This is a genomic window from Micromonospora arida (assembly GCF_042873195.1).
Lineage (GTDB): Bacteria > Actinomycetota > Actinomycetes > Mycobacteriales > Micromonosporaceae > Micromonospora > Micromonospora arida.
This window is the reverse complement of record NZ_JBIALC010000001.1, coordinates 481,720-536,383: the sequence shown is the minus strand read 5'-3', so window position 1 is coordinate 536,383 and position 54,664 is coordinate 481,720. Positions and strand designations below refer to the sequence as shown.

General features: G+C 71.6%; 56 protein-coding genes (1 of these 56 cut by a window edge). 36 read left to right on the top strand and 20 right to left on the bottom strand.

Features of this window, described 5'->3' with window-relative positions:
• The first annotated feature begins 364 nt into the window (after positions 1-364).
• The 3 genes from ACFYP0_RS02695 to ACFYP0_RS02685 all read left to right on the top strand — a co-directional run bounded on the left by ACFYP0_RS02695 (position 365) and on the right by ACFYP0_RS02685 (position 4,618).
• Complete coding sequence (locus ACFYP0_RS02695; RefSeq protein WP_124856832.1) at positions 365-766, top strand: hypothetical protein; 402 nt, start codon at positions 365-367, stop codon at positions 764-766.
• Between the two features lie 87 nt (positions 767-853).
• On the top strand, positions 854-2,950 hold the full coding sequence (locus ACFYP0_RS02690; RefSeq protein ID WP_386994094.1) for an amino acid transporter: 2,097 nt from the start codon (positions 854-856) through the stop codon (positions 2,948-2,950).
• 174 nt (positions 2,951-3,124) lie between these two features.
• Positions 3,125-4,618 (top strand): hypothetical protein, encoded by a 1,494-nt coding sequence (locus tag ACFYP0_RS02685; protein WP_355493581.1) that lies wholly within the window; start codon positions 3,125-3,127, stop codon positions 4,616-4,618.
• A gap of 243 nt (positions 4,619-4,861) precedes the next feature.
• On the opposite strand, the gene ACFYP0_RS02680 is transcribed toward ACFYP0_RS02685, so the two are convergent.
• Positions 4,862-5,821 carry a TIGR03557 family F420-dependent LLM class oxidoreductase gene (locus tag ACFYP0_RS02680; RefSeq protein ID WP_356977717.1) on the bottom strand — a complete coding sequence of 320 codons (960 nt, stop codon included), beginning with the start codon at positions 5,819-5,821 and terminating at the stop codon, positions 4,862-4,864.
• A 161-nt stretch (positions 5,822-5,982) separates the two neighbouring features.
• Positions 5,983-6,864: an NAD(P)-dependent oxidoreductase gene (locus ACFYP0_RS02675; protein ID WP_356977719.1), complete on the bottom strand. Its 882-nt coding sequence runs from the start codon at positions 6,862-6,864 to the stop codon at positions 5,983-5,985.
• Positions 6,865-6,959: 95 nt separating this feature from the next.
• Here ACFYP0_RS02675 and ACFYP0_RS02670 point away from each other — a divergent pair, with 95 nt between their 5' ends.
• The gene (locus ACFYP0_RS02670; protein WP_386994092.1) at positions 6,960-7,322 is read left to right on the top strand and encodes a winged helix-turn-helix transcriptional regulator; all 363 of its coding nucleotides are present in this window, start codon (positions 6,960-6,962) and stop codon (positions 7,320-7,322) included.
• Positions 7,323-7,401: 79 nt separating this feature from the next.
• On the opposite strand, the gene ACFYP0_RS02665 is transcribed toward ACFYP0_RS02670, so the two are convergent.
• Positions 7,402-7,608: a hypothetical protein gene (locus ACFYP0_RS02665; protein ID WP_007460667.1), complete on the bottom strand. Its 207-nt coding sequence runs from the start codon at positions 7,606-7,608 to the stop codon at positions 7,402-7,404.
• A 253-nt stretch (positions 7,609-7,861) separates the two neighbouring features.
• Between ACFYP0_RS02665 and ACFYP0_RS02660 the strand changes: the two genes are divergently transcribed.
• Both ACFYP0_RS02660 and ACFYP0_RS02655 read left to right on the top strand, forming a co-directional pair.
• On the top strand, positions 7,862-8,689 hold the full coding sequence (locus ACFYP0_RS02660) for a hypothetical protein (RefSeq protein WP_386994090.1): 828 nt from the start codon (positions 7,862-7,864) through the stop codon (positions 8,687-8,689).
• On the top strand, positions 8,686-9,474 hold the full coding sequence (locus tag ACFYP0_RS02655; RefSeq protein ID WP_386994089.1) for a maleate cis-trans isomerase family protein: 789 nt from the start codon (positions 8,686-8,688) through the stop codon (positions 9,472-9,474). The genes ACFYP0_RS02660 and ACFYP0_RS02655 overlap by 4 nt, the downstream gene beginning before the upstream one ends.
• Here ACFYP0_RS02655 and ACFYP0_RS02650 read toward each other — a convergent pair.
• The 3 genes from ACFYP0_RS02650 to ACFYP0_RS02640 all read right to left on the bottom strand — a co-directional run bounded on the left by ACFYP0_RS02650 (position 9,460) and on the right by ACFYP0_RS02640 (position 12,037).
• Complete coding sequence (locus tag ACFYP0_RS02650; RefSeq protein WP_386994087.1) at positions 9,460-10,716, bottom strand: low temperature requirement protein A; 1,257 nt, start codon at positions 10,714-10,716, stop codon at positions 9,460-9,462. The genes ACFYP0_RS02655 and ACFYP0_RS02650 overlap by 15 nt on opposite strands.
• A gap of 78 nt (positions 10,717-10,794) precedes the next feature.
• Positions 10,795-11,751: a 5'-3' exonuclease gene (locus ACFYP0_RS02645; RefSeq protein WP_386994085.1), complete on the bottom strand. Its 957-nt coding sequence runs from the start codon at positions 11,749-11,751 to the stop codon at positions 10,795-10,797.
• Between the two features lie 58 nt (positions 11,752-11,809).
• The gene (locus ACFYP0_RS02640; protein ID WP_124856806.1) at positions 11,810-12,037 is read right to left on the bottom strand and encodes a hypothetical protein; all 228 of its coding nucleotides are present in this window, start codon (positions 12,035-12,037) and stop codon (positions 11,810-11,812) included.
• Between the two features lie 121 nt (positions 12,038-12,158).
• Between ACFYP0_RS02640 and ACFYP0_RS02635 the strand changes: the two genes are divergently transcribed.
• The gene (locus tag ACFYP0_RS02635) at positions 12,159-13,226 is read left to right on the top strand and encodes a DUF4037 domain-containing protein (protein ID WP_386994083.1); all 1,068 of its coding nucleotides are present in this window, start codon (positions 12,159-12,161) and stop codon (positions 13,224-13,226) included.
• Positions 13,227-13,352: 126 nt separating this feature from the next.
• Positions 13,353-14,240, top strand: a complete 888-nt coding sequence (locus ACFYP0_RS02630) for a winged helix-turn-helix transcriptional regulator (RefSeq protein WP_355493571.1) — start codon at positions 13,353-13,355, stop codon at positions 14,238-14,240.
• 37 nt (positions 14,241-14,277) lie between these two features.
• Here ACFYP0_RS02630 and ACFYP0_RS02625 read toward each other — a convergent pair whose 3' ends face one another.
• Positions 14,278-15,645 carry a glycosyl hydrolase family 18 protein gene (locus tag ACFYP0_RS02625; RefSeq protein ID WP_355493570.1) on the bottom strand — a complete coding sequence of 456 codons (1,368 nt, stop codon included), beginning with the start codon at positions 15,643-15,645 and terminating at the stop codon, positions 14,278-14,280.
• A gap of 201 nt (positions 15,646-15,846) precedes the next feature.
• Between ACFYP0_RS02625 and ACFYP0_RS02620 the strand changes: the two genes are divergently transcribed.
• The 3 genes from ACFYP0_RS02620 to ACFYP0_RS02610 all read left to right on the top strand — a co-directional run bounded on the left by ACFYP0_RS02620 (position 15,847) and on the right by ACFYP0_RS02610 (position 18,712).
• The gene (locus ACFYP0_RS02620) at positions 15,847-16,962 is read left to right on the top strand and encodes a M24 family metallopeptidase (RefSeq protein ID WP_356977731.1); all 1,116 of its coding nucleotides are present in this window, start codon (positions 15,847-15,849) and stop codon (positions 16,960-16,962) included.
• Positions 16,959-18,101 carry an acyl-CoA dehydrogenase family protein gene (locus ACFYP0_RS02615; protein WP_355493569.1) on the top strand — a complete coding sequence of 381 codons (1,143 nt, stop codon included), beginning with the start codon at positions 16,959-16,961 and terminating at the stop codon, positions 18,099-18,101. The genes ACFYP0_RS02620 and ACFYP0_RS02615 overlap by 4 nt, the downstream gene beginning before the upstream one ends.
• A gap of 104 nt (positions 18,102-18,205) precedes the next feature.
• Positions 18,206-18,712, top strand: a complete 507-nt coding sequence (locus ACFYP0_RS02610) for an Lrp/AsnC family transcriptional regulator (protein WP_112732312.1) — start codon at positions 18,206-18,208, stop codon at positions 18,710-18,712.
• Here ACFYP0_RS02610 and ACFYP0_RS02605 read toward each other — a convergent pair.
• A complete protein-coding gene (locus tag ACFYP0_RS02605; RefSeq protein ID WP_124856788.1) occupies positions 18,642-19,253 on the bottom strand; it encodes a histidine phosphatase family protein in 612 nt (203 codons plus the stop codon). The genes ACFYP0_RS02610 and ACFYP0_RS02605 overlap by 71 nt on opposite strands.
• 157 nt (positions 19,254-19,410) lie before the next feature.
• Here ACFYP0_RS02605 and ACFYP0_RS02600 point away from each other — a divergent pair, with 157 nt between their 5' ends.
• From ACFYP0_RS02600 to ACFYP0_RS02575, 6 genes are all read left to right on the top strand, one after another.
• Complete coding sequence (locus tag ACFYP0_RS02600; RefSeq protein WP_124856785.1) at positions 19,411-19,605, top strand: CsbD family protein; 195 nt, start codon at positions 19,411-19,413, stop codon at positions 19,603-19,605.
• Between the two features lie 483 nt (positions 19,606-20,088).
• Positions 20,089-20,628, top strand: a complete 540-nt coding sequence (locus ACFYP0_RS02595) for an RNA polymerase sigma factor (protein ID WP_355493665.1) — start codon at positions 20,089-20,091, stop codon at positions 20,626-20,628.
• Positions 20,625-21,641 carry a hypothetical protein gene (locus ACFYP0_RS02590; RefSeq protein WP_355493568.1) on the top strand — a complete coding sequence of 339 codons (1,017 nt, stop codon included), beginning with the start codon at positions 20,625-20,627 and terminating at the stop codon, positions 21,639-21,641. Before ACFYP0_RS02595 ends, ACFYP0_RS02590 begins: the two co-directional genes overlap by 4 nt.
• A gap of 568 nt (positions 21,642-22,209) precedes the next feature.
• The gene (locus tag ACFYP0_RS02585; RefSeq protein ID WP_386994079.1) at positions 22,210-22,869 is read left to right on the top strand and encodes a polysaccharide deacetylase family protein; all 660 of its coding nucleotides are present in this window, start codon (positions 22,210-22,212) and stop codon (positions 22,867-22,869) included.
• 267 nt (positions 22,870-23,136) lie between these two features.
• On the top strand, positions 23,137-23,706 hold the full coding sequence (locus ACFYP0_RS02580) for an RNA polymerase sigma factor (protein ID WP_355493566.1): 570 nt from the start codon (positions 23,137-23,139) through the stop codon (positions 23,704-23,706).
• A complete protein-coding gene (locus ACFYP0_RS02575; protein WP_355493565.1) occupies positions 23,703-24,764 on the top strand; it encodes a hypothetical protein in 1,062 nt (353 codons plus the stop codon). The genes ACFYP0_RS02580 and ACFYP0_RS02575 overlap by 4 nt, the downstream gene beginning before the upstream one ends.
• Positions 24,765-24,823: 59 nt before the next feature.
• On the opposite strand, the gene ACFYP0_RS02570 is transcribed toward ACFYP0_RS02575, so the two are convergent.
• Entirely contained in the window at positions 24,824-26,215 is a 1,392-nt protein-coding gene (locus ACFYP0_RS02570) for a KamA family radical SAM protein (protein WP_124856774.1), read from the bottom strand.
• Between the two features lie 141 nt (positions 26,216-26,356).
• Here ACFYP0_RS02570 and kdd point away from each other — a divergent pair, with 141 nt between their 5' ends.
• The 9 genes from kdd to ACFYP0_RS02525 all read left to right on the top strand — a co-directional run bounded on the left by kdd (position 26,357) and on the right by ACFYP0_RS02525 (position 36,920).
• Positions 26,357-27,418, top strand: a complete 1,062-nt coding sequence (gene kdd, locus ACFYP0_RS02565) for an L-erythro-3,5-diaminohexanoate dehydrogenase (RefSeq protein WP_124856771.1) — start codon at positions 26,357-26,359, stop codon at positions 27,416-27,418.
• 4 nt (positions 27,419-27,422) lie between these two features.
• Positions 27,423-28,988, top strand: coding sequence for an amidohydrolase (locus ACFYP0_RS02560; RefSeq protein WP_355493564.1), 1,566 nt, complete (start codon positions 27,423-27,425; stop codon positions 28,986-28,988).
• Positions 28,985-30,544, top strand: coding sequence for a lysine 5,6-aminomutase subunit alpha (gene kamD / locus ACFYP0_RS02555; protein ID WP_124856765.1), 1,560 nt, complete (start codon positions 28,985-28,987; stop codon positions 30,542-30,544). Before ACFYP0_RS02560 ends, kamD begins: the two co-directional genes overlap by 4 nt.
• Complete coding sequence (gene kamE, locus ACFYP0_RS02550) at positions 30,541-31,326, top strand: lysine 5,6-aminomutase subunit beta (protein WP_124856763.1); 786 nt, start codon at positions 30,541-30,543, stop codon at positions 31,324-31,326. Before kamD ends, kamE begins: the two co-directional genes overlap by 4 nt.
• Positions 31,323-31,730 carry a 3-aminobutyryl-CoA ammonia lyase gene (kal, locus tag ACFYP0_RS02545; RefSeq protein ID WP_355493563.1) on the top strand — a complete coding sequence of 136 codons (408 nt, stop codon included), beginning with the start codon at positions 31,323-31,325 and terminating at the stop codon, positions 31,728-31,730. The genes kamE and kal overlap by 4 nt, the downstream gene beginning before the upstream one ends.
• 41 nt (positions 31,731-31,771) lie before the next feature.
• Complete coding sequence (locus tag ACFYP0_RS02540; RefSeq protein ID WP_386994075.1) at positions 31,772-33,109, top strand: glutamate mutase L; 1,338 nt, start codon at positions 31,772-31,774, stop codon at positions 33,107-33,109.
• A gap of 588 nt (positions 33,110-33,697) precedes the next feature.
• Positions 33,698-35,452, top strand: a complete 1,755-nt coding sequence (lnt, locus tag ACFYP0_RS02535; RefSeq protein WP_356977869.1) for an apolipoprotein N-acyltransferase — start codon at positions 33,698-33,700, stop codon at positions 35,450-35,452.
• A gap of 34 nt (positions 35,453-35,486) precedes the next feature.
• Positions 35,487-36,296, top strand: coding sequence for a polyprenol monophosphomannose synthase (locus ACFYP0_RS02530; RefSeq protein WP_355493561.1), 810 nt, complete (start codon positions 35,487-35,489; stop codon positions 36,294-36,296).
• Between the two features lie 93 nt (positions 36,297-36,389).
• On the top strand, positions 36,390-36,920 hold the full coding sequence (locus tag ACFYP0_RS02525) for an FxsA family protein (RefSeq protein ID WP_124856757.1): 531 nt from the start codon (positions 36,390-36,392) through the stop codon (positions 36,918-36,920).
• A gap of 71 nt (positions 36,921-36,991) precedes the next feature.
• Here the strand turns inward: ACFYP0_RS02525 and ACFYP0_RS02520 are convergent, their stop codons facing one another.
• The 3 genes from ACFYP0_RS02520 to ACFYP0_RS02510 form a co-directional block, all read right to left on the bottom strand.
• On the bottom strand, positions 36,992-37,333 hold the full coding sequence (locus tag ACFYP0_RS02520; protein WP_091398247.1) for an RNA polymerase-binding protein RbpA: 342 nt from the start codon (positions 37,331-37,333) through the stop codon (positions 36,992-36,994).
• A 231-nt stretch (positions 37,334-37,564) separates the two neighbouring features.
• Positions 37,565-38,719 (bottom strand): hypothetical protein, encoded by a 1,155-nt coding sequence (locus ACFYP0_RS02515; protein ID WP_386994071.1) that lies wholly within the window; start codon positions 38,717-38,719, stop codon positions 37,565-37,567.
• Positions 38,720-38,745: 26 nt separating this feature from the next.
• On the bottom strand, positions 38,746-40,104 hold the full coding sequence (locus ACFYP0_RS02510; protein WP_386994069.1) for an MFS transporter: 1,359 nt from the start codon (positions 40,102-40,104) through the stop codon (positions 38,746-38,748).
• A 57-nt stretch (positions 40,105-40,161) separates the two neighbouring features.
• On the opposite strand from ACFYP0_RS02510, the gene ACFYP0_RS02505 reads away from it, so the two are divergent.
• Genes ACFYP0_RS02505 through ACFYP0_RS02495 form a run of 3 tightly spaced genes read left to right on the top strand, consistent with a single transcriptional unit; the run spans position 40,162 to position 43,027 of the window.
• Positions 40,162-40,809, top strand: a complete 648-nt coding sequence (locus ACFYP0_RS02505; RefSeq protein WP_386994067.1) for a TetR/AcrR family transcriptional regulator — start codon at positions 40,162-40,164, stop codon at positions 40,807-40,809.
• Positions 40,810-40,865: 56 nt separating this feature from the next.
• The gene (locus tag ACFYP0_RS02500) at positions 40,866-42,206 is read left to right on the top strand and encodes a flavin-containing monooxygenase (RefSeq protein ID WP_386994065.1); all 1,341 of its coding nucleotides are present in this window, start codon (positions 40,866-40,868) and stop codon (positions 42,204-42,206) included.
• Positions 42,203-43,027, top strand: coding sequence for an SDR family NAD(P)-dependent oxidoreductase (locus tag ACFYP0_RS02495; protein WP_386994062.1), 825 nt, complete (start codon positions 42,203-42,205; stop codon positions 43,025-43,027). The genes ACFYP0_RS02500 and ACFYP0_RS02495 overlap by 4 nt, the downstream gene beginning before the upstream one ends.
• A 9-nt stretch (positions 43,028-43,036) precedes the next feature.
• On the opposite strand, the gene ACFYP0_RS02490 is transcribed toward ACFYP0_RS02495, so the two are convergent.
• Positions 43,037-43,687: a LysE family translocator gene (locus tag ACFYP0_RS02490; RefSeq protein ID WP_091398236.1), complete on the bottom strand. Its 651-nt coding sequence runs from the start codon at positions 43,685-43,687 to the stop codon at positions 43,037-43,039.
• Positions 43,688-43,915: 228 nt separating this feature from the next.
• On the opposite strand from ACFYP0_RS02490, the gene ACFYP0_RS02485 reads away from it, so the two are divergent.
• Complete coding sequence (locus tag ACFYP0_RS02485; RefSeq protein ID WP_386994059.1) at positions 43,916-44,404, top strand: DnaJ family domain-containing protein; 489 nt, start codon at positions 43,916-43,918, stop codon at positions 44,402-44,404.
• 31 nt (positions 44,405-44,435) lie between these two features.
• Entirely contained in the window at positions 44,436-44,978 is a 543-nt protein-coding gene (locus tag ACFYP0_RS02480; RefSeq protein ID WP_386994057.1) for a GNAT family N-acetyltransferase, read from the top strand.
• 89 nt (positions 44,979-45,067) lie between these two features.
• Here the strand turns inward: ACFYP0_RS02480 and ACFYP0_RS02475 are convergent, their stop codons facing one another.
• Positions 45,068-45,643 carry a maleylpyruvate isomerase N-terminal domain-containing protein gene (locus ACFYP0_RS02475; RefSeq protein ID WP_386994056.1) on the bottom strand — a complete coding sequence of 192 codons (576 nt, stop codon included), beginning with the start codon at positions 45,641-45,643 and terminating at the stop codon, positions 45,068-45,070.
• 41 nt (positions 45,644-45,684) lie between these two features.
• Here ACFYP0_RS02475 and ACFYP0_RS02470 point away from each other — a divergent pair, with 41 nt between their 5' ends.
• Entirely contained in the window at positions 45,685-46,731 is a 1,047-nt protein-coding gene (locus tag ACFYP0_RS02470) for a helix-turn-helix domain-containing protein (RefSeq protein ID WP_386994054.1), read from the top strand.
• Between the two features lie 12 nt (positions 46,732-46,743).
• Here the strand turns inward: ACFYP0_RS02470 and ACFYP0_RS02465 are convergent, their stop codons facing one another.
• Positions 46,744-47,220: a hypothetical protein gene (locus ACFYP0_RS02465; RefSeq protein WP_386994052.1), complete on the bottom strand. Its 477-nt coding sequence runs from the start codon at positions 47,218-47,220 to the stop codon at positions 46,744-46,746.
• 96 nt (positions 47,221-47,316) lie between these two features.
• The gene (locus ACFYP0_RS02460; RefSeq protein ID WP_386994050.1) at positions 47,317-48,183 is read right to left on the bottom strand and encodes an NmrA family NAD(P)-binding protein; all 867 of its coding nucleotides are present in this window, start codon (positions 48,181-48,183) and stop codon (positions 47,317-47,319) included.
• Between the two features lie 83 nt (positions 48,184-48,266).
• Between ACFYP0_RS02460 and ACFYP0_RS02455 the strand changes: the two genes are divergently transcribed.
• Both ACFYP0_RS02455 and ACFYP0_RS02450 read left to right on the top strand, forming a co-directional pair.
• On the top strand, positions 48,267-48,971 hold the full coding sequence (locus tag ACFYP0_RS02455) for a TetR/AcrR family transcriptional regulator (protein ID WP_386994048.1): 705 nt from the start codon (positions 48,267-48,269) through the stop codon (positions 48,969-48,971).
• A gap of 356 nt (positions 48,972-49,327) precedes the next feature.
• Positions 49,328-50,710, top strand: a complete 1,383-nt coding sequence (locus tag ACFYP0_RS02450) for an FAD-dependent monooxygenase (protein ID WP_386994839.1) — start codon at positions 49,328-49,330, stop codon at positions 50,708-50,710.
• Between the two features lie 145 nt (positions 50,711-50,855).
• On the opposite strand, the gene ACFYP0_RS02445 is transcribed toward ACFYP0_RS02450, so the two are convergent.
• Together ACFYP0_RS02445 and ACFYP0_RS02440 are read right to left on the bottom strand one after the other, a co-directional pair.
• Entirely contained in the window at positions 50,856-51,383 is a 528-nt protein-coding gene (locus ACFYP0_RS02445) for a pyridoxamine 5'-phosphate oxidase family protein (RefSeq protein ID WP_356977755.1), read from the bottom strand.
• Positions 51,380-52,048, bottom strand: a complete 669-nt coding sequence (locus ACFYP0_RS02440) for a DUF899 domain-containing protein (RefSeq protein WP_356977757.1) — start codon at positions 52,046-52,048, stop codon at positions 51,380-51,382. Before ACFYP0_RS02440 ends, ACFYP0_RS02445 begins: the two co-directional genes overlap by 4 nt.
• Positions 52,049-52,176: 128 nt before the next feature.
• Here ACFYP0_RS02440 and ACFYP0_RS02435 point away from each other — a divergent pair, with 128 nt between their 5' ends.
• On the top strand, positions 52,177-52,638 hold the full coding sequence (locus tag ACFYP0_RS02435; protein ID WP_356977759.1) for a winged helix-turn-helix transcriptional regulator: 462 nt from the start codon (positions 52,177-52,179) through the stop codon (positions 52,636-52,638).
• Positions 52,639-52,650: 12 nt separating this feature from the next.
• On the opposite strand, the gene ACFYP0_RS02430 is transcribed toward ACFYP0_RS02435, so the two are convergent.
• On the bottom strand, positions 52,651-53,247 hold the full coding sequence (locus ACFYP0_RS02430) for a hypothetical protein (RefSeq protein ID WP_356977761.1): 597 nt from the start codon (positions 53,245-53,247) through the stop codon (positions 52,651-52,653).
• On the bottom strand, positions 53,208-53,459 hold the full coding sequence (locus tag ACFYP0_RS02425; protein ID WP_356977763.1) for a nucleotidyltransferase domain-containing protein: 252 nt from the start codon (positions 53,457-53,459) through the stop codon (positions 53,208-53,210). Before ACFYP0_RS02425 ends, ACFYP0_RS02430 begins: the two co-directional genes overlap by 40 nt.
• Before the next feature lie 152 nt (positions 53,460-53,611).
• Between ACFYP0_RS02425 and ACFYP0_RS02420 the strand changes: the two genes are divergently transcribed.
• Positions 53,612-54,664 carry the 5' portion of a S9 family peptidase gene (locus ACFYP0_RS02420; protein ID WP_356977765.1) on the top strand. The gene runs 849 nt beyond the window's last position, so 1,053 of the gene's 1,902 nt are visible here — the first part of the coding sequence; the start codon lies at positions 53,612-53,614; its stop codon lies beyond the right edge, outside the window.

Below are 54,664 nucleotides of genomic sequence, written 5' to 3'. Positions count from 1 at the left end.
GGGGCCCCCGCGCTCCGCCCCGTGGGGGGCGGCGGAGCGCGGGGGCGCGTCCCACCAGTTCCACCCCGCGTGGCCGCCCGAGGTCGGGTCGGTCACGCAGGGGACAGCCGGTCGGCCCGGGGGGTGTCGACCGTCTGCCACCGTCGGCCGGCCCGGGGGGTGCCGGCCGGCGGTGGGGGAGCGCCGAACGGGGTCACGTCGACGGCGTGCGGATCCGGGGGTGTCGGCGGGCTCGGATCGGGTACGCCCGCGCCATGACCGTCCTGGCCCGGCGTCGGCCCGCTGCCCGCCCCCGGCCCGCGCGGCCCGGCCCCCTGCGGCCGGGCGGCCCGGTGTCGCGACCCACCGCTCGGCCCGGCGCGCGATGACCGGCGTCGTGGCCCGGTTCCCGTTCCGCTTCGACCCGGTGTTCCGCCCGATGCTGGCGCTGCTGGGGGTCCGCCCGGCGACGGCCTGGGTCGCCGTCACCGATCGGGACCTGATGATCCGGTACGGGCCGTGGCGGCTGCGGACCGACCGGGACAACGTCACCGCCGTCGAGCTGAGCGGGCCGTACCGTTGGTGGCGGGCGATCGGCCCGCACCTGTCGCTGGCCGACGGCGGCGCGACCTTCGGCAGCAGCGCGGCCGGCGGGATCTGCCTGCGCTTCGGCGTACCGGTGCCGGCGCTGGTGCCCGGGGGACGGCCCCGGCATCCGGCGGCCACGGTGACGATCGCCGACCCACCCGCGCTGGCCCGGCTGCTCGCCGTCGCGGACCTGTCCTGAGCAGCCCGAACAGGTGCCCGGTTCCGCCGATCGGGCGCCGGGGCACCGCCTACCGTCAGATCAGGACCTGTGAGGGTGGGACTGACGATGGGTGACGAGAACCGCGCGAAACCACGTCGCTGGAACGGGCGCCGCCACACGCCGAGCGGGCCGGACCCGACGCTGCGGGCGGCCCGCGATCCAGCCCGCCCACACCGGGGCGGCCGGCAGGGCGTCGTGGTGCCCGAACGCGTGGCCACTCCGGCCCGCTCGGCGCCGCCGGCCAGCGCGCTGCGCCGGTGGCTCTTTCAGCACCAGGTGCAGCCACCCGGCCCCGAGGCGACCGAGGGACAGAACCGTCGGCACGCCTGGTGGCAGGTGATGTGCCTGACCGGCGTGGACTACTTCTCCACGCTGTCGTACCTGCCCGGCATCGCGGCGGTGGCGGCCGGGGCGCTCTCCCCGCTGGCGACCCTGTTGATCGTCGTGCTCACCCTGTTCGGCATGCTGCCCATGTACCGGCGGGTGGCCCACGAGAGCCCGCACGGTCAGGGTTCGGTGGCGATGTTGGAGCGGTTGTTGCCGTTCTGGCGCGGCAAGGTCTTCGTCCTCGTGCTGCTCGGCTTCGTGGCCACCTCCTGGATCATCACGATCACCCTGTCCTCGGCCGACGCCACCGTGCACCTGCTGGAGAACCCGTACCTGCCGGACGTCCTGCACGGGTCCCCGGTGCCGGTCGTGGTGACGGTGGTGCTGCTGCTCATCCTCGGCGGGGTGTTCCTGCTCGGGTTCCGCGAGGCGGTGGTGGTGGCGATCCCGCTGGTCGCGGTCTTCCTGGTGCTCAACGCCGTGATCGTCGTGGTCGCGGTAGCCCGGATCGTCGAGGACCCGGGCATCGTGTCGAACTGGACGGCCGCGGTGACCTCGACCGGTGGCGGACCGGGCCAGGTGCTGTTCACCGCCGTGTTGGCGTTCCCGCTGCTGGTGCTGGGGCTGTCCGGTTTCGAGACCGGGGTCAGCATGATGCCCCTGGTGGCGGCGGACGGCCCGGACAAGCAGGCCCGGCTGGCCGCCCGGATCCGCAACACACGTCGGCTGCTCACCACCGCCGCGTTGATCATGTCCGTGTACCTGATCTCGACGACCTTCGTGACCACGGCGCTCATTCCGGCGGAGGAGTTCCGGCCGGGCGGCGGCGCGAACGGGCGGGCGCTGGCGTTCCTGGCGCACGCCTACCTGGGGGAGGTGTTCGGCAGCGTCTACGACGTGAGCAGCGTGCTCATCCTCTGGTTCGCCGGCGCCTCGGCGATGGCCGGGCTGATCAACATCGTGCCGCGCTACCTGCCGTCGTACGGCATGGCACCGGAGTGGGCGCGGGCGGTACGCCCCGTGGTGATCGTCTACACCGTCGTCAGCGTCGCCATCACGATCGCCTTCCGCGCCGACGTCAACGCCCAGGCCGGGGCGTACGCCACCGGGATCCTGGCCATGATGGTCTCCGGGGCGGTGGCGGTGACGATCTCCGCGGCCCGTCATCACCGGCGTGGCTCCGCGATCGGCTTCACGGTGCTGACCCTGGTGCTGCTGTACGCGCTGCTGGAGAACGTCATCGAACAGCCGGACGGCATCACGATCTCCGCGCTGTTCATCCTCGGCATCATCGTGGTCTCGTTGGTCTCCCGGGTCACCCGGACCACCGAGCTGCGCGCCGAGCGGATCGAGTTCGACGAGGTGGCCCGTCGGTTCATCACCGAGTCGCTGGCGCACGACGGTCAGCTGCACCTGATCGCCAACAAGCGGCAGAAGGGGTCGGTGAAGGAGTACACGCTCAAGGAGCGGGCGCAGCGTGGGATGAATCCGGTGCCCGGGGCCGCGGACGTGCTGTTCCTGGAGATCGATGTGGTCGATCCGTCGGAGTTCAGTCAGGTGCTGCGCGTGCACGGGATCGAGGTGGGCGGCTTCCGGGTGCTGCGGGCCAACAGCCCGGCCGCGCCGAACGCGATCGCCGCGATCCTGCTGGCCCTGCGGGACGCCACCGGGGTCCGGCCGCACGCGCACTTCGAATGGTCGGAGGGTAGCCCGATCGCGCACCTGGCGCGCTACCTCATCCTGGGCCGGGGGGACACCCCGCCAGTGGTGCGGGAGATCATCCGTCGGACCGAACGGGATCCGCTGCGGCGGCCCGGCATCCACGTCGGCGGGTGACGTCGGTGCCGGTATGACAGCTTTGAAGATGAAAGAGGGCACTATTCACGTTCACGCCTTCCTGTCCGTATTACGGACCTATCGTGACGTTTGGTAGCCGGCGAACACGTCGAGCCCCCCGCGCCCGAATCGGCGCGCGGTCACGTCACGTACGCAGGAAGGTAGGCACCGTTGATGTCCACGTACCGAGAGGGAGACCGCGCCGCCCGACCCAGGCGGCGGTCCCGATGGTTCTTAGCCAGCGGCTTGTTGGCGGGGAGCCTGGTCGTGGGAGCGGCCGGAGCGGCCGCAGCCGCCGACCGCGCCCTCGCCCTCCCCGGTCTGGCCCGGCTGACCCCGGCGGCCGACGACGACCGACGCGACGGCGACCGGCCGGCACCGCCGCAGGGCCAGGACGGCGCCCGCCCGGCCACCCCGGGCACCGGCAAGCGGGGCGTGGTGTCGGTGCCGTGCGACGCCGCGAAGTTGGTGGCGGCGCTGGTGGCGGCCAACGCCGAGGGCGGCGGCGAACTTCGGCTCGCGCCCAAGTGCCGTTACACCCTCACCGAGGCGTTCCACGAGACCGACCAGTACGACGGCGGGATCCGTGACGCTCGGGAGACCGCCGACGCCGCGGAGACCCCCGGGGACGCCGACGCGCCGCCGCACAACCCGGCCGACGACACCGCCGGCCTGCCGGTGATCTACCAGGCCATCACGATCGACGGCGCGGGCGCCACCATCGCCCGGGACGCCCAGGCCGCCCCGTTCCGCTTCTTCACCGTCCGCGACGGTGGCGAGTTGACCCTGCGGGACGTGGAACTGCACAACGGCCGCTCGGCCATCGAGGGTGGCAGCGTGCACGTGGTGCACGGCGCCACCGCCGTGGTGGAACGGGTCACCGTCTCGCAGAGCACGTCGCTGTCGCCCGAGGGCGGCGGTGGCGGCATCTTCAACGACGGCAACATGGTGGTCACCGACTCCACGTTCGTCGGCAACAGCGCCTCCGGCGCCGCGGGCAAGGGCGGGGGCCTGCTCAACGGCGGCGTTTTGACGCTGAAGCGTTCCGAGTTCCACCGCAACAGTGCCAACGGGTACGGCGGTGGGCTCGGCAACTACCGTGGTGCCGCCGACGTGGAGAGCGTCTCCTTCACCCAGAACAGCGCCGCCCAGGGTGGCGGGCTGGCCAGCTTCTCGGCCCGGACGAAGGTCTCCGACACCGAGTTGCTGAACAACACCGCGCAGGTCGGCGGCGGTGCCGCCAACTCCGACGCGGTGCTGGTGATGCGCACGATGACCATCCGCGGCAACACGTCCACAGTCAACGGCGGTGGCATCTCGACGGTGAAGGGCCTGACGCCGCTCGACGACAGCGTGGTCGAGGGCAACACCACCCACGGCCTCGGGGCCGGCATCTACGCCGAGAAGGCGAACCTGCTGGTCCGTGGCAGCGACGTGACCCGTAACGAGGCCGTCGGCGCAGCCTCCCAGGGCGGCGGCATCTACGCCAGCGCGGGCTCGGTGGCGATCTACACCAGCAAGGTCACCCACAACGCGTCGACGGTGAAGCCCGGCGGCATCTTCGGCATGCACGCCCAGGTCAAGATCGACGATGAGAGCGTGGTGGTCGAGAACGAGCCGACCAACTGCGAGGGCAGCCAGGTGCCGATCGCGCACTGCTTCCGCTGAACGTCGACCCGCGCACCATCCCGAGCGCGTTCATCCCGAGTGCACCGCCCGTCCGGACGATGGTCCGGACGGGCGGTGCGCCGTCGTCACGGGACGAAGATCGCTGTGTGTCGAGGGAGAGGACCGCGCCGATCTTGCAGGTTCCGTTGTCGACATGGGTGGATATGCCCCTTGCGTCGGGGCAGAAAACGCAAGATCGCGGAGCAGCATTCTGCTCTTCATCACCTGATCAAGGGGCCGGCGTCAACCAATCGCGCGCAGACGGCCGGAGAGGTCGCCGGCGAAGAAGTCGAGGAAGCCGTCCGGGTCGGGGCCGGCGTTCTGCAGGACGATGTGGTCGAAGCCGGCCTCGACGTACGACCGGACCTTGGCGACGTGCGGTTCCGGGTCCGGGCCGACGGCGAAGAGCTGCCGGATGTGCTTCTCCTCGACGTACGCGCTGGCCGCGTCGAAGTTGACCGGGTTCGGCAACTCGCTCATCACCTTCCAGCCGGTGACCATCCACCGGCTCGTCTGCAACACCGCCTGCACCGCCTGTTGCTCGTCGGTGGCCCAGGCCAGGGGCACCTCGGCGTAGCGCGGACCCGCACCCTGGGCGCGGCGGTAGTGCTCGACGATCGACGCGTCCGGTTCGGTGGCGAACAGGCCGTCGCCCAACTCGGCCGCGAGTCGGGCCGACGCTTCACCGCTGGCCGCCACCGCGATCACGGGCAGGGTGTCCGGCAGGTCGAAGATCCGGGCGTCCTCCAGTTGCAGGTGCCGGCCCTCGTACGACTGGTAGCCGCCCTGCCAGAGCAGCCGGATGATTTCCAGCGCCTCGCGTAGTCGCTCGTGTCGCCCCCGCACGCTGGGGAAGCCCTGCCCGACCACATGCTCGTTGAGCCGCTCTCCGGCGCCCACCCCGAGGGTGAACCGGCCGTCGGAGATCAGCGCCATGGTCGCCGCGGCCTGCGCGATGATCGCCGGGTGGTAGCGGACGGTCGGGCAGGTGACCCCGGTGGCCAGGCGCAGGGTGCTGGTCTTGGCGGCGATGGCGCCGAGCACGCTCCAGGTGAAGGACGAGTGCGCCTGAGCGTCGAGCCACGGGTGGAAGTGGTCGCTCATCTCGACGAAGTCGAAGCCGACCCGCTCGGCCAGGACGGCCTGCCGGATGATCTCCTGCGGGCCGTACCCCTCCGAGGCCAGCTTGTAGCCGATCTGCATGCCCGCACTCCCGATCCCGTTCGCTGACTGAGGCATCGGCGGTTCCCGGCACCGGCACGGACAAACGCCGCCGAGCCGCAAACCAGCCTCCTAGGATGCCTTAGGCGATGTGCGGTGGACGACGGCAGGCGCGAAGGACCGCCTTCAGCCACCGGACACCGTCACCGCACCAGCAGATCAATGACGCCCGTCAGGTCCTCCTCGCCACCGCCCTCCGCCAGGCGGCGGCGCATCAGGTCGAAGTAGGGGCGGAGCAGTTCGGGGCTGACGCCCTGCTGCTGAGCGGTGCTCAGAAAGGTCGGCGTGCCGGCCACCTGCATGGCGAGAGGGGAGACGACTCCATGGGTGTAGTCCCCGCTGCGCAGCTGGTCGGCGGTCTGGTGAACCGCCGGGACCATCGCGACGAGCCAGTCGGCGAGCAGTGCGGCGAGCGCCGACGGGTCGATGTCCTCCCGGCGGATCAGGGCGAAGGCGTGTGCGGCCCCGGCGAACATCCCGTACATGGCGCTGAGGAGAGCCACGTCGTGCAGGGCCGCGAAGCCCGCGTCCTCACCGACGTAGGTGGTGCCGACCGGAACGCCCAGCGTCTCCCGGTGCCGTTCGAACAGCGCTCGTGAGCCGCTGTAGAAGACGTAGCCGCCGGCCGTCGGGACGCCGACCATCGGTGGGACAGCCATGATTCCACCGTCCAGGTAGCGTGCGCCGCGTCGGCGGGCCCACGCCGCGCGGGCGCGGGCCTGGGCAGGGGTGCTGGTGGTCAGGTTGACCAGATCCCGGCCGACCAGGTCCACGTCGGCCAGCACCTGGTCGACCGAGCTCTCGTCCAACAGGCAGACGACGACCAGGGTGCTCGCCGCGACCGCCTGTGCGGCGCTGCCCGCGACCCTTGCCCCTTCGGGCGCGAGCGCTGCGGCGCGGGCCGGGGTGCGGTTCCAGACGGTGAGCGGGTAGCCGGCGACAAGCCAGGCTCGGGCAAGCGCGGTACCCATCGCGCCGAGTCCCAGCATCGTGACGGAGGGCTTCTCCACAGTGTTCGGTTCCATGCCGATTAGGCTGGTCATCGACCCCCAGGTGATCAAGTACGCACTTCGAGGTGCGTGGTTACCCGGGGGTGAGCGAGCACGTCGGAGGGGTGGGTATGGCGACGGTGAACCGGCCGGGCACCGCGGACGGACACGCCTGCGGTATCGACACCGCGATGGAGGTGATCGGCGGCAAGTGGAAGGTGCTGATCCTCTGGGCGCTCCACGAGCACCCCCTGCGTCGCTTCGGCGAGCTGCGTCGACTGCTTCCGGGGATCACGGAGAAGGTGCTGGCCTCCCACCTACGGGAGATGGAGGCGGACGGCATCGTACGCCGCGTCTCCTACGACGAGGTGCCGCCCCGCGTCGAGTACTCGTTGACCGAGGACGGCACGCGCCTCAACGACGCCCTCGAGCCGCTGGCCGCCTGGGGACGCGACCGGTCGACCGTTCGACGGTTCGGGGAGGAGGTGGGCTAGTGCTCCGGAGCGACCTCGCCGAAAACTGCACCGGCCCGCGCCCCCACTGCGAGGGCACGGGCCGGTCTACGTCTGTTGCCTACTTGGAAGGCTCGGGCAGCTTGCAGTCGACCTTCGGGTTGGCGCCGATGTAGTTCAACGGCCCGGCCACGATGGTGACCAGGATGGTGCCGGCCTCGGCGCAGTTGGTGTCGTCGCCGCTGTAGTAACCGCGCTGGCCACCGGCGATGGCGCCGATCACCAACCAGATCACGACGATGACTCCGAGAATCGAGGTGCCGCGCATCGCTGCCTCCTGAGGTATGTGGTGGATCTGAGGTGCAGCCGTTGTACCCAATCGGGTCGCGCGGCTAACGGTTGCGTGCTACGACCGCCCGTCGGATCCCCCATCCGGCCGATGCCGTCCGCCGTTGCGTACCGCCCGGGCATCCGCCGCCCGCACCGGGTAGCGCCTGTCGGCTATCGGATCGGCGACCGACCTCGCCGTCATCCGGGGGAGTGGACGTAGAACTGCCTCACGGCCCCGCCGAGGAGGACTCATGGACGCCCCGACACCGCCCCTCTATATCGACCGCCCCGAGGACGTCGCGGTCGCGGCCCGCGCGCTTGCTGGCGGCGCGATCGTCGCGGCGGCGTTCGCCAACTTCTACGTCATCGTGACGCGGCCCGACGCGGCCACCGTACGTCGGGTCAACCTGGCCAAGGGCCGACCGGCACACCAGGTCGGCAGCATCACCACAGCGATCGGCCGGATTCCCGGCATGTTCGACTGGACGCGGATCTCGCCGCGGTTGCCGGTCGGTCGGGTGCGGGCGCTGATGGACGCCCTCTACGGGGCCGGTCCGTTCGGCTTCCGCGGGCCCGCGGCGGATCGGCTCCCCGAGCACCTCACCCAGATCGACCAGGGGATGCGGACCACCCAGGTGATCGCACCAGGGCTGACCTGCCCGTCCAACGTCTTCTTCGAGCGGGCGCTCGCCGAGACCGGAACGGATCACCTCTACATCACCTCGGCGAACCGCTCCCGGCATCTCACCGGTGCGACGGAGGAACCGGCGCACTGGAAGGCGGGTGCCCTCGCCGCCGACTTCGCCCACCTCGACGATCTGGTGGTGCTGGTCCACCGGGACGAGGCCGCGGCCCGCGCCGCGTACCCGGGCTACCTCACCACCTCGGTCACCCTGCTCTCGTTCCACGCGCCGGAGGGTGACCTCGAAGAACCGCCGGTGCTCACCGTGGACCGGCACGGATCGCTGCACCTGGACGACGTTCGCCGCGCCGCCGCGCCGCTCGGCCTACAGGTGCGCCTGGCCGGAGGTGCCCGGCAACGATTGCAGGTCCGGGGGTACGCCGGGGCACTGGTGTGAGCGGCTACCGCATCGGCCTGGTGGTGCCCAGTTCCAACACCACAATGGAAACCGAGATCCCGGCGATGCTGCGCCGACGCGAGGTCGTCGATCCGACGGTCCGCTTCACCACCCATTCCAGTCGGGTCCGGCTGCGTCAGGTGACCGCCGACGAGTTGGCCCGGATGAACCGCTCCGCCCTGCGGTGTGCCGCCGAGCTGGCCGACGCCCGCTGCGACGTGCTCGCGTACGCCTGTCTGGTGGCGGTGATGTGCGAGGGCACCGGCGCGCACGAGCGGGCCGAGCGGCGGTTGGGCCGCGCGGCCGGTCGCGCCGGGCACGACATGCCGGTGGTGACCAGTGCCGGCGCGTTGGTCGGCGGGCTGCGGGCGCTGGGTGCCCGCCGGGTGGCGCTGATCGCGCCGTACCTGCCGCCGTTGACCGCGACCGTCGCCGCCTACCTCGCCGCGTACGGCGTGGAGGTGACCGACGCGGTGAGCCTCTGCGAGCCGGACAACGTGGCGGTCGGGCGCATCCCCGCGGCGCGTCTGGTCGAGCTGGCCGATCGGCTGGACGTGACCTGCGTGGACGCGGTGGTCCTCTCCGCCTGCGTGCAGCTGCCGTCGTTGGCGGCCGTGCCGCAGGTGGAGGCCCGTCTCGGCCGCCCGGTGCTCACCGCGGCGACGGCGACCGTGCATCAACTGCTCACCGGTCTGGGTGTCGAGCCGTACGTGCCCGACGCCGGCCGGCTGCTGGCCGGCGGTGATTCCGCGGTGATTGGCGGGTGTGGTTCAGTGCGGCGGTGACGGGGCCTCCGGCGGCTTGCCGTGGCTACGCCGGAAGTCCGCGTAGGCAACGCCGACCAGGACCAGCAGCCCACCGAGGGAGGCGAACACCGGCGGCAGGTACAGCAGGCCGGGGGCGATGGTCAGCAGCGCCAGCACCCCGCCGGGTCGGGACCACGACACCCGGCTGAACACCTCGTACTCGAACGAGGCCCGGCCGGCCAGGAACAGCGCCGGGCCGCCGAGGATCACCGCCAGCCAGGCCGGCGGTGTCCGTCCGGTCGGCTCGTGCAGCACCAGGTGGAAGCCGGCCGCCGTGGTGACCACGCCGGAAATCATCAACAGATGGGTGTACGGCGCGCTGAACAGGAACTTGCTGGGCGACTCGGCCGCCTTGATGGCGGTCGGCAGCAGCTCGCCGGACTTGTGCACGTAGATCCGCCAGAGCAGCAGCGTGGTCAGGAACGCCACAGCGAAAGCCCCGATGTTCTCGGCCTCGGTGTGCTCCATGCTGAACATGGTGCCGATAGTCAGGATCGCGTCGCCGAGCGCGATGATGAAGAACTGCTGGTAGCGCTCGGAGAGATGCTCCGCTGTGACGTTGCGCTGCTTCTCGGGCACCACGCCGAGCCCCGGCACCGGGTACGCGAGTCGGAAGCCGAGGTAGTCGATGGCGAGCGCGATGGCCCAGCACACGATCCGGGCGTCTCCGCTGACGAATGCGCCGATGAGCCACGGGATCGCCGACACCACGAACCAGACGAAGATGCGGGCGGCCCGACGCTGCGTCTGTGGTTCGCGGCGTACCGCCGGCATCAGGAACAGCCCACGCCCCAGGTGGATCGCCACGTAGGTGCCGGCGAAGACGAGCCCTCGGTTGTTGAACGCCTCCGGAATCGCCGTGGTCATCAGCAGCGCGCCGAACATCACGGCACTGATCAGCAGCTTGATCTCGGTGCGTTCCGGGTTGTACAGGTCGGTGACCAGCGTGGTGATCGCCCAGGTCCACCACACGGCGGCCAGCATGATCAGTGCCTCGGCGGCCCGGTGCCAGTCGAGCTGGTCGACCATTCCCCGCGAGATGAGCGCGAGCGCGACCACGTACACCAGGTCGAAGAAGAGTTCGAGGAGGGTGACCCGGCGCGGGCCCTCCGGGTCGCGCACCGGGGGACCGCTGGCCCGTGGTGATCCGGGCTCCGGCGCGGCGAGGTGCACGGGAAACTCCTGCGGAACCGCTCGACTCGACGGACCTGTCCGGTCCACCTTTACGGACGGTAACGAGCGGGGAGCGCGGGATCCCGCGTTCGCCCGCTCGTCCCTCAACCGGGTTGTGTCCGGCGGTTACCCCGCTTGCGGGGATGTCGACGGCTTCTCGCCGCCACGGGGGGCGGCGAGGGCGTCGACCAGGCGGCGGGCCGAGCCGGCCAGGTTCCATCGTTGGGCGAGCTGGAGCAGCCGGTCCGGGTCGGCCGGCGCGCTCGGCAGCGCGGTGGGCAGCTCCGGCAGGGGCACGTCCAGGGCGACCCGGACCACCGTCGGCGCGACGCCCAGGTAATCGCGCGCCGCGACCAGCTTGGCGCGCAGACCCGGTGCGAAGGACGAGTCGGAGTCGTCGAGCGCGGCCAGGATGCCGGCGATGCTGCCGTACCGCTCGATGAGCCGGGCGGCGGTCTTGTCGCCGACGCCGGCCACCCCGGGCAACCCGTCACTCGGGTCGCCGCGCAACGCGGCGAAGTCGGCGTACCGGTCGGCGGGCACGCCGTAGCGGGCCCGTACGGCGGCGTCGTCGCAGTCGTCGAGCTTGGCGACGCCGCGCCCCACGTAGAGCAGTCGGACCGGTCGGGCGTCGTCGACGAGCTGGAACAGGTCCCGGTCACCGGAGACCACCTCGACCGGGCCGGGCTGGGTCACCGAGAGGGTGCCGAGCACGTCGTCGGCCTCGTAGCCGGTCGCGCCGACCGCGGTGATGCCCACGGCGGTGAGCACCTCCAGGATCATCGGCACCTGCGGGGAGAGGGTGTCCGGAACGATCTCGCCGCCCTGCGGGGCGACCCGGTGCGCCTTGTACGACGGCAGCAGGTCGACCCGCCACGCCGGGCGCCAGTCGTAGTCCAGGGCGCAGATCATCCGGTCGGCGCCCCGCACCCGGATCAGGGTGGCGAGCATGTCGAGGAAGCCGCGCACCGCGTTGACCGGGGTGCCGTCCTCGGCCCTGGCGGCGGACTCCGGAATGCCGAAGTAGGCCCGGAAGTAGAGGCTGGCTGAGTCGATCAGCAGGATCGGGGGTCGGTGTGCCACGCCGGACAGCCTGGCACAACCGTCCGACGATCCGGGGTACGCCCGGCCGCTGGTGGTGTCAGCGTCGCTCGTCGGGCCGATAGACGGTCTCCCGTCGGGCCAGGTGTTGCACGACGTAGCTGGTCACCAGCAGCAGGACCGCGACCACCACCTCGACCCAGGCCGCGACGCCGTCGGCGACGGTGACGCCGATGACCAGCAGGACGAGGCCGACGAGTGCGAGGACCCCGGCCCACAGTTGACGGCGACGGCGGGTCGCCGCCCTGCTCGCCTGGTTCGCTGCCACCTCGGTCCTCCCGGTCGGGGTCGCCCGCGCGGGACCCCGACCCCAGGCTAGGGCCGCGGAGGACGCGCCGGGCCGGAAAACGACGGTGCGGGCTGGTCGCCGCGCGGCGCAGACTGCGGGTATGGCGTTCCTTCCCGGCCTGACGTTGGCCCGTCGCTACCACGACGAGGTGGTCGCGCCGATCCTGCGCCGCCGGTGTCCCGCTCTGCCGTACGCGGCCGGACTGCTCGACGGCGGCTCGGAGGTGCTCGGCCTGGACACCGTGCGGTCCACCGACCACGACTGGGGGCCACGCGTGCAGCTGTTCGTCCCGGCAGCCGAGGTGGCCCGCGTCCCCGTGCTGCGCGCCGCGCTCGACGCCGACCTGCCGGTGGAGTTCTTCGGCTGGCCGACCCGCTTCGTCGGCGAGGACGGGCGGCTGGGCGTTTCCGACCCGGCGGGCAGCCGGCACGGGGTCGACGTCGCCGAACTGGGCGGCTGGTGGCGCGACCGGCTCGGCTTCGACCCGGCCGCAGGGGTCACCACGGCGGACTGGCTGGCCACCCCGACCCAGCGGCTGGCGGAGGTGACCGGCGGCGCGGTCTTCCACGACGGTCTCGGTGGAGCGCTGAGGGCCCGGCGTACGGCGGTCAGCTGGTATCCGACGGACGTGTGGCGCCACGTACTCGCCTCCGCCTGGACCCGGATCGCCCAGGCGGAGCACCTGCCCGGCCGGTGTGCCGAGGTCGGTGACGATCTGGGCAGTCGGGTGGTGACCGCCGGGCTGGCCCGGGATCTCATGCGGCTCGGTCTGCTGCTGCACCGGCGTTGGCCGCCGTACGACAAGTGGCTCGGCACTGTCTTCGGCCGGCTTGACGGCGCCGAGCCGGTGGTCGTGGCGCTGGCCGACGCGCTCGGCCCGGGCGACTGGGCGCGGCGTCAGACGGGGCTGGTCAAGGCCCTGGAGACGGTGGCCCGATGGACCGACGACACCCGTCTCGCGGTGCCGGTGCGCGCCCGGGCGCAGCCGTTCCACAGCCGCCCCTTCCTGGTGCTGCGCGCCGAGCGGATCGCCGCCGCGCTGAGTGCCGCGGTGACCGAGCCGGCGCTGCGTGCCCGGCCGCTGGTGGGTGCGGTCGACCAGTACGTGCACAGCGTCGATGTCCTCACCGAGGCGGCCCGGGTACGCCGGATCGCCGGCAGCGTCTGATCAGCCACCCGGTCGCCGACCCCGACACCGACCGTCGACGTGCATGTCGCCGACCCCCGTTCGCCAAGCCAGTGAGTTTCAAACTGGAACGTACTATAGTCGGAGTGGGAGCGACGGAGGTAGCGGGTGCGGCGAGAGGATCTTGCCGATGCGGACTGCGGCATCGCGCAGGCGCTCGGCGTACTGGGGGACTGGTGGACGTTCCTCATCGTGCGCGACGTCGCCGGCGGGACGACCCGCTTCGACGGGCTGCAACGTGAGCTGGGCGTCAGCCGACGGGCGCTGACCGAACGCCTCGGCGCGCTGGTCGAGCACGGCGTGTTGGAGCGCCGGCCGTACTCACGACACCCGCCGCGCTACGACTACCTGCTCACCGCGAAGGGCGAAGGGCTCCTACCGGTGCTGATCGCCCTCCAGGACTGGGGGACGAGGCATCTGATGGGTGACGGAGAGTTGACCGCGACGGCCGACGCCGGGTCTGCCGAGGCGCGCCGGGCACGCGACCTGATCGGGCGGCGGTTGCCCGAGGCCGTGCTGCCGGGTGTCGACGGTCAGCCTGTGTCGGTGGCCGCGATGGGCGCGTGGAGCGTCCTCTACCTCTTCCCCGGGGCGTACGCGCCGGGGACGCAGGGCTATCCGCCGGCCTGGTCGGAGATCCCCGGTGCCCGGGGCTGCACCCTCGAATCGACCACCTACGCGAAGCGGCACCCGGACTTCCAGGCCGCCGGGGTACGGGTGTACGGGATCAGCACGCAGCGGCCGGACCAGCTCGCCGACTTCTCCGCGTACGCCGGGCTGCCGTTTCCGCTGCTGTCCGACCAGGACGGCCGGCTGGCCGCCGGGCTGTTGCTGCCCGTCTTCCGCGCCGGTGGGATGACCCGGTTCAAGCGGCTGACGCTGCTGGTCGACCCGCAGGCGGTGGTGCGAGCCGTGCAGTTCCCGGTCACCGACCCGGCCGGCTCGGTGGAGGAGATGCTCACCCTGGTCCGCGAGCACGCAGGGATCCCCGGCTGACGCGGGGCGTCGACCGGGGATCGTTGCGATCGAACCGTCAGGCGGGGAGCGTCCAGCGCTGGTTGGCGCCGGCGAAGCAGTCCCAGATCTGCAACCGGGTGCCGTCGGCGGAGCTGTTGTCGCTCGCGTCGAGGCACTTGTTCGACTGCGGGTTGCGCAGCGTGCCGTTGGACTGCGCCTGCCAGACCTGCGCGCCGCTGCCGTTGCAGTCCCAGAGTTGGACCTTCGCGCCGTTGGCGGTGGAGCCGCTGGCGATGTCGGCGCACTTGCCGAGGGCGCGCAGCGTGCTGTCGCCGGCCGCGGTCCAGGTCTGCGCGTTGGTGCCGTTGCAGCCCCAGAGTTGGACGGCGGCGCCGTTGGCGGTGCTCGCCGAGGCCACGTCGACGCACTTGCCGGCGATCCCGGTGATCTGACCGGTGCGACCGGTCGGCGGCGGGGTGGTGCCGCCCATGATGGTGTCGTACATGGCGCTGAGCAGTGAGGTCGAGCCGCTGGTGTCCTGCGACAGCTCCCAGTTCATCACGCCGCCGGCGTTGGCCAGCGCCCACTGCGTCTTGCGCTTGACGGTCGGAATGCCGTTCCAGCACTGCTGGCTGCCGCCGATGGTGGCGCAGTCCCGGTTGGCGTTCGCCGGGTCGAGTCCGACCAGGTACGAGTAGTTGTAGTAGACGGGGCGGCTGTAGAACGGGATGCCGAGGACGGCCTTGCTGGCCGGCAGGCCGCGGGCCTTCCACAGGTTGATGCTGTTGATCGACCAGTCGTAGTTGGCGTGCGGGCTTCCGCCGTCGTACGCCATGATGTTGAGCCAGTCGACCTGGTTGAACACGGCCGTCTGGACGCCCTGGACGCTGCCGCCCTCGCTGACCACGGCGGCGGTGAGCAGCTTGCCGCGACTGTGCAGGGCGCTGCTGAGTTGCGTCATGAGCGCCGTGTAGTTGTTGGCCGAGGCGCCCGGGTCGGGGTACTCCCAGTCCATGTCGACGCCGTCGAGGTTGTACTGGTTGACGAAGTTGACCAGGTTGTTGACGAAGTTGGTGCGGCTGGTGGCGTTGGCGGCGAGCGTCTCGAACGCCGAGTCGTTGCCGTCGTTCCAGCCGCCGACGGCGATGGAGACCTTGACGTTGTTGGCGTGCCCCTGCGAGACCAGCGAGGAGAGCCGGGCCCCGTCCACCCCTTGCAGGGTGCCGTTGCTGTTGGGCAGGACGAAGGCGTAGTTGATGTGGGTGAGCTTGTTGTACTGGATGGTGTTGATGTTGCCGGCCCAGGAGGGCATGTAGCCGACGCTCTTGAAGTTGTTCGGCAGCACGACGGCCTGCGCGGGGGCGCTGGTGACGGTGAGGGTGGCGCCGGCCGTGGCCAGCGCGAGCAGGCCGGCGGCGAGGGCGCGGCGCAGTGGTGAGGACATCGGGGGCCTTCCCGTGGGCGGGGGACGACACCCGCCCACGCAGGGTTGTCGCGGGCGGGGGTGCGGGGACGCAGGGACGGGTGGGCCTCGAGGCAGCCAAATCTTAAAGAGTGTTAACTGTCCGCGTCAATCAACGTCGATGGATTTTCCGACGATCGGTGCCGATATGGGGTTTGCCCAAACGACCGTTAAGCTGACGGGGTGGGAATCGACGAGCTGTATCCACCGGACCGGTTGATCGCGGCGCAGCGCGCGACGGCCGCCGCCGGCCTGGACGCCCTGCTGCTCACACCCGGCTCCGACCTGCGGTACCTGACCGGGTACGACGCCCACGCGGGGGAGCGACTGACCTGCCTGGTGCTGCCCGCCGAGGGTGAGCCGACCCTCGTCGTGCCCCGGCTCGAACGCCCGGCCGCCGAGGCGTCCCCCGCGCCGGCGACCGGAGTGCGCATCGTCGACCACGTCGACGGCACCGACCCGTACCCCCTGGTCGTCGCCGCCCTCGACGGCCGGGTCGCGGCGGTCGGGCTCGCCGACCGGATGTGGGCCGAGCAGGTCCTCGGCCTGCGCGCGGCGTTGCCCGACGCCGCGCAACGGCTCGCCGGGGAGGTGCTGCGCGAGTTGCGGATCCGCAAGTCCCCGGCAGAGGTCGCGGCGCTCGCCGAGGCCGGCGCGGCGATCGACGAGGTGCACCTGCGGATGGGCGAGTGGCTGCGCCCCGGCCGCACCGAGGCCGAGGTCGCCACCGACATCGCCGCGGCGATCCGCGCCGTCGGGCACGTCACCGTCGACTTCGTCATCGTGGCGGCCGGGCCGAACGGGGCCAGCCCGCACCACGGCACCTCGGACCGGCCGATCGGCGTCGGCGAGCCGGTGGTGGTCGACATCGGCGGCACGATGGCGTCGGGCTACCGCTCGGACTGCACCCGCACCTATGTGGCGGGCGGGTCGGCGCCGGCCGACTTCCTGGACTACTACGCGGTACTGTGCGACGCCCAGCGCGCCGCCGTCGCGGCGGTGCGGCCCGGGATCACCGGCGCGGCGGCCGACGACGCGGCCCGGGCGCCGATCGCCGGCGCCGGCTACGGTGCCGCGTTCCTGCACCGCACCGGCCACGGCATCGGTCTGGACGGGCACGAGGAGCCGTACCTGGTGGCCGGCAACGACCGACCCCTCGAGGCCGGCATGGCGTTCTCCATCGAACCGGGCATCTACCTGGCGGGCAGGCACGGCGCCCGCATCGAGGACATCGTCGTCTGCACAACGGACGGCGTGCAACGGCTCAACACCACCCCCACGGAGCTCATCGCGCTATGACTGTCGACCGGATCCTCCCCACCGACGAGGCCCACGACCTGCTGGGTCTCGCCACCGAGCTCGCCGACGGCGAGCTCGCGCCGAAGGCCGCAGCCTTCGAGGAACGCGCCGAGTTTCCCCGGGAGGTGCTGCGCACGCTGGGCCGCGCCGGCCTGCTCGGCCTGCCCTACCCCGAGGAGTACGGCGGCGCGGCGCAGCCGTACGAGGTGTACCTGCAGGTGCTGGAGGTCCTGGCCAGCCGTTGGCTCGCGGTCGCCGAGGCGGTCAGCGTGCACACCCTGTCCTGCTACCCGGTGGCGGCGTTCGGCAGCGACGAGCAGCGCAAGCTGCTGCCGGACATGCTCGGTGGCGAGTTGCTGGGCGCGTACTGCCTCTCCGAGCCGCAGGGTGGCTCGGACGCGGCGGCCCTGACCACCCGGGCGGATCGCGACGGCGACGCGTACCTGGTCTCCGGCACCAAGGCGTGGATCACCCACGCCCGCACGGCCGACTTCTACAACGTCTTCTGCCGCACCGGCGGACCCGGTCCGAAGGGGATCTCCTGCCTGCTCGCCGACGCGGGCACGGCCGGCATCACCCCGCAGGCGGCCGAGCGGACGATGGGGCTGCGCGCCTCACCAGTGGCGCAGATCGCCTTCGACGAGGCGCGGGTGCCGGCCGACCGGTTGATCGGCGGCGAGGGGATGGGCTTCACCATCGCGATGTCCGCGCTGGACTCCGGCCGGCTGGGCATCGCGGCGTGCGCGGTCGGGCTGGCCCAGGCCGCGCTGGACTACGCGGTCTCCTACGCCCGGGAGCGCCAGCAGTTCGGGCGCTCCATCATCGACTTCCAGGGGCTGGGCTTCATGCTCGCCGACGCGGCCACCCAGATCTCCGCCGCCCGCGCGCTGACCCTGGCGGCGGCCCGGCTGCGCGACGCCGGCCGCCCGTACTCGATCGAGGCGGCCAAGGCGAAGCTGTTCGCCACCGACATGGCAATGCGGGTGACCACCGACGCGGTGCAGGTGCTCGGCGGCGCGGGTTACGTGGCCGACCACCCGGTGGAGCGGTACATGCGTGAGGCGAAGGTGTTGCAGATCGTGGAGGGCACCAACCAGATCCAACGGATGGTGATCTCCCGGGCCCTCGCCAAGGGCTGACGGCGCCACGTGGTGGGGCTGCGGTGGGTGCGTCACGGCCCACCGCGGTCCGCCACTCGGGTACCTCGTCGCCGTGGAACGGATTTCCCGGTAGGTTGCACGCCGTGGAGGAGATCGACCGCGCTATCGTCGCCGCGCTGACCGCCGACGGCCGTCTGTCGTACACCGACCTGGCCGAGCGGGTGGGGCTGTCGGTGTCCGCCGTGCACCAGCGGGTCCGTCGGCTGGAGCAGCGCGGGGTGATCAAGGGGTACGCCGCCCGGGTGTCGTTCGAGGCGCTGGACCTGCCGCTCACCGCTTTCGTGGCGATCCGCCCGTTCGATCCGTCGCAGCCGGACGACGCCCCGGAACGGCTGGCCCACCTGCCGGAGATCGACTCCTGCTACTCGGTGGCGGGGGAGGACTTCTACCTGCTGCTGGTGCGGGTGGCCAGCCCCACCGACCTGGAGCGGGTGCTCCAGGAGATCCGCACCTCGGCGAACGTCACGACCCGGACGACAGTGGTGTTGTCAACGCCGTACGAGAACCGGCCGCCGAAGATCAGCTCTGCGGCACCGAGTCGGTCGCGGTCCCGGGTGCCGGAGGAGCCGGCTGGTTCCACCGCAGGATGACCTGCCGGCCGTGTTCGTGACCGAGCGCGCTGACCGTGGCGGTCTCCAGGCGTAGCCGCCCGCCGGCGGACGGGGGCAGGCCGATCCAGCGGGCACCGAGCACCCGCAGGCTGTGCGCGTGCCCGACCAGCGCGACGGTGCCTCGGTCGAGCAGCGGGGTGACGCGGGCCAGCACCCGGTCGAGCCGCTCGCCCACCTGCGCGGGGGACTCCCCGCCGGGGCAGCCGTCGGTCCAGATGTTCCAGTGCGGATCGTCGTCGTGGATGTCGACGGTGGTACGGCCCTCGTACTCGCCGTAGTTCCACTCGCTGAGGTCCTCGTCGACGGCGTCGACGGTGAGCCCGGCCAGCTGCGCGGTGCGCAGCGCCCGGGAGCGGGGACTGCTCAGCACGGTGACGAAGCGCCGGCCGGCCAGGAACGCGGCCAGGGTGCGGGCCTGTCGCTCGCCGTCGGGGGTCAGCTCCAGGTCGGTGTACGAGGTGTGCCGCAGGCTGGCGCTCCAGGTGGTCTCGCCGTGTCGGATCAGCAGGAGCTCTCCCATGCGGTCAGTTAACCATCGTGGGGCGTCACCGACAGGCGACCCTTTCACTACCTATCTTCCTAGGATGCCTTAGCCGGTGTGCCGACCGGCACCGCCGGTTTCGGCACCCGGAGACCGGGCAAGCAAGCCGGGACAACCGCCAGACCGAGGAGGCGCGATGAGCTTCACCGAGAAGGCAAAGAACAAGGTTGAGCAGATGGCCGGCGCCGCGAGGGAGCGCGTCGGCGACATGACCGACAACGAGCGGATGCGTGGCGAGGGCGCCAGCCAGGAGAGCGACGCGCGCGCCAAGCAGGCCGGTCAGAACGTCAAGGACGCTGGTCGCAACATGAAGGACTCCTTCACGAAGTGACCTGAGCGGTCCACGGGTCCCCGGGCGCACCGTCGCTCGGGGACCCGTCGTGCTTCGTTCCCTGTCGCAAAACCCCTGCTCCGTCGATCATGGAGTTGTGGTGGGGGACCAAGCGCCCTTGACCACCCAAACCAGGCGCCACAAGCCCATAATCGACGCTCTTAGGGCCTTCCCGGCCCTCACGTCTCGCCGATCTTGCACTTTCGGTTGCGGCATTTGGGGCAGACCGTGGTCCTGGTACTGCTGGTGGGGCACGGACGGTCGGCGCGGTGGCCGTGGCGACCCAGGCCGACATCGTTGGGGCCAGACGGTTCTGGTAGGCGGCGTCGTGAACCCGGTCGCGCTCTGCGGGCATAAACAGGTGTGAGCGCAACGTACGAAGCGAGGGATGTTTCTTTGGGTGAGCCGGCCGGCCCTCGATCGGAGCGGCCTCCACCGGCGCAGCTCGTGGCACCGTCGCAGCTAGTGGGCGATGACGTGTTGATGCGCGAGTCGGTCGAGTGTCCGGAGCGGTTCGCGACGCTGTTCGACCGGCATGCTGTGGCCGTTCACCGGTATCTGGCGCGTCGGGTCGGTGGCGCGGCGGACGACCTGCTGGCTGAGACGTTTCTGATCGCGTTCAGGCGGAGGTCGACTTATCGGTCGCAGGGCGTTGATCCGCGGGCCTGGCTGTACGGCATCGCGACGAACGTGCTGCACCGACAGTCGCGGCAGGAGGAGCGCCGCTACCGCATGTTGGCCCGGTTGGTCGCCACCACCAGCGATGTGATGTCGAGCGACGATGAAGCCGTCGAGCGGGCGGACGCGCAGGCCCTTCGCCAGCAGTTGGCTGTGGCTCTGGCGCGGTTGAAGCGTGGGGACCGGGACGTGTTGTTGCTGACGGCGTGGGCCGGGTTGTCCTACGTCGAGATCGCTGCGGTGCTCTCCATACCTGTTGGCACTGTCCGGTCCCGGCTGAACCGGGCCCGACGCCTGACTCGTGAATCTCTCAGCTCAGCGATGATCGACGAGGAGTTGCTATGAACGATCTCGAATTGCTGCGCGAGCATGGTCCGGACGCGCCACCGGTGTCTTCGGCGGCCCTGTTCAGTGCTCGTCATCGATTGATGGCCGAGATGGGCCCGGCTGCGCCAGCCCGCCGTCAGTGGGGCTGGAGACGCGCAAGCTGGGCGCTTCAACATCGACGGGTTGGCCTCGGCTTCGCCGTTGCTGTCGTGGTCACCGCGGCGGCTGGCGGTTCATTCGCGTTGTCGGAGCATCGCGCGCCGGCCGGCCGGCCGACGGGCGTGCAACTCGTGGCGTTCGACGCGCCGGTGTATCCCATCGGGTTGCGTCCTCGCCCCGCTGGCCTGGCGGCGCCGACCTTCAGTGGCGGCGTTGCCCGCGACGAGCAGGGCAACGACCGGCAGGTGATGACGGCGGTCTTCCGGGCGACTGATGGCGTCAGCGATGTCTACCTCGGCGTCGGCGATCGGTATGTGCCCCAGGACGCGCCTGAGCGGATTCGATCCGTCTCGTTGCAGGGCGTACCCGGCTTCGTGGTCGAACATGATGCGCAGTCCGGCACGTCGGTGGTGCTGAGTTGGCAGCGCCGGCCTGGCGAGTGGGTCACGCTCACCGGCCATGGTCGCTTCGGCAGTGAAGCGGCGGTTCGGGCGCTGGCCGCGACCGTGGCGGATGATGCCCAGCCGGTGCCGTTGCAGGTGCGTCTCGCTCCAGCGGGCTGGCGGTTGTCGGCCTTCAAGGACAACAAGATCGTGACCCTGCGCGCCCCCGACTCCGTCGAGGAACTCAGCGTCAATCTCGTCGGGGCTCCCGAGAGAGATCTGATGGGCTTGGTAAGTGGCGCGAAGCGGGTTAGCACGGTGCAGGTCAACGGCAGGGTAAGCGACCTGGTGCAGACGCTCAACGGGTGGTTCCTGCAGGTTCCGCTGCCCGACGGGACCGCCTTCCACCTTCAGGCACCAGCGATGTTGACTGGCGAACAGGTCGTGGCCGTTGGCACCCAAGTCATCGTCACACCGCACGGTCGGTGAAGCGCCGCGGCCGGCCGGGGCCACGGCCCCCGCCGATCTGCGCCCGACCTGATCGCCGCTGAGTGGCGGCAGCCACTGCTGTCGCAGACAGGCGCATCGGGGGTGGTGACGAGATGGGATCGACGCCGGCGGGAATCAGACTCCGTGGATCCACACGCAACTCCTTCATCGCGGCCCCGAACACCACCATCAACGAGGAAGAGACGGTGCGGAAAACTCAGCGCAAGTGCAAGATCGGCGAGACAGGGGCGGGGCGCGGGCGGGGCAGTGAGGGTGGCTCGCGTTTGGGATGATCGGCAGCGTGATTCGCGCTCGGTTTCGTCCCTTGTGGTGTGGCGTACTCGCGGTGGTGGCCGTTGTCGGCGGTGCCGCGTGTACGGCGTCCCGGGTGCCACCGCCGGACCGGCCCGTCTTCGTCGGGTCGTCGGCCTCGTCCACCCCTGCCGGTGCCTCTTCGGCGGTGCCGTCGACGGGTGTTACTCCGGGGGTGCCGTCGGCCAGCGTCTCGTCGCCGCCGGTGGTTGCCACGGTGCCGGGTGCGACGCCTATCGGGACCAGGGCGCCAGTGGTGGATCACGGGCCGCGCACCGGTGCCAGGGTCGCGCTGACCTTCGACGCGGACATGACCGACGGGATGTTGGCCAGCCTGCGGGCCGGCCGGGTGAAGTCGTACGCGAACCTGCGCATCCTCGACCTGCTGGAGCGGGAGCAGGTGCCGGCGACGTTCTTCCTGACCGGCAAGTGGGTCAAGCGGTATCCGGACGTGACCCGGCGGATCGCGGGCAACCCGCGCTTCGAGTTGGCCAACCACACCTACGGGCACGCGGCGTTCACCGCCGACTGTTACGATCTGCCCCGGCTGCCGGTCGACAAGCTGGCCGGCGATGTGGCGAAGACGTTCGAGGTGATCGCGCCGTACGGGGGTCGGCAGACCCGGTACTTCCGGTTTCCGGGTTTGTGCCACGACGCGGCGGCGTTGGACGCGTTGGCACCGTTGGGTGTGACGGTGGTCGACGGGGACGTCGTCAGCGGGGATCCATTCGCGACGGCGTGGAAGCCGTTGGTGCGGGCGGTGTTGGACCACGTTCGCCCCGGCTCAATCGTGATCATGCATGTGACCGAGGCGAACGCGGCGATGACCGATGAGGCGTTGCCGCACATCCTGGCCGGGCTGCGTGAGCGGGGGCTGGTGGCGGCGCCGTTGTCCGAGGTGCTGGCCGGCGGCTGAGGCGACCGAGGCAGCCAGGGGCATCACGCTCGTTCCGCGTCGACCCGTGCACTCTCGTCGTCGCGGCGGGTGGACCGCCGGGCGTCGGTTACCAACACCAGCAGTGGTGGGCGCTCGTCGGCGGTTCGTGGTGTTCCCGGGTTGAGGATTCCGCTGAGGGAGCGCCGTAGGTGGTTGTCGGCTGCGCCGGCAGCTGTTGGGGCCCAGCGTTGCGAGGTGGGTTTCGAGGGCTGTCACGGTTGAGGCCCCACCGGACATGGAGTGGATGTGAGCTCCGGCATTGAGTACTACGAGGACCGCTTCCGGCGCGTCTATCTTGAGCACTTCGAGCCGTTGTTGGCGTACGCGCTGCGGCGCGTCGCGCATCCCGAGGACGGGGCCGACGTCGTCGCGGAGACCTTCCTGGTGGCCTGGCGGCGCAGGCATGACATTCCGGCCGACGGTGAAGCTCGGCTCTGGCTGTACGGCGTGGCCCGGCGGGTGCTGGCCAATCATCACCGGGGTGGGGTTCGCCGGCAGCGGCTGGGTGAACGGCTGCGTGAGCAGATCGCCGTCGTGGTGGCCGCTGATCCGGGCAGTGAGGTGCCTGAGCGGCTCGCTGTCCAGGCGGCGTTGGCGGGTCTGGGTGAGCTGGACCGCGAGGTGTTGATGCTGACCGTGTGGGAGGGCTTGCAGCCGCGCGAGGTGGCCGCGGTTCTCGGGGTCGGTCCCGCCGTGGTGCGGACACGGTTGTCGCGTGCGCGGGCCAGGCTGCGCGAACTGGTCGGTGACGACCTCGGGCCGCCTGGACATGTACTCGACGTGCTGACCACAGCCACCCGGAAGGAGCAGAGATGACCGAGGAACACCTTGACCGGCTGGTTCGAGAGGCCGATCCCGCTCGGTTGGACCTCGTCGGACAGCTCGACGGGGTGAAGCAGACGCTCCTGGGGGAGATCATGGCCGAGTCGACGCTCGGTCGGTTCGTGGAACCACCGCGACGGCAACCGAGAGCGCGTCGCTTGGCTGGTGTGGCGGCGGCGGTCGTGGTCCTTGCCGGCGTCCTGGCCGTGTCTGTTCTGCCGCGCGAGCCCGAAGAGGTCGGGGAGGTGGCTTCCACTCCCAGCGCCGGTGCTCCGGTCGTCTACTCGCCGGTGGCGATGCGGGCCGCGGAGAAGAATCCGCGGCTGCTGATCAACCGGCCCGGCTGGAAGGCGACCAACGTGTCCGGGTTCACCCAGGAGACGGGCACCATCACGTTCCGCAACGGTGGACGCGAGTTGGAGTTCGACTGGTATCCGGCTGACGGTTACGCCGACCGTTACGCCGACCGGCTCACCGTCAGTCGTCCGAAGGCTGTGCAGGTCGATGGCTGGCCGGGTGACCAGTTCGAGTATTCCGCCAGCGACTTCGAGGTGTTGCTCCGTCCCCGTGACGGGGTCTTCGTCGAGTTGCGTACCGGGGGTGACTGGTCCCGGAACGACTTCGCGCGGGTCCTGGCGAACGTCGTCCGGGTGGATGCGCGTACGTGGTTGGGCGCTCTTCCGCCGGAGATCGTCACTCCCGAGCGGGCGCTGGAGCGGGCGGCCGGGGTGCTCGTGGACGTGCCGCTCCCGCCGGGCTTCGACGTCGCGGCGCTGGTTGACGTCGGCATCAACGATCCCTACCAGTTCGGTGCCGCTGTCACGTCGCGGGTGGGTTGCGGGTGGATCGCGGAGTGGCAGCGGGCGAGGGCGAGCGGGGACGAGGCTGGGGTGCGGCGGGCCGTCGAGGCGCTGCGGAGCAGCCACGGGTGGCGGGTGCTGCGGGACATGGACAAGGCTGGCGACTGGCCGGAGGTGTTCTGGGAGTACGCCGACGAGATCGCGGCCGGGAAGCTGCGGGCCAGTTATTCGCAGGGTCTGGGCTGCGCCTGACCACGGAGTGCGCGACACCCCCGGGAGCTGGGCTTCCCGGGGGTGTCGTCGTCGGTGGGTCAGTCGTTGCGGTGGTCGTGCCACCACTGCTGGCCGTCGGCGGGCAGGGTGTCGATCGGGTCGTAGTAGGCGTAGCGCTTGTTGAGCGCTTCCAGGTCGGCGGATTCGATGGAGGTGCGGTAGTTCTTCGTCCAGTAGGAGATGCCGCGCTCACGGTCGTAGTCGGTGAGCATGTGCACCCAGCGCTTACCGACGAAGGGGACGTCGCAGACGATGCGGGGGGTGGCGTAGCCGGGGAGGTAGCCCATGATGTCGTGCTGGAGTTGCTGGGCGTGCCAGACCGGGACCCGCCAGTGTTCGGCGTTGGGGATCATGTCGCACATGTAGAAGTAGTACGGCAGGATCCCGGCTTCGCCCTGGAGGGCGAAGCAGAGGTCGAGCAGTTCCGGGGTGGTGGCGTTGACGCCGCGCATGAGGACGCCCTGGTTGCGGACGTCGCGGACGCCGACGTCGAGGGCGGTCTGGGCGGCCTTGGCGACCAGTGGGGTGAGGGACTGGGCGTGGTTGACGTGGGTGTGGATGGCGAGGTTGACGCCGCGGCGGGCGGCGGTGCGGGCCACCCGCTCCAGGCCCTCGACGACGTCGGGCTGCAGCCAGTGTTGGGGCAGGCCCATGAGGGCCTTGGTGGCGAGCCGGATGTCGCGGACCGTCTCCAGTTCCAGCAGGCGCATGAGGTACGACTCGAGGTTGCGCCAGGGGACGTTGGCCACGTCGCCGCCGGAGACGACCACGTCGCGTACGCCGGGGTGGGCCTTGAGGTAGGCGATGTGGGCGTCGTAGCGGTCGACGGGCTTGAGGGTGAGTTTGAGTTTGTCGACGGCGGGGGTGGAGTTGCCGACGAGGTCCATGCGGGTGCAGTGCCCGCAGTACTGGGGGCAGGTGGAGAGCAGCTCGGCGAGGACCTTGGTGGGGTAGCGGTGGGTGAGCCCTTCGGCGACCCACATGTCGTGCTCGTGGAGGCTGTCGCGGCTGGCGTAGGGGTGTGAGGGCCAGTCGGTGCGTCGGTCGGAGGCGACCGGGATCATGTAGCGGCGGATGGGGTCGGCGAGCAGCGCCTCGGTGGTGAGGGTCGCGAACGGCACCATCGTGTTGATCATTTGTGGTGGCACCAGCATGGACATGGTGGCCAGGGCCAACTGGTCGGCCTCGAGGTCGGCGTAGAAGGTCTCGTCGATCAGGTCACCGAAGACGGCTCGGAGCTGCTTGATGTTCTTGACGCAGTTGACGCGCTGCCACTGGGCGGATTCCCACTGGTCGCGGGTGACGTGGCGCCAGCCGGGGAAACGGGTCCAGTCGGGTTCGACCAGGGGGCGGCGGTGGTACTCGTAGGGCTGCCCGGCGGTCGGTGTGGCGGCCGGGACGTGACGGGGGTGCGGGATGGTCTGGGTCACGGCCCCTCCTCGGTGTTGCGGCTGATCATCGAAGCCCGAAGGCTACTGGAAAATATTCGGTACAGAAACTAGTCTGCCGTAAGTTTTCCCGTTACGCGAGCCTTGACCGGGGCTTCGGACGGCTGGCAGGGGGAGGTTGGCGTGACGTCACCGGTGGGACTGCACCGCGTCGTGCAACCGGCGGGAGTGCTGCCGCAGGCGGCCTGGCGCCTGGACACGTCGGCGGCGATCGCGCCGAACGAGGTGCGGATCCGGGTGCAGCGGCTCAACCTGGACGCGGCGAGCTTCCGGCAGTTGTCGGAGAAGCACGGCGGGGACGGTGACGCGGTCCGCGCCGAGGTGCTGGAGATCATCGCGACCCGGGGGAAGATGCAGAACCCGGTGACCGGGTCGGGCGGGATGCTGATCGGCACTGTCGAGGAGGCCGGTCGGCGGTCCCCGCTGGGGCTCCGGGCGGGGGAGCGGGTCGCCACCCTGGTGTCGTTGACGTTGACGCCCCTGGTGATCACCGATGGGTTGGCCCGCTGGGACGGGCGCAGCGAGCAGGTGCCCTGTGACGGCTGGGCGATCCTGTTCGCGCGCTCCATCGCCGCGGTGCTGCCCGACGACGAGGACCCGCAGTTGTCCCTCGCCGTGCTGGACGTGTGCGGGGCGCCCGCGCTGACCGCCCGGGTGGTGTCGCGCTACGTCGAGGATCGTCGGCGTACCGGTGATCCGACGCCGGTGCGGGTCGCGGTGATCGGTGGGGCCGGTAAGAGCGGGTCGTTGTCTCTCGCGGCGGCGCGACGGGCGGGCGCCGCCCGTACGGTCGGGGTGGTGCCGGTGGCGGCGGAGCGCGACGCGCTGACGGCCGCCGGTCTGGCTTCGGTGGTGGCGTTGGCCGACGCGCGCGACCCGGTGGGGTTGTCCACGGCGGTGACCACCGCGCTGGGGGTGCCGGCGGACGTGACGGTGGTCTGCGTGGACGTGCCGGGCTGTGAGCACGGGGCGGTGCTGGCCACCGCGGACGGCGGCACGGTGATCTTTTTCTCGATGGCGACGAGCTTCTCCGCGGCCGCGTTGGGCGCGGAGGGGCTGGCGGCGGACGTGACGATGCTGGTGGGCAACGGGTACGTGCCGGGGCACGCGGAGTTGGCGCTGGGGCTGCTGCGGGCCGAGCCGGGGGTGCGTCAGCTGTTCGCGGCGCGGGTCGCGGCAGACTGAGGTCATGACGAACCCCTCGACGTTGTATCGCGGCGGCGTGCTGCACTGCCCCGCCGACCCGAGCGCCACCGCGCTGCTGGTGTCCGGTGGGCGGATTGCCTGGTTGGGGACCGACGGTGACGCGCCGCCGGCCGACCGGGTGGTGGACCTGGGCGGGGCGTTGGTGACGCCGGCGTTCGTCGACGCGCATGTGCACGCCACCGACACCGGGTTGGCGTTGTCCGGGTTGTCGTTGTCCGGCGTGCGCTCGGCGGGGCAGCTGCTCGACGCGGTGGCGGGGTTCGCGGCGGGTCTGCCGGCGGACGCGGTGGTGCTCGGGCACGGCTGGGACGAGTCGGGTTGGTCGGATCCGACGTTGCCGGACGCCGCGGCGCTGGACCGGGCGGCCGGTGGTCGGCGGGTGTATCTGTCGCAGGCGTCGATCCACTCGGCGTTGGTGTCGTCGGCGTTGCTGGCGGCGTGCCCGCAGGCGGCGCTGGCGGCCGGGTACGACGCGTCGGGCTGGTTGCGGCGTGACGCGCACCACGTGGTGCGGGCGGCCGCGCAGGCGTCGGTGAGTCGGGCGCAGCGGGTCGCGGCGCAGCGGGTGGCCCTGGCCCACGCGGCGTCGTTGGGGATCGCGGCGGTGCACGAGTGTGGTGGCCCGGAGATCTCCGACGAGGAGGACTTCACCGGTCTGCTGGGCATCTCCGGCGCGGGGTTGCCGGAGGTGTACGGGTACTGGGGTGAGTTGGGTGGTGCGGCGCGGGCCCGGGAGTTGGGCGCGGTCGGCGCCGGTGGGGACCTGTTCGCCGACGGGGCGTTGGGCTCGCGCACGGCGCACGTGTCGCAGCCGTACGGCGACGGTGACGGCTGCGGGCACGGGTACCTGTCGGTCGAGCAGGTGCGCGATCACCTGCTGGACTGCGCGGCGCACGGCATACAGGGCGGGTTCCACGCCATCGGTGACGCGGCGATCGGCACCGTCCTCGACGGGTTCGCGGCGGCGGCGCGGACGGTGGGGGTGGAGCGGTTGCGGGCGGCCCGGCACCGCATCGAACACGCGGAGATCATGAGCAAGGCGTTGATCGCGCGGTTCGTGGAGTACGGGGTGGTGGCGAGTATGCAGCCGGCGTTCGACCGGTTGTGGGGTGGCGCGGGCCGGATGTATGAGACGCGGTTGGGGTTGGACCGGTCGTTGGAGTCGAACCCGATGGGTGCGATGCATTCGGTGGGGGTGGCGTTGGCGTTCGGGTCGGATTCGCCGGTGACGCCGCTGGACCCGTGGGGGTCGGTGCGGGCGGCGGTGGCGCACCACAACCCGGCGCAGCGGATGGGTGTGCGTTCGGCGTTCGCGGCGCACAGCCGGGGCGGGTGGCGGGCGGTGCACCTGGACGTCGAAGGGGTCCTGGCGTTGGGTGCGCCGGCGACCTTCGCGGTGTGGTCGACGCCGGCGGGGGTGGAGCGGGGTCTGCCGGTGTTGCAGGCCGAGGATCCGGAGGCGCGGGGTCCGGACGACCCGACGCCGCTGCCGGTGTGCCGGCGCCTGGTGCTGCGCGGTGAGGTCATCTACGAGGAAGGGTCATCATGACCGGGAAGCTTGATCTTGATCCGGTGCTGGTGGCGCGGGCGCGGGAGTTGGCGCGTCGGGCCGGGCAGCCGGTGGTGGACCTGGCACGCAGCCACACCACCGTGTCGGTGGAGCGGGCGGTGCTGCGGTTGGCCGGGGTGACCGGCGCCGACCCGGACGGCATTCCGTGGGTGAACCGGCTCGTCGACGCGGTTGCCGCGGACGTGGGGTTGGGTCACGGGGTGGCGGTGCCGGTGTTCGACGCCCTGGTCCGTGAGGGCAGCACCGACGTGACGTTGCTGGCGCAGAAGGCCGCGGCCGGGTCGGTGCGGTTCACCCAACCCACCGGGCGGGCGGCCACGGCGGCCCGGTCGGCGGCGCGCAAGGCCGTCGGCGCGGGCATTCGGCGCATCGACCGGCGACGCGCCGAGCGGGACCGGCTGGTGAAGCGCCACGGTGACCCGGCGCAGCGGCCGTGGATCTACCTGATCGTCGCCACCGGCGACATCTACGAGGACATTCCGCAGGCGCAGGCGGCGGCGCGCGCCGGCGCGGACGTGATCGCGGTGATCCGCTCCACCGGGCAGTCGTTGCTGGACTACGTGCCCGAGGGCGCGACCCGGGAGGGGTTCGCCGGCACGTACGCCACCCAGGAGAACTTCCGGCTGATGCGCGCGGCGTTGGACGAGTCGTCGAAGGAGGTGGGCCGCTACGTGCGGTTGACCAATTACGCCTCCGGGTTGTGCATGCCGGAGATGGCGACCCTGGCCGGGTTGGAACGCCTCGACATGATGTTGAACGACTCGATGTACGGGATCCTGTTCCGCGACATCAACCCGGTGCGCACCTTCGTCGACCAGCGGTTCTCCCGGCAGGTGCACGCCCGGGCGGGGATCATCATCAACACCGGTGAGGACAACTACCTGACCACGGCCGACGCGGTCGACGAGGCGCACACGGTGACCGTGTCGCAGCTGCTCAACGAGTTCTTCGCGCACGAGGCGGGGTTGGCGGACTGGCAGTTGGGGTTGGGGCACGCGTTCGAGATCAACCCGGAGGTGCCGGAGTCGTTCCGGTTGGAGTTGGCGCACGCGTTGCTGGCCCGGGAGTTGTTCCCCGACGCGCCGTTGAAGTGGATGCCGCCGACGAAGCACATGACCGGTGACGTGTTCCGGGGCAACCTGCTCGACGGGTTCTTCAACCTGGCCGGCGCGCTGACCGGTCAGGGCATCCTGCTGGTGGGGATGATGACCGAGGCGGTGGTGACGCCGTGGTTGTCCGACCGGGACATCGCCCTGCAGAACGTGCGCTACGTCCTCGGCGCGGCCGGTGGGCTGCACGAGGACTTCGTACCGGCGCCGGGCGGGTTCATCCGCCGCCGCGCCAACCAGGTCCTCGGTGAGGCACTGGACCTGCTGGAGCGCATCGGGGAGCAGACGCTGCTCACGGCGATCGCCGAGGGCACCTTCGGGATCATGAAGCGGCCCGCGGACCGCGGCAAGGGCCTCGACGGGGTCGCCGCGCACGAGGCCGACTACTGCAACCCGGCCACCGACATTCTGGAGGCGGCGGCATGAGCGAGCACAGCGGCCAGCACGCCAGCGTGCCGACCGGCAAGGCGATCGTGCGTCCGTACGGGGACACCACCGGTGACGGCATGGTGCAGGTGTCGTTCACCCTGCCGGTGACCCACGACAAGCGCGCCGAGGGCGCGGCGGTGCAGTTGGCCAACAAGATGGGCATCGACCCGGCGATGGTGGTGCACGCCAAGCCGATGGGCGACGGGTTCACGTTCTTCGTCGTCTACGGGCGGGTCAACCACCTGGTCGACCTCAACGCTGTGCAGGTGGTGGAACGTGACTTCGCGCTGCTGTCGGCGAAGGACGTCAACACGGTGATCAAGCAGCGGTTGCGGCGCAAGCTGTCAGTGGTCGGGGCGTGCATCGGCACCGACGCGCACACCGTGGGCATCGACGCGATCCTCAACGTCAAGGGCATCGCGGGGGAGAAGGGCCTGGAGTACTACCGGGAGTTGAAGGTCACCAACATGGGCGCGCAGGTCAGCGTGCCGGAGCTGGTGGAGACCGCCCGGGCGGAGAAGGCCGACGCGGTGCTCGTGTCGCAGGTGGTCACCCAACGCGACGCGCACCTGCACAACACCCGGGAGATGTCGGCGGCGTTCCGGGAGGCGATGCCGGCGGGGCGGCGACCGCTGCTGATCGTCGGTGGTCCCCGCTTCGACGAGACGATGACCGACGAGTTGGGCGTGGACCGGATCTTCGGTCGGGGCACCACGCCCGGCGAGGTGGCCAGCTACCTCGTGCACGCCCTGATCACGCAACGGAAGGCAATGGCATGACCGACGCACGGCTCGGGTTGACGGTGACGCACCGGCGGTATGTGCCGTACTCGCACGCCCACTACGCCGGCAACCTCGTCGACGGGGCGTACGCCCTCGGGTTGTTCGGCGACGTCGCCACTGAGGTGTGCATCCGCACCGACGGCGACGAGGGCCTGTTCGCCGGCTACGCCGACGTGCGCTTCCACGCCCCCATCCACGCCGGGGACGTGGTCGAGGTCACCGCGCGGGTGTCGCGGGTGGGCACCCGCAGCCGCACCCTGGAGTTGAGCTGCGCGGTGGTGTGCCGGGGTCGCCCGGACCGCTCCGCGTCCGCCGCCGAGGTCCTCGACCCGCCGATCGTGGCGGTCACCGCGACCGGCACCGTGGTCGTCCCCGCCGCCAGAGTGAGTCGCGAGGAGTGAGCCGGGGTTGCGAGCCCCGCAGTCGCGAACAGGGAAGACCTGTGACCCTGGCGGTCTGCGCCGACGTCGGCTCCACGTACACGAAGGTGGCGGTGGTGGACCTGGCCGCCGGTGTCGTGGCCGGCGCGGCGTCGGCGCCCACCACGGTGGGCACCGACGTGCTGCACGGCCTGGACGCCGCGGTCGCGGCGGCCACCGCCGGGCTCGGCGTCCGCGACGTTCCCTGGTACGTGTGCTCGTCGGCCGGTGGTGGGCTGCGGCTGGCCGTGATCGGCTACGAGCCGCTGGTCACCGCGCAGGCCGGCCGGCGGGTCGGGTTGTCCGCGGGCGCGCACGTGGTGCACGTCGCGGCCGGGCGGCTCGGCGCCGCCGACCTGACGGCGTTGCGGGCGGCCCGCCCGGACGTGGTGCTGCTCGTGGGCGGCACCGACGGCGGCGACGCCGACACGATCACCCACAACGCCACCCGCCTGGCCCGGGCCCGGTGGCGCCGGCCCGTGGTGTACGCGGGCAACGCCGACGTACGCGAGCAGTTGACCGGGCTGCTGCGGGACGCGGGGGTGCCGGTCACCGACGCCGACAACGTCCTGCCGCGCATCGGGGTGCTCGCCCCGGCGTCGGCGCGGGCGGCGATCCGGGCGGTGTTCCTGCGCCACGTCATCGGCGGTAAACGACTGTCGCGGGGTGCCCGGTTCGCGCAGTTGGTGCGGGCGGCCACCCCCGACGCGGTGCTCACCGGTGTGGAGGTGCTCGCCGACACCCTCGGCGGCGACCTGGCCGTGGTCGACGTGGGTGGGGCCACCACCGACGTGTACTCGGTGCTCACGCCCGACGAGCGGGCCACCGGGCCGGGCCGGGAGGTCGCCGGCAGCCTGTGGCGGGCCCGCACCGTGGAGGGCGATCTGGGCATGCGGTGGAGCGCCCCCGGGGTCGTGCGGGCCGCCGTGGAGGAGCGGCTGCTCGCCGCCGACGAAGCCGACGACCTGGCCGCCGCGGCGGCGCGACGAGCGGCCGACCCGGCGTTCCTGGCCGTCGACGACGTCGAGCGGACCGTGGACCGGCGTATCGCCACCCTCGCCGCCACGGTGGCGCTGCGCCGGCACGCCCGGGGCGCCGCCACCGGTGAGCGGGCCGGGCGGGACCTGCGCGACGTGCGGATGCTGGTGGGCTCCGGTGGGGTGCTGCGGCACTCGCCGACGGACGTTTCCGGGCAGGTGCTGACGGCGGTCCTGGCCGACCACGCCGGCGGGTGGGCGCTGCCGCGCGCCGCCGCGGCGGTGGTCGACGCCGACTACGTGTTGGCCGCCGGAGGGCTGCTCGCCGAGGAGCACCGGGCGGCCGCGCAGGCGTTGCTGCGTCAGCATCTGCGTACGCATTGAGACTCGCCGACCCGACACGCCGTGTCGCAACACACGACAGGCCGGCTGCGGGTTGACAACCGACGGGGGTCGGCACGTACCGTCTTTGAGTCCTACCACGGGAAGCGGCTGTTGTTCGCTTCGTCCCTTCGTCCGCTGGCCGAGCGACATGTTTAGCGTCATCGTCGCGGCGGCCAGGTCCAGCGGGCGGGGGTCGGCGGGGCGGCGCGAACCGGCCGCGGTTACCGGTGTACGGGCAGGGTGAGGTGCACGGCCAGTAGACAACGGCCCGGCGGGGGCAGCCAGTCCACGTCCGGTCGGTCCGAAGGTCGTCGTGCCCCATCCTCGCCACACCGGCCGGGAAGGGCCTGGGAGCATCGGGGCGCGGCGCGAGCCGCGCCCCGATTTCATGTCCCCCGGCGCGTTGACCCGCGCCAGGGCCGCTTCCCGTGATCAAGTGACGAAAAGTAGGTCCAACAGACTTCCTCGACCTGTTTTTCATCACCTGATCACCGGGTCCCTCCGATCACCGCCGGCGGCCCGACGCGGCAGCCAGGACCGTCAGCCAGGTAGCCTTCGCCGGGTGATCGAGGTGAAGCTGCGGTGACGATGCTGGACCGGGATGACCCCCACGCCCCCACGGTGATCAACGCGCCGGTCGTCGCGGGTCGCCCCCTACCGCTACGGGTCGCGGTTCCCCTGGCGATCGCCGCCGGGCTGGCCCTGCTGGTGGCGTTCCCCCCGTACGGGGTGTGGCCGCTCGCCCCCGTCGGGGTGGCGTTGCTGGCCGCCGCCGCGCACCGGCGACGGTTGCGCGCCGGCGCCGGCCTGGGCTTCCTGACCGGGGTGGCGTTCTTCGCCCCACTGCTGGCCTGGACGAACCTGCACACCGGCTCCCTGCCGTGGGTGCTGCTGTCGCTGTTGCAGGCCGGCTATGTGGCGCTGCTGGGCGCGGCCACGGCCTGGGTGTCGCCGCTGGTCGACCGCGCCCGCTGGGCGTGGCCGGCGCTGACCGGGCTGCTCTGGGTCGGGCAGGAGGCGCTGCGCGACCGCACCCCGTTCGGCGGGTTCCCGTGGGGGCGGTTGGCGTTCAGCCAGGACACCTCGCCGCTGCTGCGCCTGGCCGCGTTGGGCGGCGCCCCGCTGGTGACCTTCGCGGTGGCGCTCGTCGGCGGGTTGCTGGTCACCGCCGCCTGGCACCTCTGGGCCGCCAGGCATCCCACCGCGCTCATCCACCCCACCGGCACCCACACGACCGGAGAGGCGCCTGCCGACCCCGCGGCTGACGAGGTGGCCACCACACCGGGCGACGGCCCGCAGGACGCTGACGGCCCGCTGGACGGCCCGCCACGCGCCGAGGGTGCGCCGGCGCGGCGGTGGGCGCCTGTGGTCGTACCGGCCGTCGTGGCCGTCGCGCTGACCGCCGGGGGTCTGCTGGTGCCGGTCGCCACCGCCGGGTCCGGTGACACCGTCACCGTGGCGATCGTGCAGGGCAACGTGCCCCGGCTGGGCCTGGACTTCAACGCCCAACGGCAGGCGGTGCTCAACAACCACGTCGACGCCACCATCGAACTTGCCGAGCGGGTCGCCGCCGGGCAACAGCGGCGACCGGACCTGGTGGTGTGGCCGGAGAACTCCAGCGACATCGACCCGCTGCGTAACCCCACCGCCGGTGCGCGCATCTCGCAGGCCGCCGACACCATCGGCGCGCCGATCCTGGTCGGCGCGGTGCTGCTGGGCCCCGACGCCGGGCAGGTCCGCAACGCGGGCATCCTGTGGCGCCCCGGCACCGGCGCGGACCTCGAGCAGCTGTACACGAAACGCCACCCGGTGCCGTTCGCCGAGTACGTGCCGCTGCGCGACGTGGCTCGGATGGTCAGCAAGAAGGTCGACCTGATCCGCAACGACTTCGTGCCCGGAAGCACCCCGGGCGTGGTACGCGCCGGGCCCACCGTGCTCGGTGACGTGATCTGCTTCGAGGTCGCCTACGACGAGGTGGTCCGCGACACGGTCACCGGTGGCGCGCAACTGCTGGTGGTGCAGACCAACAACGCCACCTTCAACGAGGCGGAGGCCCGCCAGCAGATGGCCATGGTGCGACTACGGGCGGTGGAGCACGGACGGCCGGCGTTGATGGCCTCCACGGTCGGGGTGTCCGGGTTCGTCGCACCCGACGGGCGGGTAAGCGATGCCACCGGGTTCAACACCCGGGAGGTCGTGGTGCGGCAGTTGCGGCTCGACGACGGACGCACCCTCGCCACCCGCCTCGGCTGGTGGCCGGAGGTGGCGCTCGCCGCGCTGGCCGCGGCGGCCCTGGTCGGCGCGGCGGTGCTGCGCCGGCGGCAGCGGGTCAGGCCCGGATAGCAACAGCCGGTACGCCGGCGGGAGCGGAGGAACCGTGATCCAGGCGACCGATACGATCCGACGCGCGGACGAGGTGCCCGGGGTGGGCCGGGTGCTGGTGGTGATCCCCACCTACAACGAGGCCGACAACATCGCCGTGATCGTGGGCCGGGTCCGGCGGGCCGCCCCGGCGGTGCAGATCCTCATCGCCGACGACAACAGCCCCGACGGCACCGGCGCGATCGCCGACGCCCTCGCCGACGGCGACGCGCACGTGCAGGTGCTGCACCGCCAGGGCAAACAGGGCCTCGGCGCGGCGTACCTGGCCGGGTTCGGGTGGGCGCGCGAGCGTGGCTACCAGGCGGTCGTGGAGATGGACGCGGACGGCTCGCACGCCCCGGAGGACCTGCCGGCGTTGCTGGACGCCGCCCGCGACGCGGACGTGGTCATCGGCTCCCGGTGGACCAGGGGTGCGCGGGTGCTCAACTGGCCGCTGCGGAGGCTGTTGCTGTCGCGCGGCGGCAACCTGTACGCGCGCCTGGCGCTGGGCATGCCCGTGTCGGACGCCACCGGCGGTTACCGGGTGTACCGGATCAGCGCGTTGGACGCCATCGACCTGGAGTCGGTGACCTCGCAGGGCTACTCGTTCCAGGTGGAGCTGTCGCGGCTGGCGCACCGCGCCGGGGTGCGGATCGTGGAGGTGCCGATCACCTTCGCCGAGCGGGAGCGCGGCGACAGCAAGATGAGCCCGAAGATCGTGGTCGAGGCGCTGTGGCGGATCACCGCCTGGGGGGTGCGCGACCGGCGCCAGGCGGTGCGCCGGGGCCTGCACGGCACCGCCACCGGCCAGGCGCGGTGGCCGTGAGCGGGTCAGGCACGGTGGCCGTGAGCGCGGCCGTGTCATGCTGGATGAGCGGAACACGTCCGTGGGTGTCCGCAGGAATGGCGATGAGGTGAGATGCGCCGAGGACTGAGGTTCGTACCGTTGGCCCTGTTGCTGGCGGTGGTACTGGAGCTGGCGGTGTTCGTCGGCGTGGGGCGGGCGCTGGGGTTCGGCGTGGCGGTGTTGCTGGTGTTCGCCGCGTCCCTGCTGGGGTTGGTGCTGCTGCGCCGCGAGGGGATGCGCGCCTGGCGTGGTTTCCGCTCTGCGGCGGCGGCTGGGCAGCCCCCGGGTGGGCAGGTGACCGACGGGCTCGTCGGGCTGGCCGGTGCGCTGTTGCTGGCGGTGCCCGGCCTGGTCAGCGGGGTGGTCGGGTTGCTGCTGCTGGTGCCGCCGGTGCGTCGACTGGCCCGCGCCGGGGTGCGCCGTGCCACCGAGCGGCGAGTGTCGTCGATGGTCGCCGGTGACCTGTTCGGGCCCCGCACGGTGCGGGTGCGCCAAGGTGCGCCGCAACCGACCCCGCAACCGACCCCGCAACCGGAACAGCCGGTGGTGGTCGACGGCGGTCGGGCCATCGAGGGCGAGATCGTCGAGCCCGGCCGGCACTAGAGCGCTCAAGGCAGACACGACGGCGCCCCCGGGGAAATCCCCGGGGGCGCCGTCATCGTGCGCTGTGCGGCTCAGGCGCGGCCGCGGCGGGTCCGAACCTCCTGCAGGCGCTCCTCCAGGATGTCCTCCAACTCGGCGATGGAACGCCGCTCCAGAAGCATGTCCCAGTGGGTACGCGGCGGCTTGGCCTTCTTCTGCTCCGGCTCGTTGCCGTCGACGAGTCGGGCGACGCTGCCGTCGAACTTGCATTCCCAGGTCGTCGGGACCTCGGCGTCGACGGCGAACGGCACCTCGAACTGGTGGCCCTTGGCGCAGAGGTACTCGCGGGTCTGACGCGGCGCGAGCTCCGTGTTGCGGTCGGATTCATAGCTCACCGCGCCAAGGCGGCTTCCGCGCAGCATACGCTCGCCCATGATCGACTTCCCCTCGTTCGTGGTGCTGGTCTTCTGGGTGTAACGGTGCGTCCCCGTCGAGCCATTCCCGCCCGAGGGCGTGAGGCGTCCACGGGTGGGCCGGGACCAAGGGTAGCTGGCCGGGACGCTCACCCGGTGAGGTGATCCCCAGGCGGGTCGGGACAACGGTGTGTGTCCGCTGCCACCGGGGAGGTTAACCGCCTGAGCCTACCGAAGGTTGCGCCACGATCATCAGGTGGCGTCGCCGGGAGCGGCGGCGCCGAGGCGGGCCAGCGCCAACGCCAGGTCACTGACCTGGTCGCCGAGCTGCGCCACCCGCCGCTGGGCCAGGTCCCGGTCGGTCTCGGCGGCGTCGAGTCGTACCGTCAGGGTGGTGCGGTGACCCTCGGCGGTCGCCGCGGCCTGCCGGGCCACGGTCAGCTCGGCGGTGAGCGTGTCGCGCTGGGCGGCCAGGGCCGCCACCTCCGCGCGCAGCCGCGCGGCCAGCTCCGCGGCCTCCTGCCGGGCGTCGTCGGCCTGCCGGGCGGCGACCTCGGCGCGGTCGCGGGCCCGGTCGGCCTGCTCGCGCGCCCGGGCGGCGTCGGCGGCCTCGGCGCGGGTCCGCGCGGCGTCGGCGCGGGACTGCTCGATCTGGCGCCGGACGTCCTGCACCTCGGCCTGCCACCGCCCGGCCCGCTCGGTCGCCTCGGTGGCGGCCCGGCTGGCCCGTTCGGCCTCCGCGCGCAGCGCGTCGCGTTCCACGCTCAGGTCGGTCACCCGCTGCCGTTCGGCGTCGCGCTCCGTGCGCAGGTCCCGTGCCTCGGCGCGGGCCTGGTCGCGGTCGCGCTCGGCCTGGGCGCGCAGCGCCTCGGCGGCGCTGGCGTCGTGGCGCGCCTGGTCGCGGGCGGCCTCGGCGTGCCGCGCCCGCTCGTCGGCGGCGGTCGCCTGCCGCTGCGCCAGCTCGGCGCGCTGGCGTGCGTCGTCGGCCTCGGCGCGGGCCTCGCGGGCCTGCTCGCGGGCGCGCGCCGCGTCGGCCGCCGCGGTCTCGGCGTCGTCGCGGGCCTCGTCGCGTTCGGTCTGCGCCGCCGCGACCTCGGTGGCGGCCTCCGCGCGGACCTGCGCGAGCTGCCGCTGCACACCCACCGGGGACAACTCGGCGTGCAGCGACTCGGTCAACGTCTCGACGATCTGGTCGAGTCGGTCCACCGCCTCCCAGGTGCGGGCCACCTGCCCGGGCAGCCCCGGCGCGTTGCGGTGCCGCATCCGGCTGTTGCGGGAGGCGCGCTGGCAGGCGCCGTCGTTGTCGCGGCAGTAGCGAAACGGTCGACCCGCGCCGACACGCTGCGGCACCGGCGCTCCACAGTGGGCGCACGGGCGGGTCTCGGTGGTGCTGGGCTGGGCGTCCATCGAGGGCGAAGTCTAGTGCCGGCCGATCAGCTTGCCGCCCGGGCCGTCGCGTCCAGGGTGTAGCGGCGTTGCAGCAGCAGCGCCGCGAGCATCGCCACCGCCGGCAGCAACCCGAAACCGTAGCGGACCGCCGCGAGCGCGGCGTCCGGCTGCACCGGCGACTCACCGGCCGTCGAGGCCACGAAACCACCCACGGTCAGGCACAGCGCGTACGCGTACGGGCCCAGGGCCGCGCCGGTGGCCTCGGTGGCCGTCCACACCCCGGTGTAGGTGCCGGCCCCGGTGCTGCCGGCGTTGCTGGCGGCGCGGATCACGTCGGGCAGCATCGAGAACGGCAGCAGTTGCATGCCGGCGAACGCGACCCCGAGCACCGCCACCGCGGCGATGAGCACCGGCAGGCCGGCCGGTCGGCCCACCGCCAACACCAGGGAGCCGATCGCGAACGCGCCCTGCGCCCCGAGCAGCGCCCGCTGCTTGCCGACGCGTCGGGCCACCACCAGCCAGGCCGGGGTGACCAGCAGCGCCGGTGCCACGAACGCGGCCACCAGCACCGTGGTCAGGCCGGGGGCGCGCAGCTCGTACTCGGCGTAGTAGGGCACTGCGGCGAGCACCAGGTGGGTGGTGGTGGACATCGCCAGGTACGCGGCGACCAGCCACCGGAACTGCCTGTCGCGCAGCGCCGTGCGCAACGCCCGCCACCCGCCGTGCCCGGACGCGGTGCTGGCCGGCGCGGACCCGCGCAGCCGGGCGATGCCGGCGACACCGACCAGCATGGCCACCAGCATCCCCACGGCCAGGACCACGCCCATCCGCTGGTAGCCGCCCCGCGTCGCGGCGTCGCCGCCGGTGAGCAGGGGGGCCAGCAGCCCGGAGACCAGGATGCCCAGGGTCAGCACCACCATCCGGAACGCCATCAGCCGGGTGCGTTCGTCATAACCGATGCGCAGGTCGGCCGGGGTGGCCAGGTAGGGGACCTGGTAGGCGGCGAAGAGCAGGTTGCCGGCGATGAAGAACACCGCCACCCACGCGGCCGCCGGCGTGCCGGTCAGACCGCCGGGCACCGCGAAGAGCGCGGCGAACGCCACCGGCAGGGCGCAGCCGAGCAGCAGCAGGCGACGCCGGTCGCCGCGTCGGGTCTGCTCGACGTCGGCGCGGTGCCCCACCCAGGGGTGCAGCAGCACGTCGGCGATCTTCGGCAGCAGCAGGGTGAGCCCGGCCAGCCACGGCGCGACGGCCAGCACGTCGGTGAGGAAGTAGAGCAGCAGCAGGCCAGGCACGGTCACCCAGACACCCATGCCGAGCGAGCCGGCCGCGAAGCCCGCCAGCGGGCCGCGTGGCAGTGTCGTTTCGGTGGCGGCCGCAGGCCGCCGGTCCAGCCCGGTCATCGCCGCATCCTCTCCGCAATCCAACGGTTGCTGGATTCTAGGGGCAGAATGAGGGTCATGACCATGCCCCGCCGCCGCCCGGGTCGGCCCCGCCGCGACGAGACCCGGCCGACCCGCGAGGTGGTGCTCACCGCGGCGACCGCGCTCTTCGCCGAGCGGGGCTTCGACGCCGTCGGGCTGCGGGAGGTCGCCGCCGCCGCCGGGGTCGACGTCGCCACGGTCGCGCACCACACGGGTACGAAGGCAGCGCTCTACGACGCGTGCTTCGCCCGGGTGTTCGCCGCCGAGCGGGACGTCCTCGCCGAGGCCGCCGAGCAGGCCCGCGCCGCTCTCGACGCCGGTCCGGACGCGGCGCGACGAGCCCTGCACGAGCTGGTCGACGTCTTCGTCGACTTCCTGGAGGACCGCCCCGAGACCACCGCGCTGTGGCTGCGCCGCTGGTTGGAACCGCAGCGGCACGCCGAGCTCGACCAGCGCTACGCCGACCCGTTGTACCGGCTGGTCGCGGAGCTGCTCACCGCCGCCGCGGCGACCGGCGCCCTCGCCGAGCCGACCCCGCACATCACCGTGCGCAGTCTGGTGTGGGCGACGCACGGGCACGTGGTGGCGCTGGCCGCGGGTGCGCCCGGCGCTCGGGAACGGCGCGAGTTCCGGGCGTTCGTGCACCGCCTGCTCGACGGGCTCTACGGATCACCGACCCCTTGACGGGCCGCCGCCGCACGACGATTATCCATCAGACGTTGGATTAAATGGGGGCGGCAATGGACGTACCACCTCGGGTGGCGGTGATCGGGGCGGGCGCCGCGGGGCTCGCCGCGATCAAGGCACTACACGACGTCGACGTGCCGACGGTCGGCTTCGAGGCCGCCGAGCAGGTCGGCGGCCTCTGGGTGTACGGGGCACCTGACTCGCCCGCGTACCGCACGCTGCACCTCAACACCAGCCGTGGTCGCACCCAGTTCGCCGACCACCCGATGCCGACCGACTGGCCAGACTACCCGGACCACCGTCGTGTCGCCGGTTACCTCGCCGACTACGCCAACCGTTTCGGGCTAGCCGACACCATCCGGCTGCGCCACACCGTCGAGCGGGTCACCCAGCATCCCAACGGCACCTGGACGGTGGCCGCCAGTGGCCCGACCGGCCCGGTCGAGGTCACCGTCGACGCCGTGGTCGTCGCCAACGGGCACAACCGGGTGCCCCGGCTGCCCGACCCCGGCTACCCCGGCACCTGTACCGCCGAGCAGATCCACAGCCACGACTACCGGGGCCCGGAGCAGTTGGCCGGCCGGCGGGTCCTCGTCGTCGGCGGCGGCAACTCCGCGATGGACATCGCCGTCGACGCGTCGTACGCCGCCACCCGCACTCTTCTGTCGCTGCGCCGGGGCGTCTGGGTGGTGCCGAAGTACCTGCTGGGGCGCCCCTCGGACACCCTCAACGGTGCGTTGGCCCGCCGACTGCCGTGGCGTCTGCGCCAACGCATCAGCCAGACGATGCTGAGCGCCACCGTCGGCAACCCCGCCCGCTACGGGCTGCCCGCACCGACGCACGGCTTCCTGCAGGACCACCCGACGCTCTCCGACGGGTTGCTGTCGCGGCTGACCCACGGTGACGTCGAGGCCCGACCCGGCGTCGCCGCCCTCGACGGCGACCGGGTGGAGTTCACCGACGGCCGCAGCGACAGCGTCGATCTGATCGTCTGGTGCACCGGCTACCGGGTGGAGGTCCCGTTCCTCGATCCGGCGCTGCTCGGCGGGGGCGTCGACACCCTGCCGTTGTACCGGCACGTGTTCCACCCCGACGCCCCCGGGCTGAGCTTCGTCGGGTTGATGCAGTCCACCGGCTCCGCGTTCCCCCTGGTCGAGGCGCAGGCCAAGCTGATCGCCGCGCACCTCGCCGGCCGGTACGCGCTGCCGGACCCGGAGCGGCAGCGCGCCGCGTGCCGGGCCGAACTGCGAGCCGCGACCGCCCGCTGGGGTCAGCGCCGCCCGGCGATGCGGGTGGACTTCGACGTCTACCTGGCCGAGCTGGCCCGGGAGTTGACCGCCGGGACCCGCCGCGCCCGCTCCGGCACGGCGCCCTCGGTGGGGGCACCCCGATGAGCGGCCGATCCCTGGCCGGTCGGCGGGTGCTGGTCACCGGGGCGAGCGGGACCTTCGGCCGCCACCTCGGCGCCGCGCTGAGCGCGGCCGGCGCCCGGGTGGTGGGGCTCGACCTGCACGCCCGTCCCGACGACGACGTGCCGGTGCTGGGCTGTGACCTGACCGACCCGGACGCCGTACCGGCGGCGGTGCGGGCCGCCGTCGACCGGCTCGGCGGGCTCGATCTGCTGATCAACAACGCCGGGATCGGTGGTCCCGCGCCGGCCGAGTTGCCTCCCGACGAGGTGGTCCGCCGGCAACTGGAGGTCAACCTCCTCGCCGCCTGGCGCACCACCGCCGCCGCGCTGCCCCCGCTGCTCACCGCACGCGGACGGGTGATCTTCGTGGCCAGCCGGATGGCGGTCCTGCCCCTCCCGCTCGCCGCCGCGTACGGGGTGAGCAAACGGGCCCTGGTCGCCTACGCCGACGCGCTGCGCCACGAGGTGGGCACCCACGTCGGGGTCAGCGTCGTCTACCCGAGCATGGTCGCCTCACCGATCCACGACAGCACCGCGGAGGCCGGGCTGTCCCTGCAAGGGGTGTCGCGCCCCGAGCCCGTCGAAGGGGTGGTCGCGGCGATCCTGCGGACCGCCACCGCCCGGCGGGCGCCCCGGGACGTGGCGACCACCGCACGCGGCCGCCTGGAGATGGCCGTCGGCCGGCACGCGCCCGCGCTGGCCGACCGGCTGGTACGCCGTACCCTCGCCGCCCGCCTCGCCGCCGGTGACCTGGACGCCGCGCCGCTGGCAGCCGGGATGCTCGGCCGCCACCGGGGGCGCTGACCGCCCGGGTCAGGGCGTGGCGACGGCCGCGCGTGAGCGGTCGGCGGCGATGCGCACGGCCAGCGCCGCGAGCGCGGTGCCGGTCACCCAGCGCTGCACCCGCAACCACACCGGTCGGCGGGCGAAGAACCCGGCCAGCGAGCCGGCGCTGAGCACGATCAGCGCGTTCACGCTCAGCGCCACGACGATCTGGGTCAGACCGAGCAGCAGGCTCTGCGTGGCCAGATGCCCCCGCGTCGGGTCGATGAACTGCGGCAGCAACGACACGTAGAGGATCGCGATCTTCGGGTTCAGCAGGTTGGTGACCAGGCCCATGGTGAACAGCCGCCGGGGCGGGTCCGGCGGCAGCGGCGCGGGCCTGAACGGCGAGTGCCCACCCGGACGCAGCGTCCGCCAGGCCAGCCAGAGCAGGTAGCCGGCGCCGGCCAGCTTCACCACCGCGTACAGCGTCGGCACCAGGACGAAGACGGTGGCCAGGCCGGCGACCGCCGCCGCCAGGTAGACGCCGAAACCGGCGGCCACCCCGAGCAGTGAGACCAGCCCGGCCCGGCGGCCCTGCGCCACCGAGCGGGACACCAGGTAGACCATGTTCGGGCCGGGCGTGAGCACCAGCCCCAACGCCACCAGCGCGATGCCCAGCAGTGCACCCGTACTCACCACGACGCTTCCCCCGTCCGATGGATCCCACACCGACCGTAATCAGGATGAACATCCCAACCCAGGGCCACCTGGCAGGCAGTGGCCTGCGATCCGGGTGATCCACCCGCGTTCGGTGCAACGGCGGCACCGTCGGCGGGAATGCCCACCGTTGCGAGCGTGCTGACCCCTGGCAAGTGCGTGTCGCCGGCCGGAGGCGGCGCGTTACGGTGGCCAGGGAGGTGCCGCACGGTGACCGAGGCGTGGGAAGCGTCAGTGGAGGCGAAGATCCAGGATGCCGTTCAGCGCGGCGAGTTCGACGACCTGCCCGGCATGGGCAAGCCGATCCCCGGTCGGGGGGCGCCGTATGACGAGGCATGGTGGATCAAGAGTTTCCTGGACCGCGAGGCGCTCCCCAGTGACCTGCTCCTGCCCACGTCGCTGCAACTGCGCCGACGCATCGAGCAGGTCCCCGACGAGGTCCGTGACCTGCCCACCGAACAGTCCGTCCGCGACTTCGTGGGGCAGCTGAACGCGCAGATCGTGGCGTGGCTGCGCTTCCCCGACGACGGCCCCCGGGTCGCGGTGCGTCCGGTGAACACCGAGGACGTGGTCCGCCGTTGGCGCGCCGAGCGGGCCCGGCCCAAGGTTACGACGACCGTCACCCAGACGGCGGCCGTACTGCCGCCAGCGCGCCGCCCCCGCCGGCACTGGTGGCGGCGGTGGCGCCGTCGGGGCTGACCCCGGGTCACGGCCACGGCAGACTGTGCCGATGCTGATCGAATCGCGGTCACCCGACATGCCCTCGACGCCGGGTGTCGCCCTGCGTCCCTGGTGCGCCGACGACCTGGATGAGCTGGTGCAGGCGTACCGGGATCCGGTCCTGCGCCGCTGGACCACAGCTCCGGTGACCACCGCCGCCGAGGCGCGACGGTGGCTGGAAGGGGTGCTGCGCGACTGGGCCGACGGCCGGCGGTACACCTTCGCCGTCCTCGAAGAGCAGGCCGACGGCGCTCGGCTGGTGGGCAACGTGGTGCTCAAGGGGATCACGCCGGAGCGCCCGGCCCCGGAGGTCGGCTACTGGACGGCGTCGTGGGCACGCGGCCGCGGCGTCGCCCCGCGCGCGGTCACCGCGCTGAGCCGCTGGGCGTTCGACCGCTTCCCCGAGGTGGCGCGTCTCGACCTGCTGCACCAGGTGGACAACGTCGCGTCCTGCCGGGTGGCGCAGAAGTGCGGCTTCGCGTTCCAGGAGGTGCTGCCGGCCCGGCCGCCCTTCCCGCTCGACGGCCACCGGCACTCACTCGACGCCGGCTAGCCCGGCAGCGCCGCTGGACCTGACCGGAACGCTCCAAAACGGGGTGGTCGCCCGGCAGGCGACCACCTGCCCCTTCACGCTGGTGTGAGTCAGTCGAGTGCGGCCCGCCAGTTCCAGGAGGTGCGCCGGTCGCGGCCGGGCAGCTCACCGCGGCCGGTCATCCAGAGCAGCACCTCGGGCGCAGCCCCGGGCGGGGCGTCCGGGAAGAGTCGGCGCAGCACCAGCGCGCTCAGCCGCTGCGGCGGCTGCCACGGCACACCGAAACCCAGGGTGATGTCGTGGGTGTGCAGCAGGGTCTCGGCCACGCCCATGGCGGCGAAACCGGCCGGATCGCACGGGCCCCAGTGCCAGGCCCGCACATCCGGCGGGGCGGCGTCGACGGCGGCGGCGAGCAGACCGGCGCAGGCCCGCACCACTGTGAGCACCTGCGTCGGGCTCGCGTCGGGGGAGACCCGTAGGTCGTACGGCAGATAGCCGTCATCCGGGCGGCCGGTGACCTGGCCCGCGTACGCGAGGAGGTCGTGCGCGACGTGCGCCGCGGTGGTCCAGCAGCTCCAGCTCAGCGAGCCGGCCGGCACCGACCAGTCGTGGTCCCGGTGTGGCAGCAGCACCCTGGTCGTCTCGTCGGCTGCCTCCCGCAGGTCGGCGCCGGTCACCGCCGACATTCGCCAACCCGCCGGGTAGCACCGGGCGTGGGATTCCCGTCATGGGTAAAGAAAGTCGAGGCATGCAAGAATCCATCCTCGCATATGGGGGGAGGCGAGCAGGGTGTTGCCCAACCTGGTGGTGGACACGACGGTGCTGCCCCCGGCGGACCGATTCGCCTTCTGGTATGCCCTGGTCGCTCAGGAGACGGCGCCGGCGCACATCAGCAGCGGCCACCTGGACAATTTCGTGGCCTACGGCGCAGGCCATCGATCTCGGCCGCATTCGGATGACCTCGCTGCGCTACCCGTCACTGGACTCGATCCGGCCCACGAAACTGGTCCGCCGAGCCGAGGGGGATGTGTATCAACTCGCGCTACCACTGACGGGTCGCAGCACCTTGATCCAGGACCGCACCGAGTCCACACTGGAAGCCGCGAACCATTTCACCCTCCTGGATACCGCGCGGCCGCACGTCGCCCGGCATCACACGGACGGCACCGGTCTCGCCACCACGATCACCGTGCAGATACCGCACGCGGCGCTGCCCCTGGCGCCGGACCGGCTCCGCCGCCTGCTGGCCACGCCGATGCCGTCGCACCTCGGCGTCGGCGGGCTGTTGGCCCACCACCTGCGCAGCATCGCGGCGCACCCGGAGCAGTTCGAGCCGGCCCAGGCCGAGATCCTGGGCGGGGTGGCGGTGGACCTGCTCACTGCCGCGCTCGCTCAGTACCTCGACATCGAGGACACCCTGTCACCGGAGGCGCGGCAGACCGCACTGCGGGCCCGGGTCGTCGACTTCATCGACCGCCACCTCGACAGTGACGAACTCAGCCCTCGCAGCGTCGCCGCCGCCCACCACATCTCGCCGCGGTCGCTGCACCGCCTGTTCGAAGCGGAGTCGACGACGGTTGCCGAACTCATCCGCGCCAAGCGCCTGGAGCAGTGCCGTCGTGATCTCGGCAACCCGCTGCTGCGACAGCCGATCCAGGCCATCGCCGCCCGTTGGGGTTTCCCGGACAAGGCCCACTTCAGCCGTCTCTTCCGTGCCCACTACGGACGTTCGCCGCAGGAATACCGCGCGGGCGTCGCTCGCCAGGACCGGTGACCCGACCGACCGCTACCGCCGGCGGTCGGTCGGATCGTCCTCGACGAAGTCCCGGACCGCGGCGCGGATGCTCTCGCCGTAGGGGTCGTCCGGTAGCCGCACCAGGTGCTCGCGGGCTCGGGCAAGGTGCTCCCGGGCCGGGCCGACGTTGCCCAGGCGCCGGTGGCAGTCGGCCAGGTTGAGGTACAGCGACGGCAGGAACGCCTGGACCTGGAGCGAGGACAGATACCGCTGGGCGCGTTCGTCGGTCAGGTCGGCCACGGCGGCCAGGGCGCGTTCGTCCCAGGCCAGCTCCGCCTCGGTGGTGTCCTGAAGGTCGGCGAGGTAGTGCGCCAGGGTGCAGCGGTGCAGGGCGTCACCGGTGGGGCCGAGTTCGTCCCACAACGCGGTGAGCTGCTCACGGGCTCGGGCAGGTGCGCCGGTCTGGCCGAGCTGCACGGCCTCGACGATGCGGGTCATGGTCGGGTCGGCGGTCGCTTGGTCGGTCATGTCGCCGATGGTCGGGTCTCAACCCGGTCGAGGGTCAAATCCAGGGCACGGCGATAAATACACGGGCGATGCCGCGCTGATCGGCTCGCGGGCGCGTCAGCGCTGGGCGACGATGGCCTCAAGCACCGTGCGGACGGGCGTCGGGCGGTGGCCGATGACTGTCTCCAGCGTCGGATCGGTCACGGCGAACTCCTTCTCTCGCGCCGCGCGGTAGATGCCGAGAGTGAAGTCGGCCGCCGCGGCGGGCATGCCTCGCTCGATGGCGGCCGCCCGCCACTGGTCGTCATCCGCGACAACACGTTCGACGGTGCGGCCCGTGATATCGCTGAGGATGGCGGCCACCGCTTCGAGGTCGAGCATCTCCGAGGCGGTCAGCGGCGCCGTGACCCCGTCGAGTACGCCGTCCTCGGTGAGAGCGACGGCTGCCGCCTCGGCCAGGTCGGCGTGCGCGGTCCAGGAGACCGGGCCGTCCGCCGGCGCCACGAGTTGCCCGGTCTCCAGCGCCGTGCCGATGGAGAAGCTGAGCGTGCTCGCGTAGAACCCGTTGCGCAGGGAGGTGAAGGGAACCCCCAGTCCGGCCAGGTGTTCCTCGGTCGCGGCGTGCGTGGGCTGGGCGGCGAAGAGCGAGTCCCGGGAGGCGGCCTGGTGGCTGGTGTAGAGGATTCGACTGGCTCCCGCGGCGCGGGCGGCGTCGATGGCGGCGCGGTTCGCGACGAAAGCGCCGGGGCCGCGGATGGCGGCGGAGACGATGAGGACCTTGTCAGCACCCTCGAAGGCGTGCCCCAGCGTGGCCGGGTCGGTGAAGTCCCCGGCGCGCACCCGCACCCCGCGCTCGGCGAGGCCGGCGGCCCTGTCGGCGTCGCGCACGCTCACGCCCACGGCCTCGGGTGACAGCCGGTCGAGCAGCCGGTCGACGATCTGGGACCCGAGCTGGCCAGTGGCACCGGTGACGACGATCATCATGAACACTCCTTTGTTATCGACGTTACGCCGGGAACGTTATCACCGGTAATTCATGGATAACAAGTCACTGTTAGCATCGGTTCATGGTGACGACGCAGGACACCCGCGACGACGTCCGTGCGGGCATCGTCGCGGCAGCGACCCAACTGCTGCGTGAGAAGGGCGCTAACGCGGTGACGACGCGCGCCGTCGCCCAGGCCGCGGGCGTGCAGGCGCCGACCATCTATCGCCTGTTCGGCGACAAGGACGGACTCATCGACGCCGTCGCCGAGCACGTCATGGCCACCTACGTCAGTGGCAAATCGGTCGCAGCGGACGGCGACCCGGTCACGGACCTGCGCGCCGGATGGCGCGCGCACGTGGAGTTCGGCCTGACAAACCCCGAGCTGTACGCACTGATCGCCACCCGGGGGAGTGGTGCACCCTCGCCGGCAACGATCGCCGGCCTCGACGTGCTACGTCGCCGCGTCCGACGACTCGCCGCAGCCGGCCTCCTCCGGGTCGACGAGGAGCGCGCGCTGATGATGATCCACTCGGCGGGCAACGGAACCATCCTCACGCTGCTGGGAATGCCCACCGGGCAGCGCGACCTCGGTCTGGGTGAGGCCATGCTCGATGCCGTACTCACCAGCATCCTGGCAACAACTCCGGTAACACCCGACACCACCGCGAACGCGGTCGCGGTGACCTTCGCGACGGTGCTGCCCGACCTCCCGGGGCTCACCGATGCCGAACGCGCGCTGATGGCCGAGTGGCTCCACCGATCGCTGACCCACCAGACGCCGTGATCACGTGACGAGGAAACGACTCGACGGGATCACGCTGGGGGATATAGCTTGCAGTTGACCGCGACACCGCCCGAGGAGGTGAGACCCATGAACGTTGTAGCGATGTGGGTGCTCCCCCTTGCCGTCACGGTCGGGCGATTGACGTAGGTGTCGCCGGGAGCGCCTTGCCAACACGGCACTCCCGAGAGGCAACACCTATGCATCCTCCGCAATTCACCGCCGACCCGCCGTCGACCGATCCGGTCGAGCGCGACTCCACCGTGGGCGACATCCGCCCAGCATCGTCGGCTCCCAACGCCGATCGTGCGGCCCACACGTACGACGTGATCATTGCCGGATGCGGGCCGACCGGTGCGATGCTCGCGGCCGAGCTGCGGCTGCACGACGTGCGGGTCCTCATCGTGGAGAGGGAAACCGAGCCGCCATCGGCCGTCCGCATCGTCGGCCTGCACATCCGCAGTCTGGAGCTGATGGCGATGCGCGGGCTGCTGGAACGCATCCAGCCGCACGGGCGGCAGCGTCCGGCCAGCGCCTTCTTCGCCGCCATCGCCAAGCCCGCGCCCAAGGGCCTGGATTCCCGGTACGCCTATCTGTTGGGCATCCCGCAGCCGATCATCGAACGTCTGCTCGAAGAGCACGCCATCGACCTCGGCGCGCAGGTCCGGCGCGGTCGGGCGGTCGTCGGGTTCGAGCAGGACGACGAGGGGGTGACCGTCGAGTTGGCCGACGGGGAGCAGTTGCGGGCGCGCTACCTCGTCGGGTGCGACGGCGGGCGCAGCACGGTGCGCAAACTGCTCGGCGTCGGCTTTCCCGGGGAGCCCGCCCGGACCGAGAGTCTGATGGGCGAGATGGAGGTGGGCGTCCCGCAGGAGGAGGTCGCCGCCGTGGTGGCCGAGATCCGCGAGACCCATCAGCGATTCTGGCTCCGGCCCGCAGGCATCGGGGTCTACAGCGTCCTGGTGCCCGCCGCCGGGGTCAGCGACCGCGCCGAACCGCCCACCCTCGAGGATTTCAAGCGCCAGTTGCTCACCATCGCCGGGACCGACTTCGGCGTGCACTCCCCGCGCTGGTTGTCCCGCTTCGGCGATGCCACCCGGTTGGCCGACAGTTATCGGGTCGGGCGGGTGCTGCTGGCCGGCGACGCGGCGCACATCCATCCGCCCATCGGCGGGCAGGGCCTCAACCTCGGCATTCAGGACGCAGTCAACCTCGGCTGGAAACTGGCCGCGCGCATCCGCGGCTGGGCGCCGGAGACACTGCTGGACACCTACCAGGCCGAACGGCGCCCGGTCGCCGAGGAGGTGCTGGACAACACCCGAGCCCAGACGGAGCTGCTGTCCACCGAACCGGGCCCACAGGCCGTGCGGAGGCTCCTCATCGAGTTGATGGACTTCGACGAGGTGAACCTCCATCTGTTGGAAAAGATCACCGCCATCGGCATCCGCTACGACTTCGGCGCGGGGCCCGACCTGCTCGGTCGCCGTCTGCCCGACATCGACGTGAAGCAGGGCCACCTCTATGGTCTGCTGGGCCGCGGCCGCGGTCTGCTGCTGGACCGCACCGAACGCCTCACCGTTGGCGGCTGGTCAGACCGGGTCGATCACCTCGCGGACCCCACCGCAGGACTGGATGTCCCCTGCGTCCTGCTGCGCCCCGACGGGCACGTCGCCTGGATCGGCGACGACCAGCAGGATCTGGACGACCACCTCTCCCGCTGGTTCGGCAAGCCCGCCCACTGAGGCCCGCGGCCTCGACATTGAGGAGTGTGGCCCAGACCAACTATCAGTGACCGGGCTCGGGGTGACGCTCTGGGTTGCCCCGAGCCCGGTCACTCATGATGTGGGGCCGGACGTGCCGGCGACGGTTCATGACGCAGCCCGGCAGTCAGGTGCGGTTGAACCGCCAACGAGTCGCAGTCAGCCCGTCCGTGCCGTAGCCGAAAGCCCGGACGGGGGAGACCTCGTAAAAGGCATACTGCGGTGATCCCGGCAGACTCTCGTCATGGGCTCGGCCGTCCCTGATGGCGAAGCTCCAGCCGTACTTCGTTGCGAAGGCGGCGGCCACCCGGTGCAGCGCGGTGTCGCCCGACACCTGGTGAGCTCCACCGCTGACCACCAGGTCGAGGTCTTCGCTGCTCACGGTGATGACAGCGCGGGGGTTGCCGGCCAGGTTTCGGCTCTTGCGGGAGTTCGGGCGGCTCGCAATGCACGGCGCCCCGTCCACCAGCACCAGCATCACCGGCGCGGCATGTGGACGGCCGTCCGGTCCGACGGTGGACAGCCAACACTTGTGCGCCGAGTCCAGACAGGTCAATGCCTGGCTCCAAGGCTTGAGTGTCGCCATGTCGGTATTGAAGGGTGTCGCATCTTCCTGCCCGAAGAGGAGTTCAGCGACTGGCGTATCGACGGTCATGACGGATCCTTGGTCGTGTCGTACTCGTCGTGCAGCCGCCACCACTGGTAGGGCTGGGTCTGCGGCCAGCCTTCCGGCGAGTCCTCCCAGGTCTCCTGTCGGCCGTATGGCGTCAGGTCGAGGAAGGACCAGTTACTGCCGAGCCGTTCCACGCCCCGGGCGGTGGTGGTGTAAGTGCGGAAAGTCCGGTCATCGGCGCGGAGGAAGACGTTCAGCGCGAATCCGTCACCGGTTCCCATGTCGGCGATGAAGCTGTTGTTCAGCGACGAGTACCAGGGCAGGGCCCAACCCATTCGCCGCCGCAGCGCCAGCAGGTCGTCCAGGGGGCCATGGGACGTCAACGCCAGGGTGACGTCGCGGGCGTTGAGGTGGGCCAGCTGTCCGACGTTGTCGGTGAACATCGAGCAGCCGGAGCAGACAGCGTCGACGCCGTGCCACATGAAGGTGTACACGATGAGCTGGCGGCGGCCTTGGAACAAGTCGGTCAGACTGGCAGGCCCGGACGGGCCCTCGAACACGTAGTCCTGCTCGACTGGCGTCATCGGTAGCCGGCGACGCGCCGCGGCTACCGCGTCGAGCTGGCGGGTAAGTGCCTTTTCGTGGACTCGCAAGGTGTTCACTGCGTCTTGCCAGTCCCCGGTCGGGACGATCGGCGGCTGGTTCATGCGGGCCTCTTTCGGCTTCCATACGCGCGCAGAGGGGCTCGGACCAGTCCATCTCCTCAAGGAACGGACCGGTTCCGACGCTAACAGAGTCAGTTCCTTGAAGGAACCATCTTGCGTATCGTGGCGTCATGCAGCGAACGCAATTCGGCGCCATGGCGTGCTCGATCGCCCGCACCCTCGACGTCATCGGTGAGCCGTGGTCTCCGCTGATCCTGCGGGACGTCTACGCCGGCACGCACCGCTTCGAGCAACTCCAGCGGGGCCTAGGCATGTCCCGCAAGGTGCTCGCCGAGCGGCTGAACTGGCTGGTCGAACAGGGCGTCCTGGCCCGGCGTGAGTATTCCGCCCGCCCGGTCCGGCACGAATACCTGCTCACCGACAAGGGCAGGGAGCTATGTGACCTGCTGCTTGTCATGGTGCGCTGGGGTGACCGGTGGACGGCGGGCGACGCCGGCCCGCCGGTGCTCTACCGCCACCACGCCTGCGGCGAGATCAGTCACGTCGAACTTCGGTGCTCGGAGTGCGAACAGCCCATGCGGGCTACGGACATCGATCTGTTGCCCGGGCCTGGGGCACAGCCAACATCTTGACCATCGGCTCAGTCAACACCCGCCGTCATCCGAGTGCGGAGCGCGTCCCGTCGACGGCGGGCGATCGATCGCGGCGAGTTCGGTGAGAACCGGGTGTAACCGATCGGCCAGCGTCGCGTCCGTACGGGTGAGTTCCGCGGTCAGGGCCGTTACGGCGGCCGAGAGCGCACGGCGTAACTCGGCCTCATCAGTGGAACGGACCAATGTCGTTTCGAGCGGGCCGGTGATGTCGGAGGGCAGTAGGTGGGCGCCTTTGGCGTAGCTGGTGGGGTGGCCCAGACGCTGGTAGGCGAGTGCGATCGTCTGGGTCCGCATGGCGCTGATCCAGTGCTCCGCTTGCCAGAATCTGCCTCGTTCGATGCTGATCCGTGCGTGCAGCGCGTGGTGCCATGCCAGGCCGGCCGCGTCGTCGTGGCCGCTCGACGCGGGGGCCCGGGGTGGTGTGGAACGCCCGAACGTGAGTCGCCAACGCGGGCCTCGCGGCCCGAACTCGCCTTCCGGGCTGAAGGAGAGGTCGACTTCCAGGCAGTGAGGCAGCAGGAACACCCGGTAGATCGCGGACCCGGCCGTCAGATCCCAGTGGTGGACCGCCGCGAAGTCCTGATACATCTTTGCGTCCATCGACGCATGACGGCCTCGAGCGGGTCACTGACCCCGAAGGCCAGATCGATGTCCGACCACCGATCCTCGTCGTTGGTGGCGTGCGAGCCGGTGACCGCGGCGGCGACGACACCGGGGTCTTGTTCCGCCAGATGCAGCAGCCGCCGCTGGATCCGGTCGCGTTCCTCTACGGAGAACATCAGGTCACGCTGCTCCGACACCTACTCGTCCCGGCAGCGGACGGCGGCAAGCCGTTCTCGCTCGCGCCATGGCTGGCGGGCGCGCGTCCATGGGGACATCATGCCTCGCCAGTGCGTCGATACAGCACCGGATCGGTCGCATGGTGTTTCGTGGATGCTGGCAGACTCGTCACATGACGGGTCTCACCGCCGAACTCGTGGTCGATGGTCGCGCCCCGCAGGCCCCGGCGCTCGCACCGAACGGGCGCCTGCTCTGCTACGTCCTCGCTCCCCTCAGCCGGATTGGTGACCACCTCGACACCGAACTCTGGCTCGTCGACACCGATGCCACCGTCGCATCACGCCGGGCGACCGCCGACACCGCGACCGAATCCCAGCCACGCTGGTCGGTCGACTCGGGAACGGTGTTCTTCTTGTCCGACCGCGCCGACCGCGGTACCCCGCAACTGCACGGGCTCACCCTTGCCGACGGCACGATGACCATGTTGTCCAGTTGGCGCGGCGGCGTCCTCGACCACCTGCCGCTCAGCGACCCCAACCTGGTCGCTCTGCTCGCCGAGGACGAACCCACCGAGCAGGACGCCGGCGGCGCCCGGGACCGCGACGACGCCATCGTCGTCGGCGAGCGGGAACCACGTGCCCGGATGCGCCTGCTCGACCTGCGCACCGGCCAGGTCACCACCCCGAGTGTGTTCGGTGACCGGCACGTCGTGGAACTGCGCCAACGTCCCGACGGCGGCCCAATTGCCGTGCTGACCTGGGCCAGCGCTGACAACGACTACGGTCCACGCACCGGCCAACTGCACCTGTTCGACCCCACGACCGGGACCGAGGAGGACCTCGGACCGGTCGAGGTCGACGCACGATCTCTGGCCTGGTGGCCGGGCGCGAACGGTTGGCACCTCGGTTACATCGCGCTCACCCCACCGGTTCTGCAGGCCGGCACCGCCGTGTTCGACCTGGCCGTTGACAGCCGCGTCCTGCGCAACCGCACCGCCGGTCTCACGATGTGCCCCACCGAACTGTGCCAGACCGACGCCGCCCCGCTCGTGGTGTTCGCCGACGGCCTGAACACGACCCTGGCCCGGCTCGACCCCACCGACCTCACGACCCTGTCGCACCAACCCGGACGCCTCGACAACGTCACCACCACCCCTGCCGGCGACAAAATCGGGGTACTGACCGGCACCCGCTATCAGCCCGCGAATCTTTACATCGGAGCGCCA

Excerpts from the sequence above, each read along its gene's own strand:
- ACFYP0_RS02695 (WP_124856832.1), top strand. The coding sequence starts at position 365 with ATGACCGGCGTCGTGGCCCGGTTCCCGTTCCGCTTCGACCCGGTGTTC.
- ACFYP0_RS02690 (WP_386994094.1), top strand. The coding sequence starts at position 854 with ATGGGTGACGAGAACCGCGCGAAACCACGTCGCTGGAACGGGCGCCGC.
- ACFYP0_RS02685 (WP_355493581.1), top strand. The coding sequence starts at position 3,125 with ATGTCCACGTACCGAGAGGGAGACCGCGCCGCCCGACCCAGGCGGCGG.
- ACFYP0_RS02680 (WP_356977717.1), bottom strand. The coding sequence starts at position 5,821 with ATGCAGATCGGCTACAAGCTGGCCTCGGAGGGGTACGGCCCGCAGGAG.
- ACFYP0_RS02675 (WP_356977719.1), bottom strand. The coding sequence starts at position 6,864 with ATGGAACCGAACACTGTGGAGAAGCCCTCCGTCACGATGCTGGGACTC.
- ACFYP0_RS02670 (WP_386994092.1), top strand. The coding sequence starts at position 6,960 with ATGGCGACGGTGAACCGGCCGGGCACCGCGGACGGACACGCCTGCGGT.
- ACFYP0_RS02665 (WP_007460667.1), bottom strand. The coding sequence starts at position 7,608 with ATGCGCGGCACCTCGATTCTCGGAGTCATCGTCGTGATCTGGTTGGTG.
- ACFYP0_RS02660 (WP_386994090.1), top strand. The coding sequence starts at position 7,862 with ATGGACGCCCCGACACCGCCCCTCTATATCGACCGCCCCGAGGACGTC.
- ACFYP0_RS02635 (WP_386994083.1), top strand. The coding sequence starts at position 12,159 with ATGGCGTTCCTTCCCGGCCTGACGTTGGCCCGTCGCTACCACGACGAG.
- ACFYP0_RS02625 (WP_355493570.1), bottom strand. The coding sequence starts at position 15,645 with ATGTCCTCACCACTGCGCCGCGCCCTCGCCGCCGGCCTGCTCGCGCTG.
- ACFYP0_RS02615 (WP_355493569.1), top strand. The coding sequence starts at position 16,959 with ATGACTGTCGACCGGATCCTCCCCACCGACGAGGCCCACGACCTGCTG.
- ACFYP0_RS02605 (WP_124856788.1), bottom strand. The coding sequence starts at position 19,253 with ATGGGAGAGCTCCTGCTGATCCGACACGGCGAGACCACCTGGAGCGCC.
- ACFYP0_RS02600 (WP_124856785.1), top strand. The coding sequence starts at position 19,411 with ATGAGCTTCACCGAGAAGGCAAAGAACAAGGTTGAGCAGATGGCCGGC.
- ACFYP0_RS02595 (WP_355493665.1), top strand. The coding sequence starts at position 20,089 with ATGCGCGAGTCGGTCGAGTGTCCGGAGCGGTTCGCGACGCTGTTCGAC.
- ACFYP0_RS02590 (WP_355493568.1), top strand. The coding sequence starts at position 20,625 with ATGAACGATCTCGAATTGCTGCGCGAGCATGGTCCGGACGCGCCACCG.
- ACFYP0_RS02575 (WP_355493565.1), top strand. The coding sequence starts at position 23,703 with ATGACCGAGGAACACCTTGACCGGCTGGTTCGAGAGGCCGATCCCGCT.
- ACFYP0_RS02560 (WP_355493564.1), top strand. The coding sequence starts at position 27,423 with ATGACGAACCCCTCGACGTTGTATCGCGGCGGCGTGCTGCACTGCCCC.
- kamD (WP_124856765.1), top strand. The coding sequence starts at position 28,985 with ATGACCGGGAAGCTTGATCTTGATCCGGTGCTGGTGGCGCGGGCGCGG.
- kamE (WP_124856763.1), top strand. The coding sequence starts at position 30,541 with ATGAGCGAGCACAGCGGCCAGCACGCCAGCGTGCCGACCGGCAAGGCG.
- kal (WP_355493563.1), top strand. The coding sequence starts at position 31,323 with ATGACCGACGCACGGCTCGGGTTGACGGTGACGCACCGGCGGTATGTG.
- lnt (WP_356977869.1), top strand. The coding sequence starts at position 33,698 with ATGCTGGACCGGGATGACCCCCACGCCCCCACGGTGATCAACGCGCCG.
- ACFYP0_RS02525 (WP_124856757.1), top strand. The coding sequence starts at position 36,390 with ATGCGCCGAGGACTGAGGTTCGTACCGTTGGCCCTGTTGCTGGCGGTG.
- ACFYP0_RS02520 (WP_091398247.1), bottom strand. The coding sequence starts at position 37,333 with ATGGGCGAGCGTATGCTGCGCGGAAGCCGCCTTGGCGCGGTGAGCTAT.
- ACFYP0_RS02515 (WP_386994071.1), bottom strand. The coding sequence starts at position 38,719 with ATGGACGCCCAGCCCAGCACCACCGAGACCCGCCCGTGCGCCCACTGT.
- ACFYP0_RS02510 (WP_386994069.1), bottom strand. The coding sequence starts at position 40,104 with ATGACCGGGCTGGACCGGCGGCCTGCGGCCGCCACCGAAACGACACTG.
- ACFYP0_RS02505 (WP_386994067.1), top strand. The coding sequence starts at position 40,162 with ATGACCATGCCCCGCCGCCGCCCGGGTCGGCCCCGCCGCGACGAGACC.
- ACFYP0_RS02500 (WP_386994065.1), top strand. The coding sequence starts at position 40,866 with ATGGACGTACCACCTCGGGTGGCGGTGATCGGGGCGGGCGCCGCGGGG.
- ACFYP0_RS02495 (WP_386994062.1), top strand. The coding sequence starts at position 42,203 with ATGAGCGGCCGATCCCTGGCCGGTCGGCGGGTGCTGGTCACCGGGGCG.
- ACFYP0_RS02480 (WP_386994057.1), top strand. The coding sequence starts at position 44,436 with ATGCTGATCGAATCGCGGTCACCCGACATGCCCTCGACGCCGGGTGTC.
- ACFYP0_RS02475 (WP_386994056.1), bottom strand. The coding sequence starts at position 45,643 with ATGTCGGCGGTGACCGGCGCCGACCTGCGGGAGGCAGCCGACGAGACG.
- ACFYP0_RS02470 (WP_386994054.1), top strand. The coding sequence starts at position 45,685 with ATGGGTAAAGAAAGTCGAGGCATGCAAGAATCCATCCTCGCATATGGG.
- ACFYP0_RS02465 (WP_386994052.1), bottom strand. The coding sequence starts at position 47,220 with ATGACCGACCAAGCGACCGCCGACCCGACCATGACCCGCATCGTCGAG.
- ACFYP0_RS02460 (WP_386994050.1), bottom strand. The coding sequence starts at position 48,183 with ATGATGATCGTCGTCACCGGTGCCACTGGCCAGCTCGGGTCCCAGATC.
- ACFYP0_RS02455 (WP_386994048.1), top strand. The coding sequence starts at position 48,267 with ATGGTGACGACGCAGGACACCCGCGACGACGTCCGTGCGGGCATCGTC.
- ACFYP0_RS02450 (WP_386994839.1), top strand. The coding sequence starts at position 49,328 with ATGCTCGCGGCCGAGCTGCGGCTGCACGACGTGCGGGTCCTCATCGTG.
- ACFYP0_RS02445 (WP_356977755.1), bottom strand. The coding sequence starts at position 51,383 with ATGACCGTCGATACGCCAGTCGCTGAACTCCTCTTCGGGCAGGAAGAT.
- ACFYP0_RS02440 (WP_356977757.1), bottom strand. The coding sequence starts at position 52,048 with ATGAACCAGCCGCCGATCGTCCCGACCGGGGACTGGCAAGACGCAGTG.
- ACFYP0_RS02435 (WP_356977759.1), top strand. The coding sequence starts at position 52,177 with ATGCAGCGAACGCAATTCGGCGCCATGGCGTGCTCGATCGCCCGCACC.
- ACFYP0_RS02430 (WP_356977761.1), bottom strand. The coding sequence starts at position 53,247 with ATGTATCAGGACTTCGCGGCGGTCCACCACTGGGATCTGACGGCCGGG.